The sequence below is a fragment of the uncultured Bacteroides sp. genome (assembly GCF_905207245.1).
Classification (GTDB): Bacteria; Bacteroidota; Bacteroidia; order Bacteroidales; family Bacteroidaceae; genus Bacteroides.
On sequence record NZ_CAJLKP010000049.1, the window covers coordinates 1 to 46,737 of the forward strand.

General features: G+C 45.7%; 51 protein-coding genes and 1 pseudogene. 11 read left to right on the plus strand and 41 right to left on the minus strand.

Annotation, left to right across the window (positions count from 1 at the left end; all coding sequences use genetic code 11):
- From QZ135_RS14975 to QZ135_RS15125, 31 genes and pseudogenes are all read right to left on the minus strand, one after another.
- A pseudogene (locus QZ135_RS14975) lies at nucleotides 1–2,173 on the minus strand (hypothetical protein); the annotation flags it as partial.
- Nucleotides 2,174–2,178: 5 nt separating this feature from the next.
- Nucleotides 2,179–2,457 (minus strand): hypothetical protein, encoded by a 279-nt coding sequence (locus tag QZ135_RS14980; protein ID WP_294610871.1) that lies wholly within the window; start codon nucleotides 2,455–2,457, stop codon nucleotides 2,179–2,181.
- A gap of 74 nt (nucleotides 2,458–2,531) precedes the next feature.
- Nucleotides 2,532–2,846: a hypothetical protein gene (locus tag QZ135_RS14985; protein WP_294610874.1), complete on the minus strand. Its 315-nt coding sequence runs from the start codon at nucleotides 2,844–2,846 to the stop codon at nucleotides 2,532–2,534.
- 4 nt (nucleotides 2,847–2,850) lie between these two features.
- On the minus strand, nucleotides 2,851–3,321 hold the full coding sequence (locus tag QZ135_RS14990; protein ID WP_294610877.1) for a phage tail tube protein: 471 nt from the start codon (nucleotides 3,319–3,321) through the stop codon (nucleotides 2,851–2,853).
- 4 nt (nucleotides 3,322–3,325) lie between these two features.
- On the minus strand, nucleotides 3,326–3,715 hold the full coding sequence (locus QZ135_RS14995) for a DUF3168 domain-containing protein (RefSeq protein ID WP_294610880.1): 390 nt from the start codon (nucleotides 3,713–3,715) through the stop codon (nucleotides 3,326–3,328).
- Nucleotides 3,702–4,226: a hypothetical protein gene (locus QZ135_RS15000; protein WP_294610882.1), complete on the minus strand. Its 525-nt coding sequence runs from the start codon at nucleotides 4,224–4,226 to the stop codon at nucleotides 3,702–3,704. The genes QZ135_RS14995 and QZ135_RS15000 overlap by 14 nt, the downstream gene beginning before the upstream one ends.
- Before the next feature lie 10 nt (nucleotides 4,227–4,236).
- On the minus strand, nucleotides 4,237–4,557 hold the full coding sequence (locus tag QZ135_RS15005) for a head-tail adaptor protein (protein ID WP_294610884.1): 321 nt from the start codon (nucleotides 4,555–4,557) through the stop codon (nucleotides 4,237–4,239).
- A complete protein-coding gene (locus QZ135_RS15010; RefSeq protein ID WP_294610886.1) occupies nucleotides 4,554–4,871 on the minus strand; it encodes a head-tail connector protein in 318 nt (105 codons plus the stop codon). Before QZ135_RS15010 ends, QZ135_RS15005 begins: the two co-directional genes overlap by 4 nt.
- 34 nt (nucleotides 4,872–4,905) lie before the next feature.
- The gene (locus QZ135_RS15015) at nucleotides 4,906–6,024 is read right to left on the minus strand and encodes a phage major capsid protein (protein ID WP_294610888.1); all 1,119 of its coding nucleotides are present in this window, start codon (nucleotides 6,022–6,024) and stop codon (nucleotides 4,906–4,908) included.
- A gap of 30 nt (nucleotides 6,025–6,054) precedes the next feature.
- Complete coding sequence (locus QZ135_RS15020) at nucleotides 6,055–6,675, minus strand: HK97 family phage prohead protease (protein ID WP_294610891.1); 621 nt, start codon at nucleotides 6,673–6,675, stop codon at nucleotides 6,055–6,057.
- 46 nt (nucleotides 6,676–6,721) lie between these two features.
- Entirely contained in the window at nucleotides 6,722–7,990 is a 1,269-nt protein-coding gene (locus tag QZ135_RS15025; protein WP_294610894.1) for a phage portal protein, read from the minus strand.
- A gap of 84 nt (nucleotides 7,991–8,074) precedes the next feature.
- Entirely contained in the window at nucleotides 8,075–9,781 is a 1,707-nt protein-coding gene (locus QZ135_RS15030; RefSeq protein WP_294610897.1) for a terminase TerL endonuclease subunit, read from the minus strand.
- A complete protein-coding gene (locus tag QZ135_RS15035; RefSeq protein WP_294610900.1) occupies nucleotides 9,778–10,167 on the minus strand; it encodes a P27 family phage terminase small subunit in 390 nt (129 codons plus the stop codon). Before QZ135_RS15035 ends, QZ135_RS15030 begins: the two co-directional genes overlap by 4 nt.
- 190 nt (nucleotides 10,168–10,357) lie before the next feature.
- Nucleotides 10,358–10,696 (minus strand): HNH endonuclease signature motif containing protein, encoded by a 339-nt coding sequence (locus QZ135_RS15040; protein WP_294610903.1) that lies wholly within the window; start codon nucleotides 10,694–10,696, stop codon nucleotides 10,358–10,360.
- 1 nt (nucleotide 10,697) lies between these two features.
- Nucleotides 10,698–10,976 carry a hypothetical protein gene (locus QZ135_RS15045; protein WP_294610906.1) on the minus strand — a complete coding sequence of 93 codons (279 nt, stop codon included), beginning with the start codon at nucleotides 10,974–10,976 and terminating at the stop codon, nucleotides 10,698–10,700.
- A complete protein-coding gene (locus tag QZ135_RS15050; protein WP_294610909.1) occupies nucleotides 10,966–12,345 on the minus strand; it encodes a DEAD/DEAH box helicase in 1,380 nt (459 codons plus the stop codon). Before QZ135_RS15050 ends, QZ135_RS15045 begins: the two co-directional genes overlap by 11 nt.
- Nucleotides 12,342–12,668, minus strand: a complete 327-nt coding sequence (locus QZ135_RS15055; RefSeq protein WP_294610912.1) for a VRR-NUC domain-containing protein — start codon at nucleotides 12,666–12,668, stop codon at nucleotides 12,342–12,344. The genes QZ135_RS15050 and QZ135_RS15055 overlap by 4 nt, the downstream gene beginning before the upstream one ends.
- 274 nt (nucleotides 12,669–12,942) lie before the next feature.
- Nucleotides 12,943–15,366: a virulence-associated E family protein gene (locus QZ135_RS15060; protein ID WP_294610915.1), complete on the minus strand. Its 2,424-nt coding sequence runs from the start codon at nucleotides 15,364–15,366 to the stop codon at nucleotides 12,943–12,945.
- Nucleotides 15,344–15,559 carry a hypothetical protein gene (locus QZ135_RS15065; protein ID WP_294610918.1) on the minus strand — a complete coding sequence of 72 codons (216 nt, stop codon included), beginning with the start codon at nucleotides 15,557–15,559 and terminating at the stop codon, nucleotides 15,344–15,346. The genes QZ135_RS15060 and QZ135_RS15065 overlap by 23 nt, the downstream gene beginning before the upstream one ends.
- A 3-nt stretch (nucleotides 15,560–15,562) precedes the next feature.
- Complete coding sequence (locus QZ135_RS15070; protein ID WP_294610921.1) at nucleotides 15,563–16,306, minus strand: DNA cytosine methyltransferase; 744 nt, start codon at nucleotides 16,304–16,306, stop codon at nucleotides 15,563–15,565.
- Between the two features lie 212 nt (nucleotides 16,307–16,518).
- The gene (locus tag QZ135_RS15075) at nucleotides 16,519–17,112 is read right to left on the minus strand and encodes a DNA cytosine methyltransferase (protein WP_294610924.1); all 594 of its coding nucleotides are present in this window, start codon (nucleotides 17,110–17,112) and stop codon (nucleotides 16,519–16,521) included.
- A 292-nt stretch (nucleotides 17,113–17,404) separates the two neighbouring features.
- Nucleotides 17,405–18,073, minus strand: coding sequence for a hypothetical protein (locus QZ135_RS15080; protein WP_294610927.1), 669 nt, complete (start codon nucleotides 18,071–18,073; stop codon nucleotides 17,405–17,407).
- Between the two features lies 1 nt (nucleotide 18,074).
- The gene (locus tag QZ135_RS15085; protein ID WP_294610930.1) at nucleotides 18,075–18,404 is read right to left on the minus strand and encodes a hypothetical protein; all 330 of its coding nucleotides are present in this window, start codon (nucleotides 18,402–18,404) and stop codon (nucleotides 18,075–18,077) included.
- Between the two features lie 80 nt (nucleotides 18,405–18,484).
- On the minus strand, nucleotides 18,485–18,724 hold the full coding sequence (locus tag QZ135_RS15090) for a hypothetical protein (RefSeq protein WP_294610932.1): 240 nt from the start codon (nucleotides 18,722–18,724) through the stop codon (nucleotides 18,485–18,487).
- Nucleotides 18,725–18,729: 5 nt separating this feature from the next.
- Entirely contained in the window at nucleotides 18,730–20,676 is a 1,947-nt protein-coding gene (locus QZ135_RS15095; RefSeq protein ID WP_294610935.1) for a DNA polymerase, read from the minus strand.
- A gap of 71 nt (nucleotides 20,677–20,747) precedes the next feature.
- The gene (locus QZ135_RS15100; protein WP_294610938.1) at nucleotides 20,748–21,308 is read right to left on the minus strand and encodes a DUF2815 family protein; all 561 of its coding nucleotides are present in this window, start codon (nucleotides 21,306–21,308) and stop codon (nucleotides 20,748–20,750) included.
- Nucleotides 21,309–21,465: 157 nt separating this feature from the next.
- Nucleotides 21,466–22,635: a DUF2800 domain-containing protein gene (locus QZ135_RS15105; protein WP_294610941.1), complete on the minus strand. Its 1,170-nt coding sequence runs from the start codon at nucleotides 22,633–22,635 to the stop codon at nucleotides 21,466–21,468.
- Complete coding sequence (locus tag QZ135_RS15110; RefSeq protein ID WP_294610944.1) at nucleotides 22,623–23,180, minus strand: hypothetical protein; 558 nt, start codon at nucleotides 23,178–23,180, stop codon at nucleotides 22,623–22,625. Before QZ135_RS15110 ends, QZ135_RS15105 begins: the two co-directional genes overlap by 13 nt.
- 17 nt (nucleotides 23,181–23,197) lie before the next feature.
- Nucleotides 23,198–23,434, minus strand: a complete 237-nt coding sequence (locus QZ135_RS15115; RefSeq protein WP_294610947.1) for a hypothetical protein — start codon at nucleotides 23,432–23,434, stop codon at nucleotides 23,198–23,200.
- A gap of 11 nt (nucleotides 23,435–23,445) precedes the next feature.
- Nucleotides 23,446–23,646 (minus strand): MerR family transcriptional regulator, encoded by a 201-nt coding sequence (locus QZ135_RS15120; RefSeq protein WP_294610950.1) that lies wholly within the window; start codon nucleotides 23,644–23,646, stop codon nucleotides 23,446–23,448.
- Complete coding sequence (locus QZ135_RS15125; RefSeq protein ID WP_294610953.1) at nucleotides 23,633–23,839, minus strand: hypothetical protein; 207 nt, start codon at nucleotides 23,837–23,839, stop codon at nucleotides 23,633–23,635. Before QZ135_RS15125 ends, QZ135_RS15120 begins: the two co-directional genes overlap by 14 nt.
- A 236-nt stretch (nucleotides 23,840–24,075) precedes the next feature.
- Between QZ135_RS15125 and QZ135_RS15130 the strand changes: the two genes are divergently transcribed.
- From QZ135_RS15130 to QZ135_RS15145, 4 genes are all read left to right on the plus strand, one after another.
- Entirely contained in the window at nucleotides 24,076–24,483 is a 408-nt protein-coding gene (locus tag QZ135_RS15130; RefSeq protein WP_294610956.1) for a hypothetical protein, read from the plus strand.
- Nucleotides 24,480–25,019, plus strand: coding sequence for a hypothetical protein (locus tag QZ135_RS15135; RefSeq protein ID WP_294610959.1), 540 nt, complete (start codon nucleotides 24,480–24,482; stop codon nucleotides 25,017–25,019). The genes QZ135_RS15130 and QZ135_RS15135 overlap by 4 nt, the downstream gene beginning before the upstream one ends.
- Before the next feature lie 54 nt (nucleotides 25,020–25,073).
- Nucleotides 25,074–26,438, plus strand: coding sequence for a histidine--tRNA ligase (gene hisS / locus QZ135_RS15140; protein WP_294611015.1), 1,365 nt, complete (start codon nucleotides 25,074–25,076; stop codon nucleotides 26,436–26,438).
- A 77-nt stretch (nucleotides 26,439–26,515) separates the two neighbouring features.
- Nucleotides 26,516–26,683, plus strand: coding sequence for a hypothetical protein (locus tag QZ135_RS15145; RefSeq protein ID WP_009132765.1), 168 nt, complete (start codon nucleotides 26,516–26,518; stop codon nucleotides 26,681–26,683).
- Between the two features lie 176 nt (nucleotides 26,684–26,859).
- On the opposite strand, the gene QZ135_RS15150 is transcribed toward QZ135_RS15145, so the two are convergent.
- On the minus strand, nucleotides 26,860–27,711 hold the full coding sequence (locus QZ135_RS15150; protein ID WP_294610964.1) for a bile acid:sodium symporter family protein: 852 nt from the start codon (nucleotides 27,709–27,711) through the stop codon (nucleotides 26,860–26,862).
- A 275-nt stretch (nucleotides 27,712–27,986) separates the two neighbouring features.
- On the opposite strand from QZ135_RS15150, the gene QZ135_RS15155 reads away from it, so the two are divergent.
- From QZ135_RS15155 to QZ135_RS15170, 4 genes are all read left to right on the plus strand, one after another.
- Complete coding sequence (locus tag QZ135_RS15155; protein ID WP_005780804.1) at nucleotides 27,987–28,259, plus strand: co-chaperone GroES; 273 nt, start codon at nucleotides 27,987–27,989, stop codon at nucleotides 28,257–28,259.
- Nucleotides 28,260–28,297: 38 nt separating this feature from the next.
- Nucleotides 28,298–29,935, plus strand: a complete 1,638-nt coding sequence (gene groL / locus QZ135_RS15160) for a chaperonin GroEL (RefSeq protein ID WP_294610980.1) — start codon at nucleotides 28,298–28,300, stop codon at nucleotides 29,933–29,935.
- Between the two features lie 264 nt (nucleotides 29,936–30,199).
- Entirely contained in the window at nucleotides 30,200–30,418 is a 219-nt protein-coding gene (locus QZ135_RS15165; protein ID WP_294610983.1) for a winged helix-turn-helix domain-containing protein, read from the plus strand.
- A gap of 125 nt (nucleotides 30,419–30,543) precedes the next feature.
- The gene (locus QZ135_RS15170) at nucleotides 30,544–31,563 is read left to right on the plus strand and encodes a low specificity L-threonine aldolase (protein WP_294610986.1); all 1,020 of its coding nucleotides are present in this window, start codon (nucleotides 30,544–30,546) and stop codon (nucleotides 31,561–31,563) included.
- A gap of 190 nt (nucleotides 31,564–31,753) precedes the next feature.
- Here QZ135_RS15170 and QZ135_RS15175 read toward each other — a convergent pair whose 3' ends face one another.
- On the minus strand, nucleotides 31,754–34,264 hold the full coding sequence (locus QZ135_RS15175) for a glycoside hydrolase family 9 protein (protein WP_294610988.1): 2,511 nt from the start codon (nucleotides 34,262–34,264) through the stop codon (nucleotides 31,754–31,756).
- A gap of 314 nt (nucleotides 34,265–34,578) precedes the next feature.
- Here QZ135_RS15175 and QZ135_RS15180 point away from each other — a divergent pair, with 314 nt between their 5' ends.
- Both QZ135_RS15180 and QZ135_RS15185 read left to right on the plus strand, forming a co-directional pair.
- The gene (locus QZ135_RS15180; RefSeq protein WP_294610991.1) at nucleotides 34,579–35,550 is read left to right on the plus strand and encodes a J domain-containing protein; all 972 of its coding nucleotides are present in this window, start codon (nucleotides 34,579–34,581) and stop codon (nucleotides 35,548–35,550) included.
- A gap of 14 nt (nucleotides 35,551–35,564) precedes the next feature.
- Nucleotides 35,565–35,852 carry a chaperone modulator CbpM gene (locus QZ135_RS15185; RefSeq protein WP_009132757.1) on the plus strand — a complete coding sequence of 96 codons (288 nt, stop codon included), beginning with the start codon at nucleotides 35,565–35,567 and terminating at the stop codon, nucleotides 35,850–35,852.
- A gap of 265 nt (nucleotides 35,853–36,117) precedes the next feature.
- Here the strand turns inward: QZ135_RS15185 and QZ135_RS15190 are convergent, their stop codons facing one another.
- From QZ135_RS15190 to QZ135_RS15225, 8 genes are all read right to left on the minus strand, one after another.
- Entirely contained in the window at nucleotides 36,118–37,047 is a 930-nt protein-coding gene (locus tag QZ135_RS15190; RefSeq protein ID WP_294610995.1) for an acyltransferase family protein, read from the minus strand.
- 152 nt (nucleotides 37,048–37,199) lie between these two features.
- Nucleotides 37,200–38,591: a hypothetical protein gene (locus QZ135_RS15195; RefSeq protein ID WP_294610998.1), complete on the minus strand. Its 1,392-nt coding sequence runs from the start codon at nucleotides 38,589–38,591 to the stop codon at nucleotides 37,200–37,202.
- A gap of 28 nt (nucleotides 38,592–38,619) precedes the next feature.
- Entirely contained in the window at nucleotides 38,620–39,441 is an 822-nt protein-coding gene (locus QZ135_RS15200; protein WP_294611001.1) for an endonuclease VIII, read from the minus strand.
- Between the two features lie 184 nt (nucleotides 39,442–39,625).
- A complete protein-coding gene (locus tag QZ135_RS15205; protein ID WP_294611004.1) occupies nucleotides 39,626–41,332 on the minus strand; it encodes an acyl-CoA dehydrogenase family protein in 1,707 nt (568 codons plus the stop codon).
- A 20-nt stretch (nucleotides 41,333–41,352) separates the two neighbouring features.
- The gene (locus QZ135_RS15210; RefSeq protein WP_294611007.1) at nucleotides 41,353–41,994 is read right to left on the minus strand and encodes an energy transducer TonB; all 642 of its coding nucleotides are present in this window, start codon (nucleotides 41,992–41,994) and stop codon (nucleotides 41,353–41,355) included.
- Between the two features lie 13 nt (nucleotides 41,995–42,007).
- Nucleotides 42,008–43,027, minus strand: coding sequence for an electron transfer flavoprotein subunit alpha/FixB family protein (locus tag QZ135_RS15215; RefSeq protein WP_294611010.1), 1,020 nt, complete (start codon nucleotides 43,025–43,027; stop codon nucleotides 42,008–42,010).
- Between the two features lie 92 nt (nucleotides 43,028–43,119).
- Nucleotides 43,120–44,013, minus strand: a complete 894-nt coding sequence (locus tag QZ135_RS15220; RefSeq protein ID WP_117986404.1) for an electron transfer flavoprotein subunit beta/FixA family protein — start codon at nucleotides 44,011–44,013, stop codon at nucleotides 43,120–43,122.
- Nucleotides 44,014–44,409: 396 nt separating this feature from the next.
- Nucleotides 44,410–45,597 carry a C1 family peptidase gene (locus tag QZ135_RS15225; protein WP_294611018.1) on the minus strand — a complete coding sequence of 396 codons (1,188 nt, stop codon included), beginning with the start codon at nucleotides 45,595–45,597 and terminating at the stop codon, nucleotides 44,410–44,412.
- Between the two features lie 94 nt (nucleotides 45,598–45,691).
- Here QZ135_RS15225 and QZ135_RS15230 point away from each other — a divergent pair, with 94 nt between their 5' ends.
- Nucleotides 45,692–46,540 carry a patatin family protein gene (locus tag QZ135_RS15230; protein WP_294611021.1) on the plus strand — a complete coding sequence of 283 codons (849 nt, stop codon included), beginning with the start codon at nucleotides 45,692–45,694 and terminating at the stop codon, nucleotides 46,538–46,540.
- The last annotated feature ends 197 nt before the right edge of the window (nucleotides 46,541–46,737 follow it).

The window sequence follows — 46,737 nt, forward strand, 5'->3', positions numbered from 1 at the left end:
CCCTTACGGTCGCCTCTGTTGTTTCTGAGCCTGCTTCTACACCCTTTGTTACAGCGTGCGCGGCACTCGCAGCGGTCAGTAGATTTATAATGCTGATAACAGTTTGTATTCCCTCGTACAGTCCTATAAATCCGTCAACAATACCACACACTATCTGCCATGCACTGCCGTTCCCTTTCAGACTTTCGGTTATACCCTCTATGCTGCTGCCGATACTCTTAATACCTCCCCAGCCGTCTTTTAGGGCTTTACCCGTACTTGCCGCTGTTTTCTCCGCTTCTTTACCAGCGTTCCTAATAGCGTCTGCCTTATCGTCCCATGCCTTAATCTGCTGGTTAATTAGTGCGGCTTCATCTACGGTAGCGGTCTGTAACTTATCAGTAAGGATTTGGATATTATCGCCTATATCCTTTAGCGTGGCTGCGTCCTCTTTCCATAGTACAGTATTTCCGGTTGTTTTACCTGCGTTCTTAATTGCGTCTGCCTTTTCTTCCCATTTCGCTATTTGCTGATTTATTAATACCGCTTCCTCGGCTGTCGCGTTCTGTAGCTTATCAGTAAGGATTTGGATATTATCGGTAATCCCTTTTAGCGTAGTTGCGTCCTCTTTCCAAAGCGGCGTATTATCTTCTGCGGCTTTACCTGCATTTTCTATCGCATCGGCTTTTTCTTTCCAATCTGCGATTTGCTGATTAATCAGCGCGGCTTCCGTTTTGCTTGCTGTCTGTAACTTGCTGGTAAGTATTTGGATATTATCGGTAATCTCTTTTAGCGTGGCCGCATCCTCTTTCCATGCAGGGGCGTTGCTTGTAGCCTTTGGCGTTCCGGTTCCGGTAGTCGTTGGCTTGTAATCCTTATACTTATTTTTTACTCCTCCCAAATCAATGGTAGGGGCTGCTTTCGGCTTTGATACTTCTACGGCTACCTCTACTTTCTTGCCTCCCAGCCCTAAAATGTTTTTTAGCCATTCCCACGCTTCCTTACATTTTTCTACCAACCACTCAAAGGCTTTGGCTAATCCGTTCATTATGGCATTAGCCAACGGCTTTATAGCCTCCCAAACCTTATCTACTATCTTACGGAATCCCTCGCAGTTGTTATACGCATATATAATAGCGGCTACCAGTGCGCCGATAGCGGTAATGATTATGCCTATCGGGTTCATGGTAAGCACTAAATTAAGTACCTTTTGTACAGCCGTCCACGCCACAGTAGCGGCAGATACAATCTTTTGAGCCGCAGCCGTTGCCAGTACTACGCCCTTATTCTTAACCATTGCTACCGTTGAGGCTGCAAATGCTTTAACGCTCGTGTACAGTGTTGTCGATAATGTCTTTATACCTGCTACCAGTGTGGTAATGCTGGTTAGAGCTGTAGCAGATTGGGCCGTAATGGTTACAAAAGGTAGTGCTCCGTTTACCATTGCGCCTAATTCTTCTTTCATATCGCCCAACGTATTAACTAACTGTTGCTGCTTCCCGCTTTCGGTCTGTGCTAATTGGGCGTTCATGTTTCCGACATTGTTAGTAATCACCTGTGCCAACATCGCCGCGCGTTCCTGCTCTGTACCGTACTTTAACACTTTTTCCTCGGCTTCGTCAAAGGTGATACCTACACGGGTTAAAGCGGACGTTTGCCCCTGCATTACTTTACCCATTAAGTTACCCACCGTTACCGCGTCCTGCGTTGTAGCGTTAAGCCCCTTTTGCTGTGCTAACAAATTATTCATAGCCGGTAGCAGGGTTTCCAAACTTGCTTTTTCATTCAAGAAAGTAGCCACCTGCTGCGCTCCCGATAATTGTACCTCATCACCGATAACGCCTAATTCCTGCTGTGCGCTTGCCAGCTCCTTAATACTCTGTATCTCCGCATCAGTTGCCCCCATGCGCTGCCCCATAACGGTAGCCAATTGTGTTTCTGCTACCTCTTGTACGGCGTATGCGTCCGCTAAATTCTTCATTCCTGCCTGCAACTGGTTAAAGCTACGCTGCGCTGCGTCCAATCCGGTAGCCAGTGCAGCAAAATTTATGGCACTGCCTTTCAGTTGCTGCGCTTCCGACACAGTGGACGTTATAACTTTTTTTAGCCCCTCTGCGTCTTTTGCTAAATCTTTAAAACTCTTAGCGTCGCCGTCTAACTTAAAAGTTATGCTTATTGTACTTTTACCTGCCATAGTTTCTATATTGTTGTATCACCTAATTTCTTAACTAATTCTGCCATTCGCTCGCGCTGTTGTTCCGGCGTTAACTCCGTCTTTTTATCGCTGTGCTTCGGATTCTTTTTCTTATCCCACGGAAACGGCAGTAACTTTTCCGGTGTTATCTTTTTGTTTTTGGCTAAATGCGGCTGGATAACGATAGTAGCCAGTAATCGCATACGCTGCCATTTGTCCTTAAAATCAGTATCGCGCTGTTCTACATACGCTTTATAGACGGCTGCAAATTCTTCAAAATCCATTTTGCAAAAGTCGTCGTAACTCAGTCGTATGCAGCCCAGCGCGATACCCAATAAATCGTAAATGCCCTTAGGTTCTAACTTTTTTTTTCTACCTCATCGGCATTATCCACATTAGCGGTATTGTTTTGCTGCATCTGTTCAGCCCACGCGGTCATATCGTCCGGATTAAGCGCATCGGCAAACTCCATTAACGACATACTGAAATCTACTTTGTCGGCAGCTGAGGCAGACGCGACACAGCAATACAGATACGTACACAAATCGGTAAAGTTCTTATCGGTAATCTCCGTAATTTCTTTCCCGGTTTCTTTCTTGAAACGTAGCATAGCCCCCATAGTAGGGCGGCATGGGTACGTTACGCCATTTATATTTACTTCAATCCTTGCCATGCTATTACCCTGCTACTTCAACATTTTCAGTAATCGCGCTTTCGTCCAACGTTGTAGGCTCTCCGTCATTCTCTAACGAAATACTATACGTACTATCGTCCTGTGCCGGGTCTGTGCGCTCCAGCGACGCGATAACGCATTTGCCAACCAAATACGGCTTTTCGCTATTTTCACGCTCCATGCACTTAATTTCAATACTTTTACCAGCTTTCCAAAGTTTGAAAAGGTCCTTAAATCCGCACTCGGTTTCATCGTAGAATACCAACCCCTCAGAGCTGATAGAATAGGATAGGCCGATAACTCCTTTTTTCTTCCATAGTCCGCTACTAATACCCGCACTTGCTACCGGTTTTACCGCACGCTCTTTCGTTTCACTGTTAAACGTAGTAGTGTGGCTGGTGCAGCTTCCTGCTGCCTTTCCGTCCACATATAGTAACATATCGCTACCGTTACAATAACCTGTTTTTTTTGTCATATCTTTAAATCTTAACGTTAAATACTAACTGCTGCACATACGCATCGTCCTGCCATGCTTCCTCGCTGTCTGCCAAATAGCAACTGCGCATAACTAAACCGTCACTTTCGCCCTGCGCGCCGTCAAGCGCGCCGCGTACTGCTTCAGCCAATTCTACGCCCTCGGTGTAATGTTCCGTATAGCAGAGCACTTCGATACCCACCGTATCAGCACCTCGCCCGGCTTTTGTCGGCACTTGCTCCAACTGAGTACGGCGATACACTATGTACGGCAGTTCTGCGCTATCCTCAACTACCGGGAAAACCTTTTTAGACCTTGCGACTACCTCACTATCTGCCATAAGGATAGCACGGATAATTTCGCCTGCGCTTAAACTCGATTTACTTACAGCCATATTTTTTTGCTATTTGTTCTACATTCTCCATTACCATATTACGGATATTGGCGGTAACAGTATCACGCACGCCGTTTAGGGTTTGTTCCATAAAGCCGTAACGCTTCATTCGTCCGGTACGGTGTGAAGACCTCAGACGTGCCGCGCGTTTGCCGCCGCTGCTTTTGGTCTTGCGTTCCTCCGTTCCTGCCTCAGCCCATATTAGTACGGGCTTTTTTAGCCCCTTCCGGTTAGTGTGAAATCCTGCTTCGCCCTTTCCGCTCTTTCCTGCCTGTTTCGTTCCTACTGTAACCCGGAATCCGGCTTTGCGCTTAAACACGATAGCACGCACGCCTTTTTCTAAGTCATTATTCGATTGAATACTACTGCGCAGATTATTTATAACTGTTTTGCGTACTTGGTTAGCCTCCTTACGAAAACCTCCCTTAACCGCTTGCAGTCTGCGTTTAGGTTCAAGTTCAGCAAATAACTGCTGCAAATTTTTATCGTCGTAGTCAATACTCCGGGCCATACTGGTAACTTTATTCATTAACTCGGTCGCATAGTAGGGTTTTATAACCTCTATCCAAATTAGGGATAATGGCTACTACCGTATAAAGATAGCCGCCTAACTGTCGTACCCTCCAGTTCTCTACTACCGGGTGTGCATCGCGTATATTAAACTCGGCTGCGTAGTTCGGGAAATGTTCGCCTACTTCCTCGCTACGGTTTCCCATAGCCCGGACACGTTCGGCGCGTACCGTCCGCGTTTCGACGTAGGCCACAGCCTCCGCGCCCATTCGGTCAGTAGTCCGCTTAGGCTCCAGCAATGTGAGTTTATATTTTAATGCCCCTGCTCTCATTCGGTAGTATCATCTACTAATTTTCGATATGGTTTAATTAGGGCTTGCAGTGTGTACGGCACTTCTGACATTTGCACGCCGCTAACGGCTTCGCGCTGGTTGTACCAGTGTCCGGCAATCATTAAAACCGCTTGCTGTAGCGTTGCCGGTAGTTTACCGCCGCCAATCTCAGCCAGTTCGTCACTGGTTCGGTTGGTAGCATTGCTTACATACTGCTGTGCCGCTTCTAACAAATGCTGCAAATACTGGTCGTCATCGCTAAAGTCGTCCGCACGGACGTGCTGTTTTAGTAGTGCTATATCCACTGTAGCCATAATTAAACTGCATCATAAAGGTTATAAATACTTATTACGCGCTCGCTACCTTTGCAAGTGCAAAGGCTTCTTTTCGTAAAGTGGTAGTACCATAGTTCACGTTAAGGACGAAATCTACAGCGTCTTTACGCGCTTGGCTATACGGGTCTATGATAAACGAAATATCGCCAAACAGTCCCATAGGCTGGTATCTCCAATCACCCAAACCTATATTACCCTCACCGATATAGTGGGTAGTAAATACGGGAAGTCCGGCGATATGGTCGTTTTCGCAAACCATGATACCGCTACCTTTGTCCTTTGGTGTAGCCTCTGCGATAGCTTTCTGAGCCTTAGTCATTACCCAGCAAAGATTGTCACCGTCAATGCCTGAGGCCAAAACCTTTGCTTTAAGTGTGTTAAACTCCTTAAAGGTAGGTTCTGCGCTAAATGCGGTTTCGCTTCCTACGCACGAAACAAAAGGGCCTACTAAAGTAGTAGCGTTAGTGACTTTAGCCGTGCTGAATACGATTTTGTTAAGCAGCTTTGCTACAGCCAGCGGCATAAGTTTCTTAACAATCATTTCCAAAACACCCTCTGTTTGGTTCATCGACTGGCGCGTTACCGGAATGGCAATGCCGACACGTTGAGGCGAAGCGGTAAGTTTTGACATCGTAATCTCTGTATCAGAAAGTGCCACGCCCTCACCTGCTATAGTGGCCTCTACTGTTTCGTAGGTAGGCCAAATGTAATCACCGGCCAAACCGGTAGGCATAGGCAAACCGACTTTATCCAAAATCAAACCCTCTACAAGCGGGTCTAAAATATCTTGGATTTTAACCGGAATAATTCCGCCTGCTGTTACGTCAGACACCATAACCAAATCACGCATAAGCATAATTTGCGTTTGTCTGCCGTTGTTCATGTTTTCGCGGATAATCCGGTTTACGTCCTCTAACGTGTTCGGGTTCTCACGCAGTTGCTCTACGGCTGCTGCCTGCATTTTCATTTGCAGCAGCTGATTTTCACGCACTAAAGCGTTATACTCGGCGGTTTCCGCTTCGTTACGCTCGCGCTGCTCTTTCTCACACGCATTAGCAATTTCGCTAATACGCTCGCAGTTGGTCTGATATTTATTTACCAACTCGCGTACGTTTACTGTGTTCTTGTGCATAACTCAAAAACTTTTTAATGGTTAAACAATTTATATTAACTGCGAAGCAGCGCGGCGCATTTCACGCACTTGCTCACGCATTTTATTTTCATCTTTTATTTTATCCCGCTCCGTCATTCGCAATTCCTCAACCAATTCGCGCGCCTCAGCCTCGCAGGTGGTATCTGGATATGCCGGGTCAGCAGCCAGCGTAAAATCGTAAATGCCTGTAATCACATTAACGGTGTAGGTAATAATCGTTTTACCGTCCACTCTCTGCACATCGCGCGATACATACGCACTATCGTAGTAGTGAGTGCTAAACATAAAACTACAGCCGGTAATATCCCCTCGGCGTACCAATTCTAACGCCTTGTCCCCGTCCACTGTATTAGGCGCGTCAAACTCAAAATAAACGCCCTTGTCGTCCACTCCGTAAGAAAGCGTACCGGCACCGTTTTTGCTCCTCGCTAATATCAGCTGCCTGTCGTGAAACATCGTAAATTTAATATCGCAGCCGTCCAGCAGTTCCTTAGTAACTGCTCCCGGTGCTATCACTTCGCGCGCTTCCTCATCGTCATAGTCATATAACGGGGCAGACGGCGCATTAAACAGAATAGCATAGCCGGTAATGGTTCTGCTTTCTGCTTCGCCCTCGTTAGCTTCTCGCACTCGTAAATCTGTTACGGTGTGTAGCAGCCGGGTAATAATCGCATCTTTATTCTTCGCCATTTTCGTTAGGTTCTTTAACCGGTTCTTCCGGTTTGGTTTCTACTGGTTCGGTTGGTTTCCCAGCCTCTTTAATTCCTTTGAGGTTTGCAGACACCAATACGTTATCGCCCCCCTCTACAGCCGGTTTGTTTTCCTCTCTGCGCCATTCGTTCACGGTGTAGATACCGGCGGCTATCGTTTGCGATTGGTACTTAATACGACTATCCAAATCGCAGGCATAAAGTTCTCGTCGGTCGAACTTAAATTTGCGTTTACAGCACAGTGTCGGGGCTACTAATTTTCGGTGCAACTCCGTTTCAATCTTCCGCAAAATAGGATTAAGCGTATTACTCAAAAAAGCTACGTTAGCCATTTCTGCGGACTTGTAATTATTACTGGTATCATCAAATACAAAAGATGGGTGTACACCGAAAAATCGGCAAATTTCACGTACCGAAAATTTCCGGGTTTCCAAAAATTGCATATCGGTGCTGCTTAACGAAATCGGACTAAATTGTACTTGCCCCGGCAGCGAAACAATGCGTTCACCACTCCTAAATCTTTCGTCCAAATTGTTAGCTGCTTCCTCCAGTTGTTTATCTTGATACTCGCCAAATCCTCGCACGCTGGTATCATTGCTAACCAAACCGCGCACATTTCCGCCGTTCGCAAATCGGTTAAGCGTTTCCGCATCACCTGTGCCTGTAATATCCAACGTAGTACGCGCAAATCCGATAGTTGATAAACCGGTTTTACCGTCACGGGTGTAATTCTTGATATGTATTATATCAGCCTCTCTATACACACCGCTAACACCGGCGTACACGTCGTTAATCGTGTAGGTGTCGTTTACTACGTCGTGCATTACAGTTGTAGGGTCTATCAATGCCAAACGCTCTACATCCATAATATTAAAATCATATACTGGAACGATATAGGCATTTCCATTAAATAACAGATACTGTACAACCTGCCTCCAAAAATCCACAGCCGACATATAGCTGCACGGCTGCACATTCAAAAGATAATGCAGGCGGCTACTTTTGTCCTCTACAAAAATATCGCCTTTCATTCGCATATACTGTATAGGTAAATTAGCCACGCTGTCAGCTAACAAATTAACGCATCTGTACACGGTAGCAACATTCAACGCCCTAACGTTAGGCAGCAACGGCACGCCACCAGTGCGCGGCGTTGTCGCAGTGGTATTAGCCACATCGCCCCCGGCTGTTGTACTGCGTCTAAGTAAATTTCGTATGCTATCTATAAATTTCATTCGCAAAAAAAAATATGTTGCTTCTACTATTACCTGCAAAATCGCGCAACTGGTACCAGATTTTATCCAAATTCAATAAATATATTATCTTTCGTAGTCGATAAACAGACGCAGGCACATAAGTTTAGTTATAACACCGTCTATTTTCTGCGTCTGTTTTCGCTTAATCGGCTTGCAATTCTCCAGCCTGTCACTATCCAACACGGCATTACCAAAGCAGTAAGCGTTAATCGGGTTATCATTGATGTAGATATGCCCTGTTTTCGCTCCATGCTCAAAACTTTCTACCGGCGCAGTAAATGTTCCGTATGTCTGTCGTATTCCCTTAATCACATTTCCGGCACCGGACGCAGCCAGCATATTTATAACCTCTTGACTTTTCCACGGGTCATAACCTATTCCCAAAATACGGACGTGCTGATTTAGATACATCACGTAATCCACAATGCAGCGGTAATCTATAACATCGCCGTCGATAAGCATTAAAAATCCCTTTTCTGCCCACGTCCTATACAGTTTCTCGTTCGGGTGTCCCGGAAGTGCGCCCTCCGGGAAAAAGTAGGCGGTATGAAAATAGAAACTTTTTTGCTCCTTGTCATAGATACCCATAGTAACCGCACTAAAATCGTCGCTTTCGCTTAGGTCTATCGCTACCATTGCGTCCGGTCTGCCTTTTATACCGTCTATGCTTATAGGACGGCTTATATGCCGGGCCAGTGTACTACTAATCCAGCTGCGCTGCTCATTCTCGGCATACATATTAAGCAGCTTTGTGCGAAATGCTAACATAGCCTCGCTGCCATTGCGGACGGCATTTTTGTATTCCTGCCTGTAAAAATCCATACTAACCGTTACGCCTAAATGTGGGTGTACTTTAGCCCATGTACTTTCGTCGTCCTCCGCATCGTCTAAATCCGGCTCGAAAATGTGTACAAATACGCTGTCGTCCTCGTATTCCTCCAGCAACACGGATTTATAGCCCTGCAACATTTCATAAAATGGGCCGTCGAATACATCGGACGCGGTTGTAATAATCACTGTTAGCGGATTCTCCCTAACACCCATAGACGTAGTTAATACCGTCAGCAGTTCGCTGCTACGAGCTTGGCTAAATTCGTCCATAATCACCGTACTGGCGTTCAGACCGTCTTTTGTCCGGGCGTTGGCGGTAAGGCATTGCGCAAAGGCGGTACGGTCTTTGCGTCGGCTCTTTATAGTCTGCTCATTCACCAAATAGCGGCGTTCTTTTGGGTCTAATTTCCGCATACAGTTACGGATAACGTCAAAGCATTTTTTAGCTTGGTCGCTACTGTTGGCTCCGGTATAGCTTTCTGCGTTCGCGTCGCCGTACAGCAAATCATAGATAGCCAGCGAAGCGGTGCCGGTAGTCTTGCTGAATTTACGCGGAACATACAGCACCACTTCACGCACAACCCGTTTGCTACCACACCAAAAAGCGAATATACTGGCGAACTGGAAATACTGCACCGGCGTTAACTTGTACTGCTGCTGCCCAGTCTTTCCCGGAAAATAAAGACTTTCGTAAAAATCGCAAAACTGCCATACTTCCGTTACATTGATACCGTAACGGTCAACCAGCCGGAAAAAGCGTGCTACCGCCAACTGCTCATAAAGGTTATGCGCATCGGGATTATCCGCAACCTCTCGCACATAACCGTATAACCGGCTATCCACTTCGTCTAACCGATAATGGCTTATCGGCATACTTGCCAGCAGGTCGGTAACGTCAGTTTTCGCCTGCCTCAGCTTGTCTTTTTCTTCCTCTGTCATTCTTCGCTATCTGCTTTAGGTCTGATAATCGTAGGCTGCTTACGTTTCTTGGTAAGTTTCTTAGTAAGGTCTGCCAGCGGGTCGTCGTCTGTATCTCCTGCCAAATCTTCTACTGTAAGCCCTAACGCTTTCATTTGCCGCGTTACCAATTCCTGAGCTTCTTTTGCGATTTTGAAAACGGGGTGCGGTGCCAGCTTTTCGCCGTACCGGGTTGTTTCATATACGGTCGTTTCCGTCAGTCCGTCTATTTGGTCATTTGCCATTTCCAAATTACGCATAGCTGAGGCCAAAGACAAAATTTGCATATCCAGCCCCCGGCTATAAACTTTGTTTGCCTTTAGCGTCTTGGTAATTTCCTTAACGTAGTCCTTTACTGTTTTAACCATATTTTGCTATTTTTCGTTATGTTTCGTTATAAAAAATCCTAAAAGCGTTCTAAAATCGGGATTTTTCGATTTTTCCGGGTCAACTGCCCAAAGTTCCGCAAATCCAAAATTTTACTCACGCACTTAAAAGAGTGGGGGTGAGGTTTAACGGGGTGTGCCCCCTTTTAAAAAAACGCCCCCGGTCTGTGCCTTAGTCCCCTCCAAAAAAATTATTTACTACCTGCTGTATGTGTTCGGCATTGCGTTTCTTAGTAGCTTCCTTTCCGCTTCTCCCTGCCTCCGTGTGCGTCCTCACATGGCAGTCGTGGCATAGGGCCCGGACATTGTGTATATCATACATACGCTGCGCTCTCTCTGCTTTTGTAAATGCCTCTTCAACCGGTCTAACGTGGTGTACCTCGGTAGCCGGTGTTAATCTTCCCTCAGCCTCACACCTCTGACAAATCGGGTGTGCTGTCAATACATCACGGCGAAGCCTTAGCCACTTTGTTGTATGTATCAGCTGCTGATACTCTTTATCCTTTGCCATATCATTTTATGCGTTTAGTGTGGTGGCGCACTGGTGCGTTACCGTCGGGTGTAGGCTGTATATGCCCCAAATCGTCAAACATTCTATCTATATACCGCCCGTCGTCATTAGGCAAATCGTACTTTCTTTTGCCTGCCTCTTCCACACGGTCTAACAGTATATGCACAAATGCTACTACCAACTCGCAAGCGTTACTAAATCCGTATTCCTGCTTTATCCTTTGCAGCTTCTCGTAAGTCTGTGGGTCTATAGATATATTTACCCTTTTTCTATTTCCCATGATATTTTCCGATTAAGTAGTTAAGACTATCTAACAAACTCTGCTGCACACCCTTTTTGTTATCTATGGCTGCTGCGGCTCTTTCGTCCACGGTTCCGGCGCAAAGCAGCTTATACACGATAACCGGGTGCTGCTGCCCCTGCCTGTGTAGTCGTGCATTAGCCTGCTGGTAATATTCCAGATTCCAGCCTGTACCAAACCAAACAATAAAATGCCCTCCCTGCTGCATATTTAATCCGTAGGCCGTACTCGCAGGGTGCGCCAGTAGTACGTCTATCTTTCCAGCGTTCCAGTCTTCTAAGTCCTTTTCATTTTGATAGGTACGTACTTTGTAGCCTTTGAGCCGTGCGGTAATCCGCTGTACATCGTGTTTATACTGGTAAAACACTAATATGCTGTTTCCGTTGGCGGCTTCCACTATCTCAGCCAAACGGTCTAATTTTTCACCGTGTATCTCGTGTGCCTGCATATCTTCGTCATATATCGCACCGTTTGCAAACTGGCTTAATTTGTTCATCAGCCCGGCCGCTGAATTTGCCAGCACGTTAGTAGGTTCATCGCCGTGTTCTGCGGTAAACTCCAAAACCTTTTCTTTTTCAAACTTAGTGTAGGCTGTCATAGCCTTTTCACTCAAATACACATTCGCCGTGTGGGTTATCATATCCGGCAGCTGCAAATAGTCCTTTGCCTGCATACTTAGGCATATATCGGCTATCTTGTTCTGTATAATATCCTCGCATCCGCTCTTTACATCACATCGGACTATTATGTTATTCCACTTATGCGTTTCAAAGTATGTTTCACGATATTTGCTTACTGATTTGCCCAGCCTTTCGCCTTGGTCTATGCAGTACATCTGCGCCCATAGGTCTATCAGTCCGTTAGGTGCCGGGGTTCCGGTAAGTCCGATAACACGCTTTACGCTCGGAACTGAAATACGCATAGCCTTAAATCTTTCGCTTTTCGCGGATTTGAAACTGGTCAGTTCATCAATTACTAAAGCGTCAAACGGCAACTGACCGCCATACTTTCCAACCAGCCACACAAAGTTATCGCGCCCGGTTACATAGACATCGGCTTTTTGGGCCAGTGCCATACATCGCTGTTTTTCCGTTCCTAAAACCTTTACCACTTTGAGGGCGTGCAGGTGCTCCCATTTTTCAGCCTCGGTACTCCACGTAGTTTCTGCCACTTTTTTAGGGGCCACAACCAAAACGCGGCTAATCTCGCAGTCATCTATCAGCTGCTGCACTGCTGTAAGTGTAGATACTGTTTTTCCCAGTCCCATATCTAAGAAAAGACCGCATCGCGGATTATCTATAATCCACTGCATGGCTGTTCGCTGGTATTCGTATGGCTTGTATATCATATCCTGTTAGTCTTGTATGGTTCTAAAACTTCGTCTATCGCTTCCTTACTGTCACACACATATACCGTATGCTCTATCTCCGTCATTTGTTTTATGCGTACTTTCTGTATCGCCTTTAGCTGCTCGCCCTTGCTTTTCAGTTCCACCCATACGGTAACGCCGTTTGGCAGCAAACAAATGCGGTCGGGGTAACCCACCATACCGGGGTTACTATATTTTAGGCACACGCCGCCCAGCTCTTTTACGCTATCTGCTAAATAGCGTTCTATCGCTTTCTCCGATACCTCGGCGTGTCTGACTATATTTTCTATCTTCTTTTTCATCGTAAACTGAGTTTTTATTTTTCTATAAATATCCCTCTACGCGTATAGACGTGCGTTTTTTTGCGCAAAAGTGGGTATATATCTATATATTACATTACTTATATCTTTTATATAATTTCTTGGTTTACTTGGTTTACCTTGTTTGCTATTTGTTGTAAATCAGCGAATTAGAGGTAAACCGAAAAGGTAAACCGAAAAGGTAAACTGAAATTTGCGTTTACTGCCTATCATTATCCGTATCTTTGCTTATCCCATAAACTCGGTTTACCGTTTACTATAAATAGTCCTCTTGGTTTCCTCGTTTTATACGTCTAAATCCTTTTTGCGTTCCGTACCATTTAGCCGCGTGCTTAGTCGTACTTATCCGCTCCCAATCCGGCAAATCGTCTATCATTTTACACACTTTCCGGGATAGGTATTTATACTCCTTATCCGACATATCCCGGCCCATTTGCTCGCAAATAAATTCGGCAGCGCATACCTTTTCACGCAGTTCTACGCCCTCCGCATCCAACGGGTCGGGGTTCTTTAGCCACCTGCGCCGGTCTATTATGTCACGTGTCGCCCAATCAACCGGAAGTTTTGTATCTAAGAATGTCTGCAACATCGCCACCATAGGGTCGTCGCTGTTGTCGTTGTATTCCTCTTGCCGTTGCTTTGCGCATACTTCCAGCTCATCACTTAAATAGAGTTTTTCGCCATTTCGGTAGTACGTTACAGCCTCAGCCCAAAGCTGGTCACGGTCACGGTCTAACGCTTCTTTCCAGTCCTTGAATTTCCGAAAAACGGGATTAACCGCGATAATCCAAAATCGGCGGTTTCCGTTGTCCCCTTTGAGAAACAAAGCCTCGTTTGTCGTTCCACAAAAAACGCATTGCCGCGGGTGCTCAGCAGTTCGTCGCCCGTAAGCGGCCCGGTAAATATCTATGCGCTTGGATAGATAGGCCTTCACACTCTCTACATCGCTGCGTCTGATACTGGCTAATTCCCCCATTTCGATAACCCACGCCCGGCGTAGCTGCTCCATGCCCTCTTTGCCCTCGGTGGTAGTTATGCTGTCATTAAACCACCTGCCACCCATTTTGCCCAGCAACGTAGATTTGCCCACGCCCTCCGGGCCTGTCAGAATCAGGCAGTAATCGTATTTGCAGCCGGGGTTAAAAACTCGTGTAACGGCTGCGGTAAAGTGCTTGCGTGTCATTGCCCGGTTTAGCTCGTTATCCTCAGCCCCGATATAGTCTATTATCAGTTTCTCCAGCCTCGGCACGTTATCCCATTTTAGACCGTTGAGGTAGTCCCGGATAGGGTGGTAGCTGTGCTTAGTAAGTACCGCTGTAATTGCGTCAGATATTTTTTCCTTGCTTGTTATGCCGTAGTTACGTTCCAGCCACACGCGCAAATTAGCGTCGTCGTTATCCGTCCACTGCGTGGCGGACTTATTCCACGGCAGACCACCTATAACTGCGTCCACACCCGCAAACAAATCGTGTACGATATGCCCTTTTAGTGCCGGGTCATTTTCAAGAATCAGAATAATGTTGCCCATTGTACACTGTAACTTACCGGATTTGCTATACTCTAAATCCGCTTTCCATTCGTCGCTGTATTCTTCCGGCAGCTCCACTTCCTCGAAATCGTCCGAAGCCGATTTGCTGCGCTCGCGTGACATCAGCAGTTTTACGTTACGGTCTTGGCTCGCCATTTCCTGCATAGCTTCGTAGGACGGTTTACGTGTAATGTCCTGTGCCCGGCTTCCCTCATCTTTCGCACCGTATAGGTGTATGCGGCATAGGTCGAAAGCATTACAGAGCTGTCGGCTCGCCGGGTCTGTTTCATGGTGTGAAAACGCAAATTTTCCCTCGTAACAGACCAAACCACTGGCGACACTCCCCATTTTGTAGGTATATCGCCCGTCGGCTCCGGTAGGCTCGTAGTAGTCGCCTAAAAATCGCTCTATCGCTTCCTCGATACTGTAGGCGCGGCAAAATGCGCCTATTAGTCCGGGTTTCTCTGTCGGGTCGCCTGCTTTCTTTATTTCGTGGGCTATTACGCTTCCCTCCCTGCTTGACATCGGCCACGCGCTTACGTCCCTGTAGTCCACATATTGCCCCAGTATCATATCCACATTGCAGGCTCGGCCGTCTTGATACTCGAAAACGAAATCCGCATCTTTTGAAGTACTCGGCCAGTAGAATAGGCGCGGAAGTTCGTAGGTTGTATCATCGAAAAGGTCTATGCCCAGCTCTGCGGCTATCTTACGACAAAGCGGCTCGTATTCAGCCGGTGTTACCTGCCGGTTAAGAGGAAATACCAATCTATAGCGTGGTGTCTTGTCGCTATGCTTGTGCGTGCTGTATATCATCGCAGCGAATCCAAAAGACATTTGAAAATCCTCCCACACGTTCAGCGTGCCGTAGTCAATATCCAGCGTAGCCACACTGCGGTACATCACGTTAGTATTTTTACGTATTCCGCCGCTAAGGTAGCCACCGACAAAACCGCCCACATCTTTTACGTTGCTTTGTTCCTCGCGCGTCATACGTGTGTATTCGGCTGCCGTTTCCCCTGTGCGTTTGGTTTCGCTACAGCGTTCCAGCAGTTCAGACCATTGCCAGTGCCTGTTACGCCACTTCTTAGATACGCGGCTGTGGGCGGTGGCTAAATCTACCGTAAAGTCATATTTCAGTTTTATTTTCATCAGTTACAATCGTATTAAAGTATGCGACATCTTTGCTATCGCAATAAATGGTAACTCGCTTTATGTACGGGCGGCATTTGCTTACTATTACGGCGTGTGGTGTTGCTTCGTCCTCTAACCGCAAATAGATTTTCTGCATAAATTCCGCTGATACTTCCGCCGTTACGCTGCTGTTAAATTCTTTTTCGTCCATATATTAGTCCTCTGCTATATAGTCTATACAACCGTCCTGCATATAATCTACCGGATTATCCGTTAGTCCACATTCACCGCCTAAATACGTATGCACGCAAAGCGCACAGTTACCGCATTTTTGTTCCTTTTCCGGTTCCGTGGTGGCTTCCATACTTTCGTGGTACAGCAGGCAGTCCGGTAGAAATGATAGGATATGTTTTATAACCTCAACCGTCCAACCATTACCCAGCATCTTATATTGTTGGGTGCTACTACACCGCCATTTATACCAATCCGGTACCGTCTGTAATCGGGCGCACTCTGTCGGTGTCAGCCGTCTAATACGCCCGTCGGGTTGTTGTTCATCGGCTACCATGTAGCCACCACCTGTAAGCCCGGCGCAGTGCGCAGGCGATTTGTGGCTAACATCATATACCCGGTTTTGCTGGTATGGTTGCTGTCCGTTATTGCTTTCGGTACTTGGGTTTATTTGTTTTAGTTCCATAACTAAATTATCTTTTGCTACGGTAGTTAGGCAGTTTGTTTTACCCGCAACCGGACAAACTTCTAAATGCTGTTTGTTTATTCCGCCTGTCTGCCTACCTCTCGACGCTACGCATATTGTTTCCATACTTCTATAAATTAATGTCATTCCGTTAGCCCATGCACCCTTATAGGACGTAGCCAAAAATGCCGTGGCTTTTCCGTTAATGCTTCTTATGTTTTTTAGCAGGTGGTCTAAACCTCCTTTGCTTTGTTCTTTCATTCTACACCTTAACTAAATCGTCCACACCTTTACCGCCTACTTTAATCGCGTGCATCTTCCCCCCCCCTACGTGAAATATCGCGCCGTAGCCGCATCCGGCGGCTTCATTACGTATTTTGTGGGCTATAAGGTTCTGCACGGTTTGGGCTTTCAGATAAAATTTTTCGTCCACATCTGCGTCGTCCTCTAAAATATCCCGTAGTAGTATTCCTTTATCTTTGGGCTGTGGAATGTCTGTAAACACCCCCCCCCTCCGTCCGGGCTGCGCGTATGTTAGTCCAGTAAATCCGTTTTCTAATTTGCGCCGATACTAACGCGCTATTTATGTGTACGCCCTGCAATCCGATAGCCTCAGATAAAACCTTTTCCCATTTCTTACCCATTTCCACATTTTCCAGCAAAAAGAATACGTTAGGGTTGGCTTCTCTGAGTTCGTGCAGTATTCGTATGTACTCCCAAAATAGGTAACTTTGCCCCTCAAACTCAAAGCCTGCACGCTTTAGCTCCAAATAACGGTCTAAGGTGTATATTTCTTCGTTTTGTTTGGTACTCATTCCTACACGCTTTCCGGCGAAGCTAAACGACTGGCATGGACTACCGCCCAGTAGTAAATCCACTTTGCCTAAATTCCGTGCGTCTATGTTTCTCACATCACCCAGCTGCACCGTTTCCGGAAAATTTAACTGCGTTTGGGCGATAGCGAATTTATCTACCTCGCTGGCATAATAGCGGTCTATCTGTGCGCCTAATTCGTGTAGTGCAATCTGTCCGCAGCTCATGCCGTCAAATAAACTTAATACTATCATCTGATAATCATTTTCTTTGTTAGTTTTTCTATTCGTTCTACGATATTGGCGTGGTTGCCTCCGGTTTGGAATCGCTTAACACACCAGCCGCATACATCGCGGCAGTTTCCGTTTTTGAAATGCACACGCCATTTAGCCAGTTTCGGTTTGTCGTGTTCCAAACTGCACGTTACCCCCCCCCGCAATTGCATCGGGTTCAGTGTCAAATAATGATAGCTGCTTTTCTCGGATATTCATAGAATAGGGATTTAATGCGCCCGGCTTGCGCCGGGCAAAGATTAACTACTAAAGATTAACTGTTAAGCGGTAAAAATGCTGAAACGGCCCTAACTCTGTCCTGGTTCGTTGCCCGAGTGTTGCTGCCCGCGAAGCCATTGCCGAGGTACAGAAGCCACGCGTAGGTCGCGCTGTACTGTGTGCTGGCCCAATACCAACCGCAAAGCAGTTTACCTCCGATAGCCTCCAAAGCGGCGTTAATGTCGCGGATATGCAGCAGGATAAAATACAGCTCGCCCAAACTTGGGATATACTCGCCGTCTGACAGCAAAATATCGTCGTTAAGAATACCGCGTATATCGTCGGTGTTTTCCTTACCGTTCCAGTCTGCTACGGCTTCGTGGTACTTGGTAATAAAGCGTGTGCCGCCTTGTTCCTTGGTAAGGGTTATTTCGTCCTCTGTCATATCACCCATAGCGACGGCCAGCGACTTGTTACCCAACTTAACGCCTACGCCTTTGTATAGGCTCTTTTCTGTGTCGGTAAGGGTTTGCCCGGTAAACAGTACGGCGGTGTCGTCGTGCCGTATCAAATAAACACCGTCTGCCAATCCGTTAGCGGTCTTTGTCGGCTGAGGCTCCGGGGCTGTTACAAAGTCGTAGCACGCTTTAGCGTTTTTCACATCGTAGTTATTTGCTTTGAGCAAATCGTAACACAAATTTTGTTTTTCTGTTAAAGTGTTCATTTTAGTAGGTATTTAGTTTGTTGATATTCTGTTTAACTTTGGCGTGGCACTCGTCGGCTACGTAACTGTTGGCTACTTCGCCCTTTTCGCTTAGTATTTCGTCCTCTACGCCGGTGCCGTAATTGTGCATAAAACACAAAAATTTAGTTCCGTTGGATAATTCCACGATAAACGGCAAATCCTTACCGCCGCCGAAATCTCCTTTTTCGCAACCCCCGCAGCTTACAGTATAGTTAGGGTTAAACTCTATGTAATCCGTATGCGCCGTCCAGTGCTTGTCACCGTATCGTTTTATAGCAGTATATCGGAATCTCAAAAATTTCTTATTCATATTTTCGCTTGTTTATAAGTGTTAAATAACTGTCTTATTTTTGATTTTAGGCGTTTTGTACCGCCCGCTGATATTTTCCCTTATCGTGGGTAAAAGGTAACGGATAATGCGCCTGCGCGTCCTCTAAATGTCGGCGCGTGCTTGTTACTCTTTAGTGCTTTGTTGCTGTAATGCTCTGCGTGCAGATTACCTACAATCATGCAGAATTTGGCAAAACCTACTAACTGCGTCCGGCGTTCTTTCGGAAAGCCTAACCGGATTATAAATTCACGGTTTATAGACGCTCGCAGTGCATCTTCGTTTTTAATTGTATATGCCATGCCCTCTAATCTTTTAAGTAATAGGGTGTCGTATATCCTGCGCCTTTCAGTGGTAAGTCACGGCACCAGTCGATAGGTTTGCTAAAAATACGTTCCACGTCTTGCAGATTTTGGCCGGGTTCTGCTTCTACTACTATCTCATCGTGGATATGAAAGACGATATTAAACCCTAAAGCCTCAGCCCTTAGAATGATAAGCCCTAAAATGTCGCGCGCTATAGCTTGTACTACGTTTTCAGTGAGTTTGCCGCCGTATGTGCGTATCTTGCCCCATTTTTTGGTAGTTTGGTTCAGCCCCTCGTATTCTATAATTTCGTGGTCACCCCTCCAGCCGTCGTTACGTTCTATTCCGATTGTCGCACGTGGGTAGCAGATAGTTCGCCCGGACGGCAATGTTATTAGCAGCATACCCCAGCGGAAAGACACTACGATACCACGGTGGATAGTCACGCTTTCGCCTGTCTTTATGGCTTTGACTGCCGCTGCCTCGATAACCCCCCAAAATCGGACTATATGCTGATTTGCCGCACGCCAACGCATCGTAATATCTTTTTCCTCCTGCTCTGTCAGCCCCATACGGCTACCGCCCATATTTTCCAAAGCCGCAACACCACCACCATAGCCCAATGCAAGCACGGCGATTTTACCTTTTGGGCGAAGCTCAGAATTTTGCCCGTGCTTTTCCACCTTGCAATTAAACATCTGTGCGGCGGCAGCGCAGTATATATCGCCTCCGGCCCGGAATACCTCGATAACCCACTGCTCACCGGATAGCCACGCTATTACACGTGCCTCGATAGCTGAAAAGTCGCAGACGTGGAAAGTACAGCCGGGCTTTGCGATAAATGCAGTACGTATAAGCTCTGAAAGCACATACGTAGGGTTTGCGTAGTTCAGTTGGAAATCGTCCAAATCCCCGGACTTAACCAACTGGCGCGCATAGTCCAAATCCTGTAAATGGTTCTGCGGTAAGTTCTGCACCTGCACCAATCTACCGGCCCAGCGTCCGGTACGGGCTGCTCCGCAAAATTGTAGTAGTCCGTGTATTCGTCCGTCATCGCATACACATTCCAGCATAGCGTTATATTTCTTTGTTGAGGTTTTACCCATTTCTCGGCGCAGTCTTAATACTTTCTGCGCTTTGGGCCAATAGGTTAGCTGGCTTTCTATGTCGTCCAAATTCTTTTTGTTGAGGCTGTCGATAGATAAGCCGGTAGCATGGTGCAGATATTCTTTAATCTGCGCCGGGCTGTTTGGGTTTTCCATTCCGGTAAGTTCCTTTGCCTCATTAAGAAGCTGCGCTTTATATTCGTCGTCAATACGTGTAGCGTTTTCCGCTAACTGTCGGTCTAATAATACCCCACGGTCATTAATACGCTGGTCTGCTGTGTACAGTTCTTCGTCGAATGCGGCAGGTTCTAATCTGCGTACTTTAGCTAATATCTGCTGCTCCACTTCAACGTCGCGGATATTGTAATGCTTGAATACTTCCCAGCGGTCGGGTGCATCTGCCGGTAGGTGTCTTTTCCCTTTTGTCGGTGTGGAAAAATACCTTATTAGGGCTTTACCCTCTTTCATCTTTCCACTCTCCAGCCTCAGCACCTCACCGCATTGCTCCAGCGATAGCGGCAGCCCCATACGGGCGGCCCTTACCATAGTGCAACGCCATTGCGCAGGGTCTAACAGATTCCAGCCAAAATAGCGACTTATACATACACGTTCAAATGCGGCATTGAAAGCAGTTTTGATAATCGCCGGATTTTTCAAAGCGTCCATAATCTCGGCAGGCAGTGTTTCACCTTGTGCGAAATCACAGCACTGTACGGGTGCGCCGTCCACGCTGTACGCAAATAGCAATATCGTAAAGTCGTCCGCTTCCACGTATCGGTAAACTCCGCAGCTCTTCAAATCGTGGCTGCTATAAGTTTCTATGTCTATTCCTATTTCGTGCATACGCTATAATCTTTTTTAGGGTTGTTAAATAACCCATGCAGGTTTTTAGCCCGCATGGGTTAGGCTGTTTTTTACAAATCGTCGTCGTCCTCCATATCAATGTCCGCAAAGTCGCTTTCCGCTGAAACTCTGCCGCCAAAATGCTCGCCGTCCTTAAATTTCATAATGTTGTTTAGGCCGCACGCCACACCGCGGTTTCCGCTTACATCGTAGCCAAAGAATGTTACAGAAACGATAGCCCAAACGCCGCTATATATTTCTTCTTCGTCCATGATAGGCGATTTGTTTTTGTCGCAAACTCCGGGGCGCGTGGTACTCTTAGCATTTACATAGAAATGGTCTGCATAAACTTCGTCGTCGTCTTTGTCTGTATCGCCATCACGTAGCGGCAAATCCAACTTCTTAGGTTCTTTACCTCCCCATTTTGAGGCTGTAGCGGCTTTCTTTGCGGCCTCGATAGCCTGCTGGATAGCCTTAACGGTTTCCTTTTCCTCTTTCGGTATCAGTACATTTGTCATATACTTACCGTTAGCAGCGTCGCCGTCGGGCGCATACTTGCTAAAAACGTGTGTGTAGCTTAATCTACACGGGCCAAACACTACCTTAGTGTCTTTTACGATTGGTGTAATCATACTGTTAAACTTATTATCCACTCCCGGAATACGCCGGGCCGCTTTACTAATTATTTTTGTTAGTTCTAAATCCGTGTACCGCTATGCCTAATAGAATGGCTATGTACAAAGCCCAAACGGGGTGCTGCATAACAAAATCAAATACTATCTGCATAGCTTATACATTTACGTCTTTGAAATCGTCCGCTAATGGGTCTATGGCCGGGCGTTTGTCGCTTTCCGGTGCCAGTGTCGGTTTGCCCTGTGGCTTCTCTATGAAGTCACCGCAAATCACCGCAAACTGTTTCTTTCCTGCCATTTTCTCCAATTCGGTAATAGTGCGTAGTTCCTGTGGTTTGAAAATCTCAGAAGTCTTGTAACCCGCTTTGTTAAGTGCCACGGCTGCGCCGTCTTGGTCGGTAATCTTTCGGACGCTTCGCCCCTCTACGATTTTCCAGCCCGGTAATTGTACGCCGGATAACGCCTGCTGTAGGGCGTAGTCCTCTACACCGGATAACCATGTCTTTACGGTTGCCAAAATAGGCAGTACGTCCGTAGCCAGTTCGTCCGGGCTTATTAGCTTCGGGTCGGGGTTGTTCTTTGCAGCCTCAATACATTTTTTCGTTAAGGCGCGGCAGCTACTTTTCACTTTGCAGAATTGGCACCAGTCGCCCGGTACTTGCGGCCCGTTTCCCTCGTATGCCTGTTTTGCTTTTGGGATTAGCACGGTATCAGTCCACGCTAATAAATCAGATACGCTTAACTCATACTCGCTGAGGTTGGCGATACGCGGCTGTATAATCGTCATACGTACCCGGTCTATCTTATACTCGAAACTGAATTTGTCATAAGCTCCCAGCGCATAGATTTGCATTTGCGGATTCTGATAGGCAGACACTTTAACGCCCTTTCCGTACTTAAAATCTATAACCTCCATAGTGCCGTCGGCGATAATTATAGCGTCAGCCGTTCCGAAAGCGTCCGGCACGTACGCGCTGAAATCTAACCGGGTTTCTATAAGTAGCTGCGTGTCTTTGGTTGCCGCACGTGCTTCGTTGAATTTCTCCAGTACCAGCGTTTTGTAGGTGTCTGTATATTCGTCCATTTCGCCAGTATGGTAGCGGTCTTTTAGTTCGGCTATCTCTTTTGCTTCCGCCTCATTTGGCAGTCCTAAAAAATCTTTCAACTTTTTGGCGCAGTAGGCGTGTGCTAATGTACCCTCGGCGGCGTAGTCGCTGCCGCTGTCTATTACGTTTGCCTCTAATCGCGGGGCTGCGGCGCAGTTAATCCACCTATGCGCTGCGGACGGGCTTAATAATGCGTGTGCTCCCATAGTTAAAACGGACATTTATAGGTTAATTCATCATCTTTTACATACACCTCATCGCAGCAGCTGATAAACTCGTAGCGGCTTTTACTGTCCGGCAATGCGCTTGGCTTTTCAGCCCCACAGAGTGCGGCGGTATTCTTAAACCAGCCGGTTAATGCTCTGTGCCATTTTTTGTAACCCTCGCTGTCTGTCTGCTCCTTGTAGTTTTCGCCCTCGATACGTTTGCGCGTTCTATCCATAGCGGCACGTACATCTACCTCGGTGTACTCCTTTGTTCCCGGCGTAGGATTTGCGGCAGGTTCTGTTTCTTCCGCTGTCGTTTCGGGTTGAGGCTCCGGCGTTTCTTCTTTCTCCTTTGTCGTTTCCGGCTGTGGCTCCGGTTGTGGTTGGGCTTCCGGCTTTTTTTCTACTACTGGCTGCGCTTTGGCAGTTCTCTGTTTTCTCGGTGCAGGGGCTGCGGTTTCAGCCTCAACCTGCGGATGGTTAAGCAGTGCTGACAAAAGCCCGTGCAACTCTTGGTTTACACCGATATTAACCGATACATTAATCTGAATAGGTTGCATAATCTGTAAATGTTTAATTAATAATTATTTACTGCGTCTATCAATTCCGGGATAGTACCCAGTTTCTCCCAACGCTTTATTAGTTTCTCGGATAGGTAGGCAGCGGCGAAGCCGATAACCTTAGACGAAATAAGGACATAGCACCAGCAGGCAAACGGCAGGTTGTCAATAGGTACTGCGAAAATGCCCAAAACGGCTACAGTAGCTAAAGCGGCTAAAACGTAGTAGCGGTAATTTGTTAAAATCTTTTTCATGTCTTAATCTTTTATAGGTAGGTGGCTTCCCAGCATTTTAGGATTTGCCGCCCGGTTGTAAACTTTGTGCGTCCGGCTTTGCGCACCTCAAAGCGTATGCAGCCGTCATTTTCCCAGCGTCTGATAGTGTGGCGTTCTACACCTAATATCAGTGCCGCTTCTTTTTGGCTGTAGCGTCTATCGGGTTCGCAAACCGGTTTAGTTGATACCACAGCGTGTTACGGTTAGCGTTAATCCGTCAGACTTGCAGCTGAATCGGCAATTTTCTAACTTCTTCATGGCATAGGCCGTATTTTTTTGGCTCTCCAAATCGTAGCCGTCCGTACATTTTACGGTAATCTGCTCTCCGTCGTGCATTGCTCGCAGGCGTTCACGGGTAATTTTCTCTGTAACTTTCTGTACCATAATCTCCATTTTTAGATAAAAACTTAATTCGTTTGTTGGTGCAATAGAAAAAACTGCCTACCTTTGTAGCGGATAATTTGGATATGGATAACCGGCTTTTTAGGTCGGCAGTCTTTCTTTTGCCCCTTTTTGTTCGTTTATTAGTTTGTTGGGTGCAAATATAAGACGATATATCGTCACTGCCAAATAAAAACGGCGAAATATCGCCATATATTTTATAAAAATAATATGCTTTTATGCAAACAACTGTAAATGAAAGAATTAAGGAAATAGCAGAAAAGTTATATAATGGAAATATAACGGCTATGGCTAAAGCTACATTCATAAGTCGTACCACAATTAACAGCATAATAGGCGAAAAAGAGGTAGCACCCGGTTATGATGTTATACGAAAAATAGCCGAAATATCGTCACCTAAAATAAATTTGGATTGGCTGATTATTGGTACTGGTGAAATGTTTATAGACACACCGGAAAAGAGTATATCGGTAGCCCAAAATAATAATAACAGCAATATAGGAAGTAAAATAAATGATAGCGCGGTTATTATTAGGCTGCTCGCTCAGTTAGAGGAAAAAGATAAGCAAATAGCAACTCGCGATAATCAAATAACCTCCTTAATAGAAATACTAAAATCCAAATGAAAACGATAGCAATTTTTATAGTGGCGTTGCTTGCCGCTATCAGTGCGAAAGCGCAAACAGATAGTATAGGCGTTTTCTCCGTCCGTAATGGTGTGACTAACCGGATAGAGGTACTTAATTACAATCAAACAAAAATTAGCGGTGGTTTTAGGAGTAAAGCTAAATTAGTATTTGAGGGTGCAACCAGCGCAAACCGGTTTAATGGGTCTGCTACATTCCGGCTATACTTTGGTACGCCGTCACCCTACGATGCCGCCAAATATTATATGTTTACTCCCTCATATTCCGCAAAAGATTTTAATGTAGGCAGGTTTGATGTTAAGAAAGGAAATCGCTATCTAACGACTGTTTCCGTTTCTATTATAGGTTCTAAGTTAGGGGCTGGCAAAGCAAAGGACGTTAATGTAGAATATAAGCAGCTACGTAATAACGTGTACGAAATAACCGTTACCGGCCCGGCCGGCGAATACTGCATTATGTCGGTTCGTAATGGTGTTGCCGGTTACACTGGCGTATTTGATTTTACGATAGAATAATGCAAATTTTCAGCAAAGAAATTTAGTGATAACTTAAATAATTGATAAACAATGATTTATAATAAGCCCGCAATACCCAAAGGAACCCGTGACTTTTCGCCAGTAGAGATGGCGAAGCGTAACTATATATTCAATACCATTCGCGATGTATACCACCTCTATGGTTTTCAGCAGATAGAAACACCTGCAATGGAAATGCTTTCTACACTGATGGGGAAGTATGGTGAAGAAGGTGATAAACTCCTGTTCAAGATACAGAATTCAGGTGACTACTTTTCCGGACTGACTGATGAGGAGTTGCTAAGTCGTAATGCTGCTAAACTTGCCAGTAAATTCTGTGAGAAAGGTTTGCGTTATGATCTCACTGTGCCCTTTGCCCGCTATGTGGTAATGCACCGTGATGAAATAACCTTCCCTTTCAAACGTTATCAGATACAACCCGTTTGGCGTGCAGATCGTCCACAGAAGGGGCGTTATCGTGAATTTTATCAATGTGACGCTGATGTAGTGGGTAGTGACTCTTTACTGAATGAAGTAGAGTTGATGCAGATTGTTGATACAGTCTTTACCCGTTTTGGTATCCGGGTTTGTATTAAGATTAATAACCGTAAGATTCTGACCGGTATTGCTGAGATTATTGGTGAGGCTGATAAAATAGTGGATATCACAGTAGCCATTGATAAGCTGGATAAAATAGGTTTGGACAATGTGAATGCAGAACTGAAAGAAAAAGGTATCAGTGATGAAGCTATTGCCAAACTGCAACCTATTATTCTGCTGAATGGTACGAATGAAGAAAAACTGTCTACTTTGAAAGAAGTGCTTGCGGGTAGTGAGATCGGTCAAAAAGGTGTGGAAGAAAGCGAGTTTATCTTGAAAACTCTGTCTGTTTTCGGTTTGAAAAATGAGCTGGAACTGGATCTGACGCTTGCCCGCGGATTGAACTACTACACTGGCGCTATCTTTGAAGTGAAAGCCTTGGATGTGCAGATCGGAAGTATCACAGGTGGCGGTCGCTATGACAATCTGACCGGTGTGTTCGGCATGGCAGGTGTTTCCGGTGTAGGTATCTCTTTTGGAGCCGATCGTATCTTCGATGTATTGAATCAGCTTGACCTTTATCCGAAGGAAGCTGTGAACAGTACACAACTTCTCTTTATTAACTTTGGCGAGAAAGAAGCTGCCTTCTCACTGAATGTACTTGCTAAGGTGCGTGCAGAAGGTATCCGTGCTGAAATCTTCCCGGATTCATCCAAAATGAAGAAGCAGATGGGATATGCCAATGCTAAAAACATTCCATTTGTAGCATTGGTGGGCGAGAACGAAATGAATGAAAACAAGGTGACTCTGAAGAATATGGAAACTGGTGAACAGAACCTTGTTACAGCCGAAGAATTGATACAAACTTTAAAGAAATAAAAACTTCATAAAAGAGTAAACCCATTGTAATCCATCTTGGTTATCTTTGTAGTATTAACCTAACAAAGATAACTATTATGGATGTTTTAGAACCGAAGTATTACGCAGCCATCGGTATGGTGATGACGTTAATAGCCGTGATATTCCTTTTCTTGATGGGAAGTGCTCTGGTGCACTCTACTAAGAGTTTCTGGCAGGGATATTCAACGGAATTAAGTTGTGACCTGGATTTAGATGTCGAATAGACAGACTTAACGTTCCGATTTTATGGAGTTAACTTCTTGTAGACAAGAACTTAATTCCCTGTAGACAAGGAGTCAACTTCTTGTTGTAATTATTTTCTTGTCCAAGCAATCATCAATTCATTACAGCCTGATAGCCACGCCAACTCTTTTGATTGTTTTATGATGCTTTGTGTGAATTATCTTCGTTTCACTATACCCACATATACTAACAATATGACATTCATCATCAACGCATAAATAATAGCCGGTATAGCAATGATATCATTATTGAATATGAACGGGCTGCTTGCGATTGCAATGCTCTGTGCAGCATTTTGCATACCTATTTCAATAATGAGTGTACGCTGCTCTTTCCGGGTCAATTTCATCAGGCAAGAGATTAAATACCCTCCACCCATAGCCAGTATTATCATCATGCTGATGCATAATCCTAATCGACCAATTTGTGCAGCAATCGTTTCGTGGTGTTGGATAAAAAAGACAGTAGCCAATAAAATGAGTGCGGGGAAAGCCACTTTAGATAATATTTTGTGTATACGTTCGGCAACTTTAGGGTAGAAGCGTTTTGTCAGAACACCTGTTGCAATCGGGAACAGCATGAGTAGCAAATTTTGAACGATGAGGCTACCAATCGGTAAGTGTATGGTTATTCCGCTGTTATCTCCGGCAATCTGCGTGGCAAATTCCATAATGACAGGAATGGTAAATAGCGTGATAATGCTGCTGAGTGCAGTCAGTGATACAGACAATGCCACATCACCTTTAGCTATCATAGAGAATATGTTGGAGGAACTGCCACCGGGAGAACAAGCAATCAGTACCAGTCCGATAAAAAATAGAGGTTCCAGATGGAACAGGTGGCCTAATGCAAAAGCCAGTGCAGGCAACAAAACAATCTGTCCCAATAATCCCGCAATTACAGGATAGGGACGTTGACGAAATAATTTAAAATCTTTAATTTCAAGTGTAAGTCCCAGCTCAAACATTAATAAAGTGAGAATGGGCAAAACAATCCATACTGCATTCATGTTCTATCATCGTTTTTTGAGGGTGCAAAGATAATGCAAATCGAAGGCAGAAGTTTTATGCTTGCATAAAAAAGTTATGCTGAGATACTGCTTATTTTCTCTGAAGATAATGGAATATTGTCTTATTCCTTGCCAATTTGTCAGTTTTATGCTGACAGAAATCCAGCTTTGCCGTTTGGCACGCTTTTCGCAATTTGTTTTACGTCTCGCCAAAAGTGAGACAAGACATTACTATAATATATATATGTATAACATAATAAAAAAACAAAAGAACTATGAACATTAAACCATTGGCAGACAGAGTGCTGATACTCCCTGCACCTGCAGAAGAGAAAACGATTGGCGGTATCATTATCCCGGATACGGCAAAAGAGAAACCTTTGAAAGGTGAAGTTGTGGCAGTTGGTCACGGTACGAAAGATGAAGAAATGGTATTGAAGACGGGTGACACTGTTTTGTATGGCAAGTATGCCGGTACTGAACTGGAAGTTGAAGGTACTAAATATCTCATCATGCGTCAAAGTGACGTGCTCGCTGTGTTAGGTTAATATAGTAATTGTAAAATCATAAAATTGTAAATATCATTATGGCAAAAGAAATATTATTCAATATCGATGCCCGCGACCAATTGAAAAAAGGTATCGATACACTGGCAAATGCTGTGAAAGTAACTCTCGGTCCGAAGGGTCGTAACGTGATTATCGAAAAGAAATTCGGTGCTCCTCATATCACGAAAGACGGTGTGACTGTAGCTAAGGAAGTGGAACTGTCTGATGCATACCAAAATACGGGTGCACAGTTGGTGAAAGAAGTTGCTTCCAAAACAGGTGACGATGCTGGTGACGGTACTACTACCGCTACTGTATTGGCACAGGCTAATGTGGCTGAAGGTTTGAAGAACGTAACTGCCGGTGCAAGCCCGATGGATATCAAACGTGGTATCGACAAGGCTGTTGCCAAAGTGGTTGATTCAATTAAGTCACAAGCCGAAAAAGTAGGTGACAACTACGATAAGATTGAACAGGTTGCTTCTGTTTCTGCCAACAATGACCCCGTTATCGGTAAGCTGATTGCTGACGCTATGCGCAAAGTTTCTAAGGATGGTGTAATCACTATCGAAGAAGCTAAGGGTACAGACACTACTATCGGTGTAGTGGAAGGTATGCAATTCGACCGCGGTTATCTTTCTGCTTACTTCGTTACCAACACGGAGAAGATGGAATGCGAAATGGAAAAACCGTATATCCTGATTTATGACAAGAAGATTTCTAACCTGAAAGATTTCTTGCCTATTTTGGAACCTGCTGTGCAAACTGGTCGTCCTCTGTTGGTTATTGCAGAAGATGTGGATAGCGAAGCTTTGACCACATTGGTTGTAAACCGTCTGCGTTCTCAGTTGAAGATTTGTGCTGTGAAAGCTCCGGGCTTCGGCGACCGTCGTAAAGAAATGCTGGAAGACATTGCCGTATTGACTGGTGGAGTGGTTATCAGCGAAGAAAAAGGTCTGAAACTGGAACAAGCTACCATCGAGATGTTGGGTACTGCTGACAAGGTAACTGTTTCTAAAGATAACACTACTATCGTAAACGGTGCTGGTGACAAACAAAATATCAAGGAACGTTGCGAACAAATCAAGGCTCAGATTGCTGCTACCAAGTCTGATTATGACAAAGAAAAATTGCAGGAACGTCTGGCTAAGTTGTCGGGTGGTGTTGCGGTTCTTTACGTAGGTGCTGCTTCTGAAGTAGAAATGAAAGAGAAGAAAGACCGTGTAGACGATGCTTTGCGTGCAACCCGCGCTGCTATTGAAGAAGGTATCGTACCGGGTGGTGGTGTAGCTTACATCCGTGCGCTCGATGTGTTGGAAGGCTTCAAGGGTGATAACATCGACGAAACTACTGGTGTTGACATCATCAAACGCGCTATCGAAGAGCCGTTGCGTCAGATTGTTGCCAATGCAGGTAAGGAAGGTGCTGTTGTAGTGCAGAAAGTACGCGAAGGCAAAGGTGACTACGGTTACAATGCACGTACCGATGTTTACGAAAACCTGCATGCTGCAGGTGTGGTAGACCCTGCTAAGGTAGCCCGCGTAGCTTTGGAAAATGCAGCTTCTATCGCTGGCATGTTCTTGACTACCGAATGTGTAATCGTTGAAAAGAAGGAAGATAAACCTGAAATGCCAATGGGGGCTCCCGGCATGGGCGGTATGGGTGGCATGATGTAATAGCCGTTTTCCCTGAATATATCATAGTAAAGACCACAGTGTCTCTCTTTAGTGAGGACACTGTGGTCTTTTTTTCTGTTTACTGGTCAGTATTTTCTCATATTTTCTGTATGTTATTACGAAACTGTTACAATTTAGATTAAAAAAGATATCTTTTGTTCGATTTTTGTGTTTTATAAATTAAAAGTGATACCTTTAGGGGCAAATAGGATTAACCTAAACAGAAAACCAATCAATTATTTAACCTTTTTAATAAAAAAAGAGATGAACAAAAGCGACATCGGCCTGAACGCAGGCAAAATTTGGGCGTTGCTTAGCAACTATGCCAAATGGGACTATGGGACTTTGAAGAGAAAGTCCGGGCTGAAGGACAAAGAACTGGGAGCTGCCTTGGGATGGTTAGCCCGTGAGGACAAAATCGTATTGCACCAGGAGAACGAAGAGCTCTACATTTTTTTGGGCGTGAATGTTTACATCGGGTAAGAAATGAAACAAACCGATTGAAAACCTAAACGAAAGCGTGGATTTAGAAAAAATCCACGCTTCTTTTTTCTGCCGACAAATAATATTTTGTTCCTTTGCACATTCTTAGAAAAATCAATGTAATTATGAGAAGTTTTGCTTCAGACAACAATTCCGGTGTACATCCATTAGTGATGGATGCTTTGAACCGGGCAAATCAGGATCATGCAGTAGGCTATGGTGATGACCCTTGGACAGAAGAAGCTGTCCGTAAAATAAAGGAAGCTTTTGCGGCTGATTGTGAACCGTTGTTTGTTTTCAACGGAACGGGCAGTAATGCCGTAGCTTTGCAGTTGGCAACACGCCCCTACAATTTAATCCTATGTGCGGAGACAGCACATATTTATGTGGACGAATGTGGTGCGCCCGCCCGCATGACAGGATGCCAGATACGCACCATTGCAACTCCCGATGGCAAACTTACTCTCGAATTGGTGCGCCCTTATCTGAAGAATTTCGGCGAACAACACCATTCCCAACCGGGAGCAATCTATATATCCCAATGTTCGGAACTGGGCACTATATATACTCCGGAAGAATTGAAGGCTTTGACTGCCCTGGCGCATGAACATGGAATGTACGTGCATATGGATGGGGCACGCCTGGCAAATGCCTGCGTGGCTTTAAACCTTAGCTTTAAGGAACTGACAGTAGATTGTGGTATTGATATTCTTAGTTTCGGCGGAACAAAGAATGGACTGATGCTGGGCGAAAGTGTGATTATTTTTAATCCGGATTTGAAGAAGGAAGCACTTTACGTGCGGAAACAGTCGGCACAACTGGCCTCCAAGTTGCGCTACCTTTCGTGCCAGTTCACGGCATATCTGACGGATGAACTCTGGAAGAAAAATGCGACACATGCCAATGGGATGGCGCAGAAACTTTACGAAGGTCTGAAAGCATTGCCCGGAATACATTTCACTCAAAAGATGGAAAGTAACCAGTTATTCCTCACTATGCCGCGTCCGGCCATCGACAAACTAATGAAATCTTACTTCTTTTATTTCTGGAATGAAGCGGAAAATGAAATTCGTTTTGTGACTTCTTTTGATACGACGGAAGAGGATATCCAATCGTTATTGCAGGCGGTGAAAGAGTCTTTATAATATAGTAAAGCTACTTTTGCCAATAAATAAAAAAGCTCCGGACCTTCGCAGGCATAGAGCTTTGGTTTGAAACTTTCTCCCTTGGGGGTGGGAGAAAGTTTACTGAAAACAAACCGATTGAATATTTACCTTAAATACCTTTGCATGATAACCTTTAACTAACCTTTTTATTAATAACTATGTGTATGGATTACATCCCTACCGCCTCAAGGACAGGTACGAAGGTGTAACCTTTCCGTTTCAGCGTTTTAATCATTTTGTCCAGATACCCGTTGTAGAACTTGTCCGTGCGGCGGTCGTCCGTGCCGAAGTGTATCAGCATCAAGTGTCCGTTCAGACCTTCTTTTTTCTCTACTTCCATCACCTTATCGTAGATGAATTTACTGCTCCGGTATTTCTGTCCCATGTCCGGGGTGGTGTAGTCGGCATTAGTCATAGTACCTGGAGTATAGTTGATAATCTGGATACCCATATTTTTAGCCCATGCGGCAATCTCCTTATTATAATATTCGTAGGGCGGTATATAGACGGGAGCATCTTTATACTCGATGCCTGCTTTGCGCAAGACTTCGTAGCTCTTCAACATATCCTGTTCAAACTCTTCACGAGTCACTAATAATGAGTCGCGGTTTTCCCACGGCATATACAATAAATGTCCGTAACTATGGCTGCCTACCAAATGCCCTTCCATACGCAAACGCTTTACCACGTCAGGATAAAGTTCATAAAACTCACCGGTGAAGAAGAAACCGCCCTTAATGCCATGCTTTTTCAGCGTACTGATGATGGCATCTGCACCATCTGCTTTATCGGCGGCAGTGAAGACGAGTGTTATCTGTTTCTTTGACGGGTCGGTACGGATGATACCTCCGTTCACGTATACATTCTTGTCGCCCTGGATGCCTGCTTGCTTCATACCCTCTTTCTGCATGGCAGAGAGATAATAAGTGAGACAAGCAGTTCCGTCCATAGTCGGTTCATTCGTGGAATAATCGTGGATGGCATCATGATAAACCATCAGATCGGGCTGGAAACGTTCATAATCCTGACCGGGAGTGCCGGGAATCCCCGTCATATTTACTCCACGCAAGCTTTCGAAGATGGTACGATAAACGGGACCGTCTACTACGCCGCCTGTGGTATTGCCTACACCTGCATTGAGTAGGGAAGAGTGCGGTTGCGAGGGATAATCTCCGTAAAGAGGAAGTTCCACAATCATACTGGTGCCCCAGGGATTGCAACCGAATAGCCAATCGAGCATGGCGGCTTCCATTTCTTTGTAAGTGTCGTCACCAGTTGTTTCACGATACAGACGGCATTGCGTCAGCATGGCAGTGGTCAGATTGTTTGAACACCAAGTATAGGGGATGCCGTGCATGAAGGGACTTTCGACAGCTTTTTCGTAAGTACGGACGATGCCTGCACGCATGTTGCGGATAAATTCTTTACTGAGACGGTCGTTGTTAACGGTAGCCAGATGGTAGTGTCCCATGTTCATGAACGGATACCATTGGTAGTGGCGTGCACTGTCGGCACCCATCCACGGAGTGACGGGTTCGCGGCGTCCGTATTCAACGGCTTGTTCCAGATATTTCAAGTCTCCGGTGCTTTTGAAAAGTTCCATGGCACCGAGTTCCATATCATCCACCCAGTTATCTTCTTCATAGATATAGGGAGACTTGACGGATGCTGTCTGACAAGCCCCCGGTTTTTTAACGCCTTCCTGATAGGCTGCATCAGCCTTTGCACCGATTTCGGCAGCAAATTCAGGATAGAAATCTTTCAAAAGGCGCGCGCCGAGGGCGAAGCAGGAAGCAAACTTACCTGCCGTGCTGGCTACACCGGTGGTGGCATTCATAAACTGACCACGCACCTGAGGCTCACCGCTACAGAAATAAACGGGGCGTCCTTTGCCCGGGCCGTAACCGTAATCCACCTCGTCTTTGTTGGGTAGGCGCATACCTGCATGGTCGCGGTCATCAGCAATCTGATTATACAATTCGCCCGGAGCCGGGTTCATACGGTTCAGCCAGTCGAGGCCCCATTTTATTTCGTCTACGATGTCGGGAATACCGTTGGCACCGGGAAGTCCGGCTGCATCGTAGAAGTCACCGAAAGATTCCGGATTTTCCTGATAGGCAAACATCATCTGATAGATAGTATTTGCGGATGTAGTGGTGTATTGCAGGTAATCGGTAGCATCGTGCCAGCCACCGCGGACGTCGATGTGCTGTCCTGTCTTGGTGGGGTGATACAGAATATAGCCGTCGTGCACATGGCAACTGTCTTTCAGGAAAGGATTGTAGCCGCAACGCTGCTGGCGCATGTAGTTCAGCAGGAAGTCGGCGGTGCCGTTGTACACATGGTTGTTGATAGGGAAATTGGGGGAAACGGCTTTTCCTGCTTTCAGATAGTAAGTTCCCGGTTGATTGAAGTCACTGAAATCCAGTCGATAGGTACTTTTCATAAGTCCCATCTTTCCGGTGGCTTTGGTGGAGGTGAAGGTGCGGACGGTTTGTCCGGTGAAGGCATCTACCAATGCATACTGTTGTATGTCAGCTGGTTCTTCGCTCATGAATACTGCCACTTTTACAGCTTGCGGCAGGTAGCCAAGTTGGTTAATACGTATCCATGCGTCTGCTTTTACCTGCAGGGCGATGAAGGTGAGTGCTACCGTAAGTAGCCAATGGTTACTTTTCATAATAAGTCAATATATTAAGGTTGGGGGAATTCTGCTCTCTGTAAATACATTATTCAAATACAAATAAAGTGTTTTCTGCTTATTTTAGGAACTTTTAGTAGGTATAATTAACAGATGTTATGTGTCGTTTGCATTATTTTGAATTTAAAGTAGTGTTAATGAGGAATATGTGAAAGGGTTAATTGCTTGTATATCTTTGTGTTGTAGTTTGTGATACTTCTTTTTAATTTTCGTTTACGTATTTTAGTATTCAAAAGGTGGGCTTGGTGCGTTATTTGTCATAGGGTATATAAGAAGAACTAAATTTATAGACTATGGCTTATATAGATTATTATCAAGTCCTTGGGGTGGACAAAAAGGCAAGTCAGGATGATATAAAGAAAGCGTTTCGCAAGTTGGCACGCAAGTATCATCCCGACTTGAACCCGAATGACTCTACTGCTAAGGATAAGTTTCAGGCAATTAATGAAGCGAACGAAGTGCTGAGCGATCCTGAAAAGCGTAAGAAGTACGATGAGTATGGCGAGCACTGGAAGCATGCCGATGAGTTTGAAGCTCAGAAGCGAGCCCGACAGGAGGCGGGTGCCGGTGGTTTCGGCGGCTTTGGCGGTGGTGGCTTCGGCGGTTCGGGCACAGGATATGGTTCGGATGGCAACGGTAGTTACTGGTATTCGTCCGACGGACAAGAGTTCTCCGGAAGTGCCGGTGGCGGTTTCTCTGACTTTTTCGAGTCTATGTTCGGACACCGGGGACGTAGTGGAGGTGCTAATGCCGGTTTCCGTGGGCAGGATTATCATGCAGACTTAAGCCTGTCTCTCCGTGACGCGGCACAAACCCATAAACAGGTTCTGACCGTGAACGGAAAGAATGTGCGTATCACCATCCCCGCCGGAGTGGCAAACGGACAAGTTATCAAACTGAAAGGTTATGGCGGCGAAGGTGTGAACGGCGGTCCTGCCGGTGACCTGTACATCACGTTTGTGATTGCGGACGACCCGGTGTTCAAACGTTTGGGCGATGACTTGTACGTCGATGTCCCCATCGATCTTTATACCGCTCTTTTGGGTGGCGACCAGTTGGTGGACACTTTGAATGGACAGGTGAAATTGAAAGTGAAACCCGAAACCCAGAATGGCACGAAAGCCCGTCTGAAAGGTAAGGGATTCCCTGTATATAAGAAAGAAGGACAGTTCGGTGACCTCATTGTGACTTATTCCGTGAAACTACCGACGAACTTGACGGAAGAACAGAAAGAGCTGTTCCGTAAACTTCAAAGTATGAACTAAAAGGAGGTAGCACCATGCAGAACGAATTAATCATAGTCAGCGAATATTGTCGCAAATGCCACATCGAACCGTCGTTTATTGACTTGTTACAGGAAGGTGGTCTGATAGATGTAACGACCGAAGACGGTGAACGCTATCTGACGTTCACCCAACTGCCGGACGTGGAACGTTACAGCCGCATGTATTATGACTTGTCCATCAATATGGAAGGAATCGATGCTATTCATCATCTGTTGCAGCGTATGGAAGAGATGCAACGGGAACTTCATGAGTTGCGCAGTCAGTTGAGGCTTTTCAGATGATATCTGAAAAGAATATTCTTTTACGAAAAAACAATATTCAACCCGGGTCGTATACTTAGGCTACCTCAGTCGTATACTTAGGGTATCTCAGTATACGACTGAGGTAGCCTAAGTATACGACTGAGATAGCTCCTGTCTATATGCGCTCATAATCAAATTGTTACGTTTTGTTGTTTAGTTGGTAATAAATTCAGATAAATGGGTAAAAAACACTTCACTCATTTTGGAGCGGTAATGAATTTAATTCTATTGAAATGCCGATTTTTTATATGAGCATCTTTTTCCCGAAGAAGAAAGCAGAGAGGCATGTTTTATCCAGACAAAATGCTATGAAAATGCTACCGTACAGGGTGGTGGCTGTGGCGGTGCAGAGAAAGCATATCCCTGTCGGATCGAACGAAAAGAAAGGTAGAAAGAGTTTGGACAGTGCAGTAAAAACAGGGGAGAAAAGAAGAATAGGCAATGTGTTTTTTCCGATGAATAGGGAAGCCTGTTTCACAGTATGGGGAAGATGTTTGTAGATGTACAGCGAGAAGCTGATGACCAGTCCGGTGATTAATATTCCTCCTAAAGTGCCTCTATTCAGATTTTCCGGCTGACTGCACAGAAAGATCAGAGGGATAATGGCAAGAAAAGAAGCGGGAAAACAAGATAGGAACGGACGTTTGCCCAGATGGATGGCAGTGCCTGCCATGAAATAGAAAGCATTGGCAAATGTCAGCAAATGAAAGACAGAAGAGAAAAGTAAAAGAAGACTGCCTGTTGTCAACAGACGGACAAATGAACTTGTCCGAAGATAAGTATGCACGAAATAATGAGTCATGCCACATAATATGAATGTGTGCAGATACCAGTAAGGCCCAATAGGGGCAAGCAACACTTTGTTGAATAGAACTGAAACACTGATTTCTTTTATTCCGTCCCAAACGGGAAACAGCGTAGACATGCAGGCATAACTGATTTCCATAATGGTGTATGGGATGAATATCCATGTCATCGCTTCCAGAAAAACTTTCGGCTTTTTATGCACATTAATCAGATAGCCCGAAATCAGCAGGAAGGCGGGCATATGGAAAGTATATACGATACTTTTGGCATACGGATACTTGCCTCCTATATAGCTTAGGTGGAAGATGACCATGAGTATGATAAATAGGCACTTCAGATAGTCAAGTTCTTGAATACGGCTCCTCATGATTGTTTTCGTGTCTTTGTTGCATACGTTTAGTTATTGTTTTGATGCAACAAAGTTAGGCTTGTACGGGCAGAGAAAGAAAAAAAACGGATGACATTCGTAAAATGTAATTCGTTGTAAATGAGTGAGAAATTATAATTAACTATGACATTTTACTCTTCAACCGCCTCTTCTGTTCCCATTTTTAGCTTCAACCGGCGTTTGCGTTGGGCAACGATGCCGGTGTCGATATTGCCGAAGCAAAGGGCGATAGCAAAAGTGCTTAATCCGGCAGAAGTAAGGCAGAAGTAAAGCAAATCCGCTTCTGTCAGTTTGGGGTATTGATTTTGCAATTGGCTGATGTAGTCTCCGTAGATTTCGAAGATGACTTGTTTCAACTCTGCCTGTTCTTTTTCAGTCATCACTTTGATGTTCTTCTTCTCCTTGCTGTTTTGGGCGGCAAGAGTGTCAAGGCGGCGGGAGATGGGAGTGCGGCGGAAAAAGACGCTGCGTAACTGACTGATTTGCTCTTCCCTTTGTTGCAACATGTGTTCTTTCTTGTGGTTTTCGGAGTGTAAGTACTCTTTCAGCAAGATTATTTTCTCGCGGAGATTTTTTAGTTCATTTTCGTATTCCAGCCGGATGATACGTTTTCGCTTCCGGAGAGTTTGTACGATAAGCAGGAAGATGAAGGCGGCGGTTATAAACATTAAAATGCCTAAGCCGATGTACAGGTGTTGTTTTTCTTTTACCATGCGCACTTTCATTTCGGCTTCGTGCCGGTAAGCCAGTTTTTCCAGTTCGGTGGTTTTCTGTTGGGCGTAGAGAGTGTCTGCACTCATAGTGTAGGCAAGCAGGTGTTCGTAGGCTTTCTGATGGTTGCCGAGGTGTGATTCCAACTGGGCACTATAAAAATAAGCCGGCAGCCGTGCATCCATTTCCGGGCAGGCTATTCCTTTCTTATAATAATAACGGGCGGAGTCTGCGTCGCCTTTCATGCGATATACTTCGCCCAAAGTGGCATATTGTTTCGATGGAGATTGGCCTGCGGGAGTGTAGCGGATGGCAAGTTGTATGTAGTGGGCTACTGAGTCCCATTGCCTCAGGTGTTGGTGTACATATTCAAAGTGGCTGTACAGTTCGCAGAGCATGGCGGAGTCGTTTACGGCATATGCCAGGTGCAGGGCTTTTTTTTGCAGGCGTTCTCCGTTTAAGGAGTCCTGCATGTTGTTCAGGGCACTCCCCATACGGTTAAGCCGACTACTCATGGCGACGGTATCTTTTAAAATAGAGTCGCAGATGTAAGCCTGATAGAACATATTGTATGCTTTATCGAATATACGGTCCCACAGATACATTGCTCCTAAATTATAACATATCACGGAGCGTTTGCTCAGGTCTTCCACCTCCGGAAGCACCTGGTAGTAGATTGCCATGGCTTTTTCCGGTTGGTTGTTCTTTTGTAGTTCAATGGCTTCATTGATGCGGTCGTCTATGCTCTTTTGGGGGCGTAGGCTGCACGAGATGAAGCATGATAATAATAGTAGAATAGTAAACAGTTTCATTGGTTTGTGTGTTAAAGTATGCTTGCCTTTATTGCTGGCAGCATGGACAATAGTAGACGCTGCCGCCCAGATAGGCTTCTTTTATGATTCGTGAGCCGCACTGCGGACAGGGCTTCGTGTAGGTATTCTTGGAAAGCCGGGTTATGTACTTGCCGGGGATTCCGTAGAAGTCCTTTTCTGTATCGCGCACTCCTTTTTCAATCATCTCTGCAAGCGTGTCTTTGACGGCATGGAAAAGGCGTTCCTTGTCTTCGGCGGACAAGGTGCTGATTTTTCGTTTGGGATGGATACGGGCATTGTACAGAATATCCTGCAATACACCGTTGCCCAGTCCCGGAATGCGTTGTTCCGTAGCCAGCAATGCTTTCACCGAAATGTCTTTTCCGATGCCCGCAATCATGTTTTCAAAAAAAGGAAAGTCGAAACGGTCTTCCATTGGGGAGGCTTTTTCTATGCCGCCACGGTAGTAGATATTATCAAACTCTCCTTTAAAAGCATAGATGGCGCCATACATAGCCACTGTGAAGACGAGATAGGTGTCATCTTCAAAAGCGATGAGTAACTGAAATTTAGTAGGACATTTCTCTGTGGCGGTGTAATATTTCATATGGGTGCCGTCACCGATGGCCAGATGGGTATCGTCATTGAAACGGATGTCGATGAAAGAGCCGTAACCATTGACAGATTCTATGTTTTTTCCTATCAGAAGCTCCGGATATTTTGTTGCGTCTCCATTGAACCAGGCAAAGCGGTGCGGACTGGTGGCGTTTATCACATCGGTAACGATTTTGCCTTTCAATACCTCTGTAGCCTGGCGGCTGATGGTAGTAGATTCAGGAATTTCTATCATAGCTGTCTAATTTGGATTTTGACAAATGTACACGAAAAAATCTGATTTACAGACATGCAGCATTGTTTTTATTATTATTTATTGGTTTATATATCCCAACTCTCACACTTTTATCCTGACTTATATAAACTAAGAAGGCTGTCTCTTTGTGGAGGCAGCCTTCTTTATCTTATTCGTCAGTCAATTACTTGCGATAGCTTTCCAGCTCTTCAGCCTTGAACTTGCGGATGAAGTTGAAGTGTTTTTCTACTTCTGCTTCTGCATAATTCAGATAAACAACGGCTGATTTAGCAAACAACTCGGGAGCTTTGGTAGCATCCTGAATGAGAAGATGAGACATCACGCATACAGCTGCCATTTCGTAAAGGCGACGGGCTACGAAGTCCAGCAATTCCTGGTTCTGGGCTTCTTTCACTGCATTGGTGCAAGCCTCGAACTTGTTCGTCATTTCTTTCAGACGATCCATCAGTGGCTGCATTTCTTCGCTGCAGGGAATTGCTTCGTAATCGCGGAGAGTAGCGGCATACGAACCGTTCGTTACATAACGGATGGCAGCTACGGTCTGCAACTGTGTAGTACCTTCATAAATGCTCGTGATACGGGCGTCGCGGTAGATGCGTTGGCAAGCATATTCCAGCATGAAGCCTGAACCACCATGAATCTGGATACAGTCGTAAGCGTTCTGGTTGGCATATTCGGAGTTCATACCTTTTGCCAGCGGAGTGAAGGCATCAGCAAGTTTGGAATATTTCTTCTGCTCCTGACGTTCTTCCGGAGCGAGTTTGCGTTCGCGGGAGATATCGTCCAATGCTTTGTAGATATCTACGTAGCGGGAAGTTTGGTACAACAGGGCGCGACCTGCATCTAACTTGGCTTTCATGATAGCCAGCATGTCATATACTGCCGGGAATTCGATAATGGCTTTGCCAAACTGCTTACGGTCTTTTGCATATGCCAGACCTTCATTATAGGCAGCTTGTGACAAACCTACCGATTGTGCGGCAATACCCAGACGGGCGCCGTTCATCAATGCCATTACGTATTTAATCAAACCGAGCTTGCGGTCACCGCAAAGTTCGCATTTTGCATTCTTATAAACGAGCTCGCAAGTAGGAGAACCGTGGATACCGAGTTTGTTTTCGATGCGGCGCACGTCTACGCCACCTTCACGCTTGTCGTAAATGAACATAGAAAGACCACGGCCATCTTTTGTTCCTTCTTCCGAACGGGCCAGAACGAGGTGCAGGTCAGCGTCACCATTTGTGATAAAACGCTTCACGCCATTCAGGCGCCAGCAGTTTTCTTTCTCGTCGAAAGTCGCTTTCAGCATTACGCTCTGCAAGTCGGAACCTGCATCGGGTTCGGTCAAGTCCATTGACATGGTTTCTCCGGCGCAGATACGTGGAATGAAGCGGCTGTGCTGATCTTCGTTACCGAATTCGTACAGTGTTTCGATACAGTCCTGCAAAGACCAGATGTTGCCGAAACCAGCATCGGCGGCAGCCACGATTTCAGCACACATGGTGTACGGAGTGATGGGGAAGTTCAGTCCACCGAAACGGCGGGGCATGGTCATACCGTTCAGTCCGGCTTTCACCATGGCATCGAGATTCTGTCTCGTACCACTGGCATATTCCACACGGCCGTTGGCACAGTGAGGACCTTCTTCGTCTACACCTTCGGCATTGGGGTTGATAATCTCTCCGGTGATTTCTCCGGTGATTTCGAGCACCTTATCATAAGAGTCCATCGCATCCGAGTAGTCCTGCGGAGCGTAGTCAAATTTGTCTTTATCTTCGTATCCGCGCTCTTTCAGCTCGCAGATACGTTCCATCATCGGGTTGTTCAGTTGGAACTTCAATTCAGGAACTTCGGTATAAAAATTAGCCATATTATTTCTATTGTTTTTTATTATAAACGAAAATTTACGGGAATGCTGAAGTTCATATTAACCGGTTGTCCTTCTATTTTCCCGGGAGTAAACTTGTAAGTCATTGTCAGGAACCCTACTACTCTCATAGCTTCTTTGTCCAGTTCCGGAGAAACGCTCTTTACAATTTTTGCATTCTTAGGATTGCCTTCTTTGTCTATCGAACATTTTATGACGACCAATCCTTGCTTTTTTTCTTTTACGGCCTGCGGGGGATACTTGGTGTATTGAGCTATCAACTTCATGAGCTCTGCATTTCCTCCGGGAAACTGAGGCAGTTCCATGTATGGGATGAAATCCAGTTCTTTTCCGTCAATATCATACAGATGCCCTGTGGCGGAATGTTTATCCATGACTTCTTCCCGCTTTAAGGCTCCATTCTCATAATATTGCTTTAAACTCTGTATGTGTCCTGCTTTGTATGTAAGAGTCAGGCGCAGTTGCCCATCCGGATAGTACTCCGTTCGTTGTCCTACCGGTCTTCCGTTTTTGTAAAAGCAAATCACACTATCCTGCCCATTGGCATATGAATAGACATGCTTGCCATCTTTCGGAAATTTGCTCTGGGCATTCAGCATTCCGCATAGGCAGAATAAGCATAAAGCAATAACGATTCCCTTCATTTCGTTTGTAAATTTACTTACTGTTCTGCTTGTAGTACTTAATCATTTTCGGAATCACTTCCTCTACCGTACCGTTGATTACATAATCAGCGATGGTATTGATAGGAGCATTTTCATCATTATTAATAGAGATGATAATACCACTCTCCTGCATACCGGCGATATGCTGGATTTGTCCGGAGATACCGCAAGCGATATAGAGTTTTGGACGTACCGTAACACCCGTCTGACCGATTTGACGGTCGTGGTCGCAGAAACCTGCATCAACGGCTGCACGGCTACCTCCTACTTCGGCATGGAGTTCCTTAGCCAGTTCGAACAGCATATCGAAGTTCTCGCGGCTGCTCATACCGTAACCACCGGCTACGACAATTGGCGCGCCTTTCAGGTTGTGCTTTGCTTTTTCTACGTGGCGGTCGATGACTTTCACTACATAATCCGTAGTGGGCACATACTTGGCAACGTCGTGGTTGATAACTTCGCCCTGGTAGTTGGCATCGAGGATTTCTTTCTTCATCACACCTTCGCGAACGGTTGCCATCTGCGGGCGGTGTTCGGGGTTGACAATGGTTGCCACGATGTTACCACCGAAGGCGGGGCGAATCTGATACAACAGGTTTTCATACGTTACGCCTGCTTTCTTGTCTTCGTGCTCGCCGATTTCCAGTGAAGTACAGTCGGCAGTCAGTCCGCTGGTCAGTGCGGAAGAAACGCGCGGGCCGAGGTCGCGGCCGATAACGGTGGCACCCATAAGGCAGATTTGCGGTTTTTCTTCTTTGAACAGGTTGATGAGTACGGAAGAGTGGGGCAGTGAAGTATAGGGGAACAAGCCCGGAGCGTCGAAGATGTGAAGACGGTCGACGCCGAAAGGCAATACTTGTTTTTCGATACCTGCAAGGTTAGTACCGGCAACCACGGCTTCCAGTTGGCAGCCCAGTTGATTAGCTAACTTGCGTCCTTTGGTAAGGAGTTCGAGACTTACTTCGGCAACTACGGTGCCTTCAATCTCACAATATACAAATACGTTATTCATATTTTTTAGTTTTTAGCTACTAGCTACGGGCTACAAGTGCTATTCAGGATAATGGCGCAGCAACTTGTAGCTTGTCGCTTGTTGCTCGTAGCTTAGCCAATCGTATGATTGGCGAGTAGTTCAACAATAAGGTCTTCTACATCCTGGTCGCTTCCGGTCAGCGTGCGGCTTTCCTTGGCTTGGAAGGAGATGTTCTGAATGGCTTTCACTTTGGTGGGCGAGCCGCTGAGGCCGCATTGTTCCAGGTCGCCGTTAACGTCGGCCACGCTCCATTCGGTGATGTTCAGATAAGGATACTTCTCGTAGAGGTCGGCATAGGGCAGGACAGCGCCTTCTTTGGTGATGGCGGCTTTTTCCTGTGCACCGAGGGCGCGTTTGTACTTCTGTACCAGTTTGGCGTTGCGCGGACGGCAGGGTGCTGCGCTTCCGTTTACGGTGATGACGATGGGTAGCGGGCCTTCTACGGTTTCCACACCTCCGTCGATATGACGTTTCACAACCACGCGTCCGGTGGTCTTTTCAACGTTCAGGATTTCTTCGGCATACGTAATCTGCGTCAGACCGAGTTTTTCGGCAACCTGCGGGCCTACCTGGGCTGTGTCGCCGTCGATGGCCTGGCGTCCGCCGATGATGATATCATACTCGCCTATCTTCTTGATGGCAGTGGCAAGGGCGTACGAAGTGGCAAGGGTATCTGCACCGGCAAAAGCACGGTCGGTCAACAGATAGCCATTGTCGGCGCCGCGGAACAGTCCTTCACGAATTACTTCGGCTGCGCGTCCCGGTCCCATAGTAAGGATGGTTACGGTGGAGCCAGGATGTGCATCTTTCAGTCGGAGGGCTTGCTCAAGGGCGTTCAAGTCTTCGGGGTTGAAGATGGCGGGGAGTGCCGCGCGGTTAATGGTGCCGTCGGCTTTCATGGCATCTTTCCCAACGTTGCGTGTGTCGGGAACTTGTTTAGCCAATACTACGATTTTCAAACTCATGTTATTAATATTTAGTATTAGTATTTTTCAATATGTCAGCGCCGGGAATAGGAGTAGGAGGTCATAAAGTCCAGCTACTGAAATTGTCCGGTTAACTAATTATCAGCGTGCAAAATTAGTCAAACTGTTCGTTCTGACAAGAAATGAGGGCAAAAAATGCACATCCGGGGAGGTTTTGAGCAAAAGAAAGAGTATAAGAAGAGGAGGATTGCTTTATGAAAGTGCAGAAAATACAGTATTGTGTACTTTTGGAGAAACATACATTCCGGTAGGAGAGAACTACAAGGAGAAGTTCACGGAATATATTAATAGCAGGATGATGAAAAGAGAAGTATTAAGTATTAAGCTGCGCTGTAAAGTAACGCACTTAATACTTAACACTTCATATTTCATCTTTTATTTAATTCCCAGCTTCTTCAACAGCGCCTTGGGCACTGCATCTTTGTGTACCAGAACGTTGATAGTCTTGTAAGCAACGAAGGGCTTGGAAGCATACCAAGTGCCTTTGTACTTGTTGTTGGTACCCCAGGAGTTTTTCACCATATAGTATTCTTTGCCGTTCTGATCTTTGGCGATGCCGTAGATAAGCATACCGTGGTCATCGGTAGTTTCCCAATTGTCGAATGCAGTCTGGCGCATTTCCTGAGTAACGGTGATTTCCGGCAACGGACGGGAAGTCAGTTCTTTGCGCTTGTCGGCAGCAGTAAGACCAGTCCAGCGTGCCATGTCAGAACCTGTGAGTTCGGCACCACGGTCAGCATCGGGCATTACGGCGATGCCGTCACGAGTGAAACCGCTTTCGCTGACGTCGCTACCCCAGGCTACGGTGTAACCGTTGTTAACGGCATTGTCGATGACAGACATGAATTCCATCAAAGGCAGGTTGTAAGAAAGACCATTGCGCCAGTTGTCCTGGATTTCGATGTTCATCTGGGTGTAGAACGGATGGTGAGTGAATGAAGTCAGAGATACATAATCATCCGGATTGATGCCGAGAGATTCGGCAAAAGTCTTCGGAGTATATTCTTTACCCTGGTAAGTGAAAGTTTCGGGACATTTGCCGAGGTAAGTATCATAGATAGAGCATAAGCCTTTCTTCCATACCGGAGTCAGTTTGGTCAGTTTGCCTTTGGCAATAGCGTTTACGTAAGCACCGGCCACGGCATCCAGTTCATTGTGTACCGGCAGCGTGTCACCGTACATGATGCCCGGCATAGCTTCCTGCGGAACAAGACCGTAGTTTCTCAGGCAGAACATGATGTCGTAGAAGCTTCCGCCGGGTGAGAAAGAACTGTCGCCGTGATAGCGTACATAGTTCACGCCGCGGTCTACCATTGTGTGGTGCACTACAAACATTTCTGATAAATCATACTCTCCCTTGCCCATGCGCAGCAGTTCGCTTTCGAGGAAACCAAGTGCCGAGAAGCTCCAGCAAGTGCTCGAACGGTTTTGGTTTTTAACAGACGTAATCGGGTTTTCTTTGACGGTGGTGAAGATAAAGCCTTCTTCCGCCTTCGGAGTGTCTTGTGCTGACACATTGAAACTTAATAAGCCTAAAGTGGCAATAAGTATTGACTTTTTCATCATGATTAAATTGATTTTAATTGATTGTTACTGGCACAAAGATAGGGAGATTTCGGAAACAAAAGCTATCTTTGAAGCGTTTTATCAGATAATTATGGAGAAAAAGATACATATCAACCCAAAAACAGGATTGGTTCTTGAAGGTGGCGGCATGCGCGGAGTGTTCACTTGCGGTGTGCTGGATAGCTTTATGGACCGTGGCATCCGCTTCCCCTATACTATCGGAGTGAGCGCCGGAGCCTGTAACGGACTTTCTTATATGTCCGGTCAGCGTGGTCGCGCCAAGTACAGTAACATTGATTTGCTGGAGAAGTATCAGTACATTGGTCTGAAATATTTGTTGAAGAAACGTAATATCATGGACTTTGACTTGCTGTTCCAGGAGTTCCCCGAGCATATTCTGCCTTATGACTACGAGGCCTATTTCAGTTCTCCGGAACGTTATGAAATGGTCACTACGAACTGTGTGACGGGCGAGGCGAACTATTTTGAGGAAAAGCAGGATAAAGGTCGGGTGATTGACATTGTGCGTGCTTCGAGCAGCCTTCCGTTTGTATGCCCCATTGCTTATGTGGACGATGTGCCGATGCTCGACGGGGGCATTGTGGACAGCATCCCCCTGATGCGTGCCCGGAATGAGGGTTTCACGCATAATGTGGTGGTGCTTACCCGCAACCGTGGATACCGCAAGGAAGCGAAGGACATACACATTCCCTCTTTCCTCTACCGTAAATACCCGAAGATGCGTGAGGCGCTGAGTTGCCGTTGCCGTGTGTACAATGAACAACTGGAGATGGTGGAGCGCATGGAAGAGGCGGGAGAAATAACTGTAATCCGTCCACAGAAACCTGTGATGGTAGACCGCATCGAACGGGATATTCAGAAGCTGACCGATTTGTATGAGGAAGGCTATGCGTGCGCGGCGAAGTATGATTTTCAGTGATTAATTAAGGTATTGTGGGGTTGACTAAAAAGCTCCCCCTCGAAAAAAAGTTCTCTCTATCCACTGATATGAGAGAACTTTTATGTATATTTAGGCTACCAAACGCATAAAATATACTTAGTCAAAGATATGCAAAAAGTTCAATTTAAACAATATAATGAGGGTGAAATTTTATTATTCCCCGACCGTTTAGACTT

Excerpts from the sequence above, each read along its gene's own strand:
- QZ135_RS14980 (WP_294610871.1), bottom strand. The coding sequence starts at position 2,457 with ATGGATTTTGAAGAATTTGCAGCCGTCTATAAAGCGTATGTAGAACAG.
- QZ135_RS14985 (WP_294610874.1), bottom strand. The coding sequence starts at position 2,846 with ATGGCAAGGATTGAAGTAAATATAAATGGCGTAACGTACCCATGCCGC.
- QZ135_RS14990 (WP_294610877.1), bottom strand. The coding sequence starts at position 3,321 with ATGACAAAAAAAACAGGTTATTGTAACGGTAGCGATATGTTACTATAT.
- QZ135_RS14995 (WP_294610880.1), bottom strand. The coding sequence starts at position 3,715 with ATGGCTGTAAGTAAATCGAGTTTAAGCGCAGGCGAAATTATCCGTGCT.
- QZ135_RS15000 (WP_294610882.1), bottom strand. The coding sequence starts at position 4,226 with ATGGCCCGGAGTATTGACTACGACGATAAAAATTTGCAGCAGTTATTT.
- QZ135_RS15005 (WP_294610884.1), bottom strand. The coding sequence starts at position 4,557 with ATGAGAGCAGGGGCATTAAAATATAAACTCACATTGCTGGAGCCTAAG.
- QZ135_RS15010 (WP_294610886.1), bottom strand. The coding sequence starts at position 4,871 with ATGGCTACAGTGGATATAGCACTACTAAAACAGCACGTCCGTGCGGAC.
- QZ135_RS15015 (WP_294610888.1), bottom strand. The coding sequence starts at position 6,024 with ATGCACAAGAACACAGTAAACGTACGCGAGTTGGTAAATAAATATCAG.
- QZ135_RS15025 (WP_294610894.1), bottom strand. The coding sequence starts at position 7,990 with ATGAAATTTATAGATAGCATACGAAATTTACTTAGACGCAGTACAACA.
- QZ135_RS15030 (WP_294610897.1), bottom strand. The coding sequence starts at position 9,781 with ATGACAGAGGAAGAAAAAGACAAGCTGAGGCAGGCGAAAACTGACGTT.
- QZ135_RS15035 (WP_294610900.1), bottom strand. The coding sequence starts at position 10,167 with ATGGTTAAAACAGTAAAGGACTACGTTAAGGAAATTACCAAGACGCTA.
- QZ135_RS15040 (WP_294610903.1), bottom strand. The coding sequence starts at position 10,696 with ATGGCAAAGGATAAAGAGTATCAGCAGCTGATACATACAACAAAGTGG.
- QZ135_RS15045 (WP_294610906.1), bottom strand. The coding sequence starts at position 10,976 with ATGGGAAATAGAAAAAGGGTAAATATATCTATAGACCCACAGACTTAC.
- QZ135_RS15050 (WP_294610909.1), bottom strand. The coding sequence starts at position 12,345 with ATGATATACAAGCCATACGAATACCAGCGAACAGCCATGCAGTGGATT.
- QZ135_RS15055 (WP_294610912.1), bottom strand. The coding sequence starts at position 12,668 with ATGAAAAAGAAGATAGAAAATATAGTCAGACACGCCGAGGTATCGGAG.
- QZ135_RS15060 (WP_294610915.1), bottom strand. The coding sequence starts at position 15,366 with ATGAAAATAAAACTGAAATATGACTTTACGGTAGATTTAGCCACCGCC.
- QZ135_RS15065 (WP_294610918.1), bottom strand. The coding sequence starts at position 15,559 with ATGGACGAAAAAGAATTTAACAGCAGCGTAACGGCGGAAGTATCAGCG.
- QZ135_RS15070 (WP_294610921.1), bottom strand. The coding sequence starts at position 16,306 with ATGAAAGAACAAAGCAAAGGAGGTTTAGACCACCTGCTAAAAAACATA.
- QZ135_RS15075 (WP_294610924.1), bottom strand. The coding sequence starts at position 17,112 with ATGATAGTATTAAGTTTATTTGACGGCATGAGCTGCGGACAGATTGCA.
- QZ135_RS15080 (WP_294610927.1), bottom strand. The coding sequence starts at position 18,073 with ATGAACACTTTAACAGAAAAACAAAATTTGTGTTACGATTTGCTCAAA.
- QZ135_RS15085 (WP_294610930.1), bottom strand. The coding sequence starts at position 18,404 with ATGAATAAGAAATTTTTGAGATTCCGATATACTGCTATAAAACGATAC.
- QZ135_RS15090 (WP_294610932.1), bottom strand. The coding sequence starts at position 18,724 with ATGGCATATACAATTAAAAACGAAGATGCACTGCGAGCGTCTATAAAC.
- QZ135_RS15095 (WP_294610935.1), bottom strand. The coding sequence starts at position 20,676 with ATGCACGAAATAGGAATAGACATAGAAACTTATAGCAGCCACGATTTG.
- QZ135_RS15100 (WP_294610938.1), bottom strand. The coding sequence starts at position 21,308 with ATGATTACACCAATCGTAAAAGACACTAAGGTAGTGTTTGGCCCGTGT.
- QZ135_RS15105 (WP_294610941.1), bottom strand. The coding sequence starts at position 22,635 with ATGTCCGTTTTAACTATGGGAGCACACGCATTATTAAGCCCGTCCGCA.
- QZ135_RS15110 (WP_294610944.1), bottom strand. The coding sequence starts at position 23,180 with ATGCAACCTATTCAGATTAATGTATCGGTTAATATCGGTGTAAACCAA.
- QZ135_RS15115 (WP_294610947.1), bottom strand. The coding sequence starts at position 23,434 with ATGAAAAAGATTTTAACAAATTACCGCTACTACGTTTTAGCCGCTTTA.
- QZ135_RS15125 (WP_294610953.1), bottom strand. The coding sequence starts at position 23,839 with ATGGTACAGAAAGTTACAGAGAAAATTACCCGTGAACGCCTGCGAGCA.
- QZ135_RS15130 (WP_294610956.1), top strand. The coding sequence starts at position 24,076 with ATGCAAACAACTGTAAATGAAAGAATTAAGGAAATAGCAGAAAAGTTA.
- QZ135_RS15135 (WP_294610959.1), top strand. The coding sequence starts at position 24,480 with ATGAAAACGATAGCAATTTTTATAGTGGCGTTGCTTGCCGCTATCAGT.
- QZ135_RS15145 (WP_009132765.1), top strand. The coding sequence starts at position 26,516 with ATGGATGTTTTAGAACCGAAGTATTACGCAGCCATCGGTATGGTGATG.
- QZ135_RS15150 (WP_294610964.1), bottom strand. The coding sequence starts at position 27,711 with ATGAATGCAGTATGGATTGTTTTGCCCATTCTCACTTTATTAATGTTT.
- QZ135_RS15155 (WP_005780804.1), top strand. The coding sequence starts at position 27,987 with ATGAACATTAAACCATTGGCAGACAGAGTGCTGATACTCCCTGCACCT.
- groL (WP_294610980.1), top strand. The coding sequence starts at position 28,298 with ATGGCAAAAGAAATATTATTCAATATCGATGCCCGCGACCAATTGAAA.
- QZ135_RS15165 (WP_294610983.1), top strand. The coding sequence starts at position 30,200 with ATGAACAAAAGCGACATCGGCCTGAACGCAGGCAAAATTTGGGCGTTG.
- QZ135_RS15170 (WP_294610986.1), top strand. The coding sequence starts at position 30,544 with ATGAGAAGTTTTGCTTCAGACAACAATTCCGGTGTACATCCATTAGTG.
- QZ135_RS15175 (WP_294610988.1), bottom strand. The coding sequence starts at position 34,264 with ATGAAAAGTAACCATTGGCTACTTACGGTAGCACTCACCTTCATCGCC.
- QZ135_RS15180 (WP_294610991.1), top strand. The coding sequence starts at position 34,579 with ATGGCTTATATAGATTATTATCAAGTCCTTGGGGTGGACAAAAAGGCA.
- QZ135_RS15185 (WP_009132757.1), top strand. The coding sequence starts at position 35,565 with ATGCAGAACGAATTAATCATAGTCAGCGAATATTGTCGCAAATGCCAC.
- QZ135_RS15190 (WP_294610995.1), bottom strand. The coding sequence starts at position 37,047 with ATGAGGAGCCGTATTCAAGAACTTGACTATCTGAAGTGCCTATTTATC.
- QZ135_RS15195 (WP_294610998.1), bottom strand. The coding sequence starts at position 38,591 with ATGAAACTGTTTACTATTCTACTATTATTATCATGCTTCATCTCGTGC.
- QZ135_RS15200 (WP_294611001.1), bottom strand. The coding sequence starts at position 39,441 with ATGATAGAAATTCCTGAATCTACTACCATCAGCCGCCAGGCTACAGAG.
- QZ135_RS15205 (WP_294611004.1), bottom strand. The coding sequence starts at position 41,332 with ATGGCTAATTTTTATACCGAAGTTCCTGAATTGAAGTTCCAACTGAAC.
- QZ135_RS15210 (WP_294611007.1), bottom strand. The coding sequence starts at position 41,994 with ATGAAGGGAATCGTTATTGCTTTATGCTTATTCTGCCTATGCGGAATG.
- QZ135_RS15215 (WP_294611010.1), bottom strand. The coding sequence starts at position 43,027 with ATGAATAACGTATTTGTATATTGTGAGATTGAAGGCACCGTAGTTGCC.
- QZ135_RS15220 (WP_117986404.1), bottom strand. The coding sequence starts at position 44,013 with ATGAGTTTGAAAATCGTAGTATTGGCTAAACAAGTTCCCGACACACGC.
- QZ135_RS15225 (WP_294611018.1), bottom strand. The coding sequence starts at position 45,597 with ATGAAAAAGTCAATACTTATTGCCACTTTAGGCTTATTAAGTTTCAAT.
- QZ135_RS15230 (WP_294611021.1), top strand. The coding sequence starts at position 45,692 with ATGGAGAAAAAGATACATATCAACCCAAAAACAGGATTGGTTCTTGAA.